The sequence below is a fragment of the Nonomuraea sp. SBT364 genome (genome assembly GCF_001083785.1).
GTDB lineage: Bacteria > Actinomycetota > Actinomycetes > Streptosporangiales > Streptosporangiaceae > Nonomuraea.
This window is the reverse complement of record NZ_LAVL01000057.1, coordinates 1-49,225: the sequence shown is the minus strand read 5'-3', so window position 1 is coordinate 49,225 and position 49,225 is coordinate 1. Positions and strand designations below refer to the sequence as shown.

General features: G+C 70.0%; 46 protein-coding genes. 21 read left to right on the top strand and 25 right to left on the bottom strand.

Annotation, left to right across the window (positions count from 1 at the left end):
- From ADY59_RS24470 to ADY59_RS24455, 4 genes are all read right to left on the bottom strand, one after another.
- Positions 1-713, bottom strand: a 713-nt coding sequence (locus tag ADY59_RS24470; protein WP_049566053.1) for a hypothetical protein, incomplete at its 3' end; no start/stop codon positions are given.
- 196 nt (positions 714-909) lie between these two features.
- Positions 910-1,740 (bottom strand): SRPBCC family protein, encoded by an 831-nt coding sequence (locus tag ADY59_RS24465; protein ID WP_049566051.1) that lies wholly within the window; start codon positions 1,738-1,740, stop codon positions 910-912.
- Positions 1,733-2,290, bottom strand: coding sequence for a winged helix-turn-helix domain-containing protein (locus tag ADY59_RS24460; protein WP_049566048.1), 558 nt, complete (start codon positions 2,288-2,290; stop codon positions 1,733-1,735). Before ADY59_RS24460 ends, ADY59_RS24465 begins: the two co-directional genes overlap by 8 nt.
- A 128-nt stretch (positions 2,291-2,418) precedes the next feature.
- Complete coding sequence (locus tag ADY59_RS24455) at positions 2,419-3,441, bottom strand: GDP-mannose 4,6-dehydratase (protein ID WP_049566045.1); 1,023 nt, start codon at positions 3,439-3,441, stop codon at positions 2,419-2,421.
- A 240-nt stretch (positions 3,442-3,681) separates the two neighbouring features.
- Here ADY59_RS24455 and ADY59_RS24450 point away from each other — a divergent pair, with 240 nt between their 5' ends.
- The 4 genes from ADY59_RS24450 (at position 3,682) to ADY59_RS24435 (ending at position 7,834) form a co-directional block, all read left to right on the top strand.
- Entirely contained in the window at positions 3,682-4,926 is a 1,245-nt protein-coding gene (locus ADY59_RS24450) for a glycosyltransferase family 4 protein (RefSeq protein ID WP_053175097.1), read from the top strand.
- Positions 4,927-4,947: 21 nt separating this feature from the next.
- Entirely contained in the window at positions 4,948-5,664 is a 717-nt protein-coding gene (locus ADY59_RS24445) for a class I SAM-dependent methyltransferase (RefSeq protein WP_049566040.1), read from the top strand.
- Entirely contained in the window at positions 5,661-6,701 is a 1,041-nt protein-coding gene (locus tag ADY59_RS24440; protein ID WP_049566037.1) for a prenyltransferase, read from the top strand. Before ADY59_RS24445 ends, ADY59_RS24440 begins: the two co-directional genes overlap by 4 nt.
- Positions 6,702-6,925: 224 nt before the next feature.
- Positions 6,926-7,834: a DUF1702 family protein gene (locus ADY59_RS24435; RefSeq protein WP_156325701.1), complete on the top strand. Its 909-nt coding sequence runs from the start codon at positions 6,926-6,928 to the stop codon at positions 7,832-7,834.
- An 83-nt stretch (positions 7,835-7,917) separates the two neighbouring features.
- On the opposite strand, the gene ADY59_RS24430 is transcribed toward ADY59_RS24435, so the two are convergent.
- From ADY59_RS24430 to ADY59_RS24420, 3 genes are all read right to left on the bottom strand, one after another.
- Complete coding sequence (locus ADY59_RS24430) at positions 7,918-9,126, bottom strand: serine hydrolase domain-containing protein (protein WP_156325700.1); 1,209 nt, start codon at positions 9,124-9,126, stop codon at positions 7,918-7,920.
- A 217-nt stretch (positions 9,127-9,343) separates the two neighbouring features.
- Positions 9,344-9,652 (bottom strand): hypothetical protein, encoded by a 309-nt coding sequence (locus tag ADY59_RS24425; RefSeq protein ID WP_049566029.1) that lies wholly within the window; start codon positions 9,650-9,652, stop codon positions 9,344-9,346.
- Between the two features lie 169 nt (positions 9,653-9,821).
- Complete coding sequence (locus ADY59_RS24420) at positions 9,822-10,451, bottom strand: class I SAM-dependent methyltransferase (protein ID WP_082310364.1); 630 nt, start codon at positions 10,449-10,451, stop codon at positions 9,822-9,824.
- A gap of 84 nt (positions 10,452-10,535) precedes the next feature.
- On the opposite strand from ADY59_RS24420, the gene ADY59_RS24415 reads away from it, so the two are divergent.
- The 3 genes from ADY59_RS24415 to ADY59_RS24405 are packed head-to-tail and all read left to right on the top strand — an operon-like array spanning position 10,536 to position 12,273.
- The gene (locus ADY59_RS24415) at positions 10,536-10,979 is read left to right on the top strand and encodes a pyridoxamine 5'-phosphate oxidase family protein (RefSeq protein WP_049566022.1); all 444 of its coding nucleotides are present in this window, start codon (positions 10,536-10,538) and stop codon (positions 10,977-10,979) included.
- Complete coding sequence (locus ADY59_RS24410) at positions 10,976-11,167, top strand: ferredoxin (RefSeq protein WP_049566019.1); 192 nt, start codon at positions 10,976-10,978, stop codon at positions 11,165-11,167. The genes ADY59_RS24415 and ADY59_RS24410 overlap by 4 nt, the downstream gene beginning before the upstream one ends.
- Before the next feature lie 20 nt (positions 11,168-11,187).
- Positions 11,188-12,273, top strand: coding sequence for a zinc-binding dehydrogenase (locus ADY59_RS24405; protein ID WP_049566017.1), 1,086 nt, complete (start codon positions 11,188-11,190; stop codon positions 12,271-12,273).
- A gap of 3 nt (positions 12,274-12,276) precedes the next feature.
- Here ADY59_RS24405 and ADY59_RS24400 read toward each other — a convergent pair whose 3' ends face one another.
- The 10 genes from ADY59_RS24400 to ADY59_RS24355 all read right to left on the bottom strand — a co-directional run bounded on the left by ADY59_RS24400 (position 12,277) and on the right by ADY59_RS24355 (position 23,034).
- A complete protein-coding gene (locus ADY59_RS24400; RefSeq protein WP_049566014.1) occupies positions 12,277-12,789 on the bottom strand; it encodes a DinB family protein in 513 nt (170 codons plus the stop codon).
- Between the two features lie 18 nt (positions 12,790-12,807).
- A complete protein-coding gene (locus ADY59_RS24395) occupies positions 12,808-14,187 on the bottom strand; it encodes a DNRLRE domain-containing protein (RefSeq protein WP_156325699.1) in 1,380 nt (459 codons plus the stop codon).
- A gap of 299 nt (positions 14,188-14,486) precedes the next feature.
- A complete protein-coding gene (locus ADY59_RS24390; RefSeq protein WP_049566011.1) occupies positions 14,487-15,491 on the bottom strand; it encodes a sugar phosphate isomerase/epimerase family protein in 1,005 nt (334 codons plus the stop codon).
- Complete coding sequence (locus ADY59_RS24385) at positions 15,488-16,639, bottom strand: Gfo/Idh/MocA family protein (protein WP_049566008.1); 1,152 nt, start codon at positions 16,637-16,639, stop codon at positions 15,488-15,490. The genes ADY59_RS24390 and ADY59_RS24385 overlap by 4 nt, the downstream gene beginning before the upstream one ends.
- Positions 16,640-16,650: 11 nt before the next feature.
- On the bottom strand, positions 16,651-17,706 hold the full coding sequence (locus tag ADY59_RS24380; RefSeq protein WP_049566007.1) for an ABC transporter substrate-binding protein: 1,056 nt from the start codon (positions 17,704-17,706) through the stop codon (positions 16,651-16,653).
- The gene (locus ADY59_RS24375; RefSeq protein ID WP_082310362.1) at positions 17,703-18,722 is read right to left on the bottom strand and encodes an ABC transporter permease; all 1,020 of its coding nucleotides are present in this window, start codon (positions 18,720-18,722) and stop codon (positions 17,703-17,705) included. Before ADY59_RS24375 ends, ADY59_RS24380 begins: the two co-directional genes overlap by 4 nt.
- Complete coding sequence (locus ADY59_RS24370; protein ID WP_231618857.1) at positions 18,722-20,200, bottom strand: sugar ABC transporter ATP-binding protein; 1,479 nt, start codon at positions 20,198-20,200, stop codon at positions 18,722-18,724. Before ADY59_RS24370 ends, ADY59_RS24375 begins: the two co-directional genes overlap by 1 nt.
- Positions 20,201-20,220: 20 nt before the next feature.
- On the bottom strand, positions 20,221-21,378 hold the full coding sequence (locus ADY59_RS24365; protein WP_049566001.1) for an ROK family transcriptional regulator: 1,158 nt from the start codon (positions 21,376-21,378) through the stop codon (positions 20,221-20,223).
- 149 nt (positions 21,379-21,527) lie between these two features.
- A complete protein-coding gene (locus ADY59_RS24360) occupies positions 21,528-22,400 on the bottom strand; it encodes an SDR family oxidoreductase (RefSeq protein ID WP_049565998.1) in 873 nt (290 codons plus the stop codon).
- A 61-nt stretch (positions 22,401-22,461) separates the two neighbouring features.
- The gene (locus ADY59_RS24355; protein ID WP_049566060.1) at positions 22,462-23,034 is read right to left on the bottom strand and encodes a TetR/AcrR family transcriptional regulator; all 573 of its coding nucleotides are present in this window, start codon (positions 23,032-23,034) and stop codon (positions 22,462-22,464) included.
- A 113-nt stretch (positions 23,035-23,147) separates the two neighbouring features.
- Here ADY59_RS24355 and ADY59_RS24350 point away from each other — a divergent pair, with 113 nt between their 5' ends.
- Positions 23,148-24,686, top strand: a complete 1,539-nt coding sequence (locus ADY59_RS24350) for a carboxylesterase/lipase family protein (RefSeq protein WP_053175094.1) — start codon at positions 23,148-23,150, stop codon at positions 24,684-24,686.
- Here ADY59_RS24350 and ADY59_RS24345 read toward each other — a convergent pair.
- Positions 24,676-25,743: an MBL fold metallo-hydrolase gene (locus ADY59_RS24345; protein WP_082310361.1), complete on the bottom strand. Its 1,068-nt coding sequence runs from the start codon at positions 25,741-25,743 to the stop codon at positions 24,676-24,678. The two genes, ADY59_RS24350 and ADY59_RS24345, sit on opposite strands and share 11 nt — an antisense overlap.
- Positions 25,744-25,789: 46 nt before the next feature.
- On the opposite strand from ADY59_RS24345, the gene ADY59_RS24340 reads away from it, so the two are divergent.
- Positions 25,790-26,629: a glutathione S-transferase family protein gene (locus tag ADY59_RS24340; RefSeq protein ID WP_049565995.1), complete on the top strand. Its 840-nt coding sequence runs from the start codon at positions 25,790-25,792 to the stop codon at positions 26,627-26,629.
- Here ADY59_RS24340 and ADY59_RS24335 read toward each other — a convergent pair.
- Both ADY59_RS24335 and ADY59_RS24330 read right to left on the bottom strand, forming a co-directional pair.
- Positions 26,571-27,908, bottom strand: coding sequence for an MFS transporter (locus ADY59_RS24335; RefSeq protein WP_049565992.1), 1,338 nt, complete (start codon positions 27,906-27,908; stop codon positions 26,571-26,573). The two genes, ADY59_RS24340 and ADY59_RS24335, sit on opposite strands and share 59 nt — an antisense overlap.
- Positions 27,905-28,474 (bottom strand): winged helix-turn-helix domain-containing protein, encoded by a 570-nt coding sequence (locus tag ADY59_RS24330; protein WP_049565990.1) that lies wholly within the window; start codon positions 28,472-28,474, stop codon positions 27,905-27,907. Before ADY59_RS24330 ends, ADY59_RS24335 begins: the two co-directional genes overlap by 4 nt.
- Before the next feature lie 71 nt (positions 28,475-28,545).
- On the opposite strand from ADY59_RS24330, the gene ADY59_RS24325 reads away from it, so the two are divergent.
- The 5 genes from ADY59_RS24325 (at position 28,546) to ADY59_RS24310 (ending at position 35,069) form a co-directional block, all read left to right on the top strand.
- A complete protein-coding gene (locus tag ADY59_RS24325; RefSeq protein WP_049565988.1) occupies positions 28,546-29,190 on the top strand; it encodes a B3/B4 domain-containing protein in 645 nt (214 codons plus the stop codon).
- 204 nt (positions 29,191-29,394) lie between these two features.
- Positions 29,395-33,033 (top strand): multifunctional oxoglutarate decarboxylase/oxoglutarate dehydrogenase thiamine pyrophosphate-binding subunit/dihydrolipoyllysine-residue succinyltransferase subunit, encoded by a 3,639-nt coding sequence (locus ADY59_RS24320; RefSeq protein ID WP_049565984.1) that lies wholly within the window; start codon positions 29,395-29,397, stop codon positions 33,031-33,033.
- Between the two features lie 241 nt (positions 33,034-33,274).
- Positions 33,275-33,448, top strand: coding sequence for a DUF6104 family protein (locus ADY59_RS51620; protein WP_193318541.1), 174 nt, complete (start codon positions 33,275-33,277; stop codon positions 33,446-33,448).
- Between the two features lie 92 nt (positions 33,449-33,540).
- Positions 33,541-34,344 carry a DUF4097 family beta strand repeat-containing protein gene (locus ADY59_RS24315; RefSeq protein WP_049565982.1) on the top strand — a complete coding sequence of 268 codons (804 nt, stop codon included), beginning with the start codon at positions 33,541-33,543 and terminating at the stop codon, positions 34,342-34,344.
- Positions 34,341-35,069, top strand: a complete 729-nt coding sequence (locus ADY59_RS24310; RefSeq protein WP_049565979.1) for a PadR family transcriptional regulator — start codon at positions 34,341-34,343, stop codon at positions 35,067-35,069. The genes ADY59_RS24315 and ADY59_RS24310 overlap by 4 nt, the downstream gene beginning before the upstream one ends.
- A gap of 35 nt (positions 35,070-35,104) precedes the next feature.
- Here ADY59_RS24310 and ADY59_RS24305 read toward each other — a convergent pair whose 3' ends face one another.
- The 5 genes from ADY59_RS24305 to ADY59_RS53430 form a co-directional block, all read right to left on the bottom strand.
- Positions 35,105-36,061, bottom strand: a complete 957-nt coding sequence (locus tag ADY59_RS24305; RefSeq protein ID WP_049565977.1) for a zinc-binding dehydrogenase — start codon at positions 36,059-36,061, stop codon at positions 35,105-35,107.
- 9 nt (positions 36,062-36,070) lie between these two features.
- Positions 36,071-36,934 (bottom strand): hypothetical protein, encoded by an 864-nt coding sequence (locus ADY59_RS24300; protein WP_049565975.1) that lies wholly within the window; start codon positions 36,932-36,934, stop codon positions 36,071-36,073.
- Positions 36,935-36,980: 46 nt separating this feature from the next.
- A complete protein-coding gene (locus ADY59_RS24295) occupies positions 36,981-37,406 on the bottom strand; it encodes a type II toxin-antitoxin system VapC family toxin (RefSeq protein ID WP_049565972.1) in 426 nt (141 codons plus the stop codon).
- A complete protein-coding gene (locus ADY59_RS24290) occupies positions 37,393-37,644 on the bottom strand; it encodes a hypothetical protein (RefSeq protein ID WP_156325698.1) in 252 nt (83 codons plus the stop codon). The genes ADY59_RS24295 and ADY59_RS24290 overlap by 14 nt, the downstream gene beginning before the upstream one ends.
- Positions 37,645-37,743: 99 nt before the next feature.
- Positions 37,744-39,183 (bottom strand): acetyl-CoA synthetase, encoded by a 1,440-nt coding sequence (locus tag ADY59_RS53430; RefSeq protein WP_049565966.1) that lies wholly within the window; start codon positions 39,181-39,183, stop codon positions 37,744-37,746.
- Positions 39,184-39,457: 274 nt separating this feature from the next.
- On the opposite strand from ADY59_RS53430, the gene ADY59_RS24280 reads away from it, so the two are divergent.
- The 7 genes from ADY59_RS24280 (at position 39,458) to ADY59_RS24250 (ending at position 48,971) form a co-directional block, all read left to right on the top strand.
- The gene (locus ADY59_RS24280) at positions 39,458-40,567 is read left to right on the top strand and encodes a trypsin-like serine peptidase (protein ID WP_049565964.1); all 1,110 of its coding nucleotides are present in this window, start codon (positions 39,458-39,460) and stop codon (positions 40,565-40,567) included.
- A 236-nt stretch (positions 40,568-40,803) separates the two neighbouring features.
- Positions 40,804-41,892 (top strand): trypsin-like serine peptidase, encoded by a 1,089-nt coding sequence (locus tag ADY59_RS24275; RefSeq protein WP_156325697.1) that lies wholly within the window; start codon positions 40,804-40,806, stop codon positions 41,890-41,892.
- Positions 41,893-42,095: 203 nt separating this feature from the next.
- Entirely contained in the window at positions 42,096-43,256 is a 1,161-nt protein-coding gene (locus tag ADY59_RS24270; RefSeq protein WP_049565958.1) for a trypsin-like serine peptidase, read from the top strand.
- Between the two features lie 134 nt (positions 43,257-43,390).
- Positions 43,391-43,891: a sigma-70 family RNA polymerase sigma factor gene (locus tag ADY59_RS24265; protein ID WP_049565954.1), complete on the top strand. Its 501-nt coding sequence runs from the start codon at positions 43,391-43,393 to the stop codon at positions 43,889-43,891.
- Positions 43,892-43,896: 5 nt separating this feature from the next.
- Entirely contained in the window at positions 43,897-45,120 is a 1,224-nt protein-coding gene (locus ADY59_RS24260) for a hypothetical protein (RefSeq protein WP_156325696.1), read from the top strand.
- Positions 45,121-45,488: 368 nt separating this feature from the next.
- Positions 45,489-47,018, top strand: coding sequence for a trypsin-like serine peptidase (locus ADY59_RS24255; RefSeq protein WP_049565946.1), 1,530 nt, complete (start codon positions 45,489-45,491; stop codon positions 47,016-47,018).
- A gap of 438 nt (positions 47,019-47,456) precedes the next feature.
- Positions 47,457-48,971 carry a hypothetical protein gene (locus ADY59_RS24250; protein WP_049565943.1) on the top strand — a complete coding sequence of 505 codons (1,515 nt, stop codon included), beginning with the start codon at positions 47,457-47,459 and terminating at the stop codon, positions 48,969-48,971.
- The last annotated feature ends 254 nt before the right edge of the window (positions 48,972-49,225 follow it).

Sequence of the window (49,225 nt, the reverse complement as noted above, 5' to 3'; positions counted from 1 at the left end):
GCGCGGATGCGGGACAGGATGCGGGTCGTGTCGTCGGGCCCCGGGCGCCAGCCTCGCTCGATGAGGGCGTTGGCGACGTTCTCCAGGAGGTCGGCGCTGTGGGCGGGGATGACGTCGCGGCCGACGACGATGACGCGCCAGCCGTGGTGGCGGAGCTCGCTCCGGCGGGTCTCGTCGTGGTGCTGGTCGGCGGGGGCGGTGTGGTGGGCGCGGCCGTCGTACTCGACGGCCAGTCCGTAGGCTTCCCAGCCGAGGTCCAGGTAGGCGCTGCGGCCCTCGGGCAGGGGTACGCGGATCTGGGTGGTGGGCCTGGGGAGGCCGCCGTCGACGAGGATCACCCTGAGCCAGCTCTCCCTGGATGAGGCGGCGCCCCGGTCGGTCAGGGCGAGCAGGTCGTGGACGCGGTCGGAAGGGGAACGGCGCCACACGGCGTCGAGGTCCACCCCGGCGCGGAGGAACTGGTCCAGGAGCGCGACCGCGTCGAGCCGGGGCAGGTGGGCGGCGCAGTCGAGGGCGGTGCGCTCCCGGGTGGTGACGCGTACGCCGTCGTGCTCGGTGATGTCTCGGGCGGGCAGGCGCGCCACGTGGGTGACGCAGCCGGGGATCGCCAGGTGCGTGGGGGCGATGACCTCCACGGGCCAGGCGGTCTCGGGGGTGGCGGTGCTCAGCGCGCGGAGCCCCCAGACGTGGGCCGCCGTCTGGCGGCACGCCACGGCCCGGGGACGGTGCGGGTGACACGACGGGCACGATCGAGCAGGGAGGGGCCGGAGGCTGGGGCGTTCACGCGGACCATGATGCGCGGGCCCGGGCGGCCACGAGAGGCCAGAACCCGGTTCTGTGGATAACGCCCGAAGCTGCTGCCCCAGGGGGCGGAAGGCCGTGCGGAGGCGGCCTTCCGCCGGTGAAGGGTCAGCTCAGCCAGATCGGCTGCCAGGCCGGCACCTCGTGGTAGCGGCGCAGCTCCGACAGCCCCGACAGGTTGCCCGCCCAGGCGGCGTACGGCGGCCGGTCGAAGCCGCTCTGCACCATCGTGAGCCGTGTCCGCCCCTCGCTGCCCTCCAGCTCCCACGAGCCGATCCCCACCGGCCCCCAGTCGATCGTGAGGCGCCGCTCCGGCTCCAGCTCCAGGACCTTGGCCGGGTGCGGGTCGTTGTCGAGCCCGCCCATCGCGTAACGGCCGCCGACGTGCGGCTCGATCTCGATCGGGTAGCCGAACCAGCGCGTGACCGCCTCGCTGTCGATCAGCGACTCGAACACCGCCGACGGCGCGGCGTCGATCGTCACCGTGGCCCGCAGGCCGGAGGAGGTGAAGTCGACCCTGGGCGTGAGGTCGCGTCCTTCGAAGTGCTCGGCGAGGTTGGCCAGCGCCAGGCACCAGTAGGTCTGCAGCACGCCCCGGATGCTGGATTCCTCGATCGCCTCCCGGTGGTCGAAGTGGGTCTGCGACACGGTGACGATGGTGCTGTCGGGCGTCTCCTCCTCGACGCCGAGCTCGGCGGTGGTCTCGACGCCGTCGAGGGTCCAGGCGATGCGTACGGTGTGGTCGTCGGCGTGCAGCAGGCGCTGGTGCGGCGCGTCGCCCTCGGGCGTGTCGCGCCCCCAGAACGCGAACCGGTCGGGCAGTGAGACCTCGGCGTGCTCGGCCAGCCACACGCGCAGCAGCGCCGGATCGGTGAGGGCGTTCCGGACTTCCTTGACGGGGGCCTGGACGCGGGCACGAAGGATCATCGGCTCACTCATCGTTCTCTTCCTTGGGATAGCAGGCCACGGCCAGCTTGAAGGCGTCGCCTTCGGCTCCGCCGTAGCGGGTGAAAAGGTCGCGCAGCGTGTTCTGGAGGTCGTTCAGGAACTCCTGGCGGTGCTCCGGACGTACGCGGATCTCGCCCGACAGCCCGATCGACGGGAGCTCCGGCGCGGTCCTGTCCAGGGCGGCGATGTCGGCCTGGACCTCCTCCATCAGGTCGAGCAGATAGCCGAGGCTCAGCTCGTCGCGGGCCTTGGCCAGGCCGATGCGGCCCACGAGGCGCGGCGACAGCCAGTAGGAGCGGGCGCCCGCCTGGTAGATGCCCTCGTTGATGCCCCGCACCCTGCGCTCCGACACGAGGTCGACCAGGCCGGCGTCGAGCAGGCGTTTGACGTGGTAGTAGACCCGCTGAGGTGTCTGCCCGAGGCGGGCGGCCACCTCGGTGCAGGTGCGCGGCTCGGCGAGTTGCCGCAGCACCTCGACGCGCTGCGGCTTGAGCAGGGCCTCGGCCTGCTCGATCGCTTCCAGATACAGGACGTCTCTCATCGCAAAAATCACTCTTTACGTAAAAAACTCACTTGTCAATAAGGCGCGCGGAGCGGCGGGCCGGAGTCCGCGCGGCGTTCACGCCATTGATCACGTATCCCGGCCCGCGAACGTTCACGGGGAGGGCCTTACGGCCAGGAACTCTCCTGGTCCGGGTCGCCGCCGTCGGTCAGGAGCCGCAGGTCGGACTCCACCATCATGGCCACGAGCTCGTCGAAGGAGACCGTCGGCTCCCAGCCGAGCTGCACCCGGGCCTTCTTCGGGTCGGCGCAGAGCAGGTCCACCTCGGCGGGCCGGTGCAGGGCCGTGTCGGTGACGACGTGACGCTCCCAGTCGAGCCCGGCCGCCGCGAAGGCGGCCTCGGCCAGCTCACGCACCGACTTCATGCGCCCGGTGCCGATGACGTAGTCCTCGGGCGTGCCGGCCTGGAGCATCAGGTGCATGGCGCGTACGTAGTCGCCGGCGAAGCCCCAGTCACGCCGGGCCTCCAGGTTGCCCAGGCGCAGCTCGGTGGCGAGGCCGAGCTTGATCCGCGCCACGCCGAGCGAGACCTTGCGAGTGACGAACTCGGCGCCCCGGCGCGGCGACTCGTGGTTGAACAGGATGCCGGAGACCGCGAACATGCCGTACGACTCGCGGTAGTTCTGCGTGAGGAAGTGGCCGTACGTCTTGGCCACGCCGTAGGGCGAGCGCGGGTGGAAGGCGGTGGCCTCGTTCTGCGGCGTCTCGGCGACCTGCCCGAACATCTCGGAGGACGAGGCCTGATAGAACCGGATCTGCCCGGAGCCGCGCGACCCGCGCGACACGCCCGAGCACACCCGGATCGCCTCCAGCATGCGCAGCACGCCCATCCCGGTGACCTCGGCCGTCAGCTCCGCCTGCTCCCAGGACATCGGCACGAACGAGATGGCGCCCAGGTTGTAGACCTCGTCGGGCTGAACCCGTTCCACCACGGAGATCAGAGATCCCTGGTCCAGCAGGTCACCGCGCACCACCTGGACGTCGGCCAGCAGCTTGCGGATCCGCGACAGGCGCGGGTTGGCCTGGCCACGCGCCAGACCCCACACCTCGTAGCCCTGGCCGAGCAGGTGCTCCGCCAAGTAGGAACCGTCCTGGCCGGTGATGCCGGTGATCAGAGCGCGCCTGGCCAACGGGTCCTCCAACTATGCCGCCGCATCCATTGGGATGGAATGTACCGCCCTGCCCATGACCGCTCACCTAGAACACGTTCCACCGAACCACGCTCGGTCACGGCAACGTCGCAGTTCGCACGGCCTGTGGAAGCCGTTGAGAACAATTCCAGATGACCTACCGAATGGTAGCCTTCTCGGACTAAGGTCATCTTTCACGGTACACGCCCTGCCACAGGGCCTACCGGGCAGGAGAAAGGGGTGTCCGTGAGCGACTCGCTGCGGATCGCGCTGCTGTCCTACCGCAGCAAGCCCACCTGTGGTGGCCAGGGCGTCTATCTCCGCCATCTGAGCCGCGAGCTGGTCGCGCTCGGTCACCACGTCGAGGTGTTCTCCGGCCAGCCCTACCCCGAGCTCGACGAGGGCGTCATCCTGCGCAAGGTGCCCAGCCTCGACCTCTACCGGGACGAGGACCCGTTCAGGACCCCCAAGCTCGGCGAATACCGTGACTGGATCGACCTGCTGGAGGTCGGCACCATGTGGACGGCCGGCTTCCCCGAGCCGCTGACGTTCACGCTGCGCGCCCACCGCGAGCTGAAGAAGCGCGTCGGCGACTTCGACGTCGTCCAGGACAACCAGACGCTCGGCTACGGCCTGCTCGGCATCCAGAAGCTGTTCCCGGTCGTCGGCACCATCCACCACCCGATCAGCGTGGACCGGCGCATCGAGCTGGAGGCCGCCAAGGGCGCCAAGAAGCTGACCATGCGCCGCTGGTACGGGTTCGTGAAGATGCAGGCCAAGGTCGCGCCCCGGCTGAACCCGATCCTGACCGTCAGCGAGTCGTCGCTGGCCGACATCCACCGCGACTTCAACGTCCCGCAGGCCAACATGCGGCTGATCCCGCTGGGCGTCGACACCCGCTACTTCCACCCGCGTCCGGAAAAGCCCCGGCGCAAGGGCTCGATCGTGGCCGTGGCCAGCGCCGACTCCCCGATGAAGGGCGTCTCGACACTGCTGCGTGCCGTGGCCAAGCTCGCCACCGAACGCGACGTCAACCTGACCGTGGTCAGCAAGCCGACCCCCGGCGGTCCCACCGAGCAGCTCGTCAAGGAGCTGTCGCTGGAGGACCGGGTCCGGTTCGTGCACGGCATCTCCGACGACGAGCTGGGCGAGCTGATCGCCACCTCGGAGATCTCGGTCGTGCCGTCGCTGTACGAGGGCTTCTCGCTGCCCGCCGTCGAGCACATGGCCTGCGCCACGCCGCTGGTCGCCAGCCGTACCGGGGCGCTGCCCGAGGTGGTCGGCGACGCCGCCGTGCAGGTCGCGCCCGGCGACGCCGAGGAGCTGGCCGCCGCGCTGCGCCGGCTGCACGACTCGCCCGAGGAGCGCGAGCGCGTCGGCAAGGCCGGCTACGACCGGGCCATGGAGCGCTACACCTGGACCGTCGTGGCCAAGAGAACCGTCGAGGCCTACCGCGAGGCCATCGCGGCCCGCCGTACCCGCTGACCTGCAAGGGAGATTCGCCCAGTGCTCACCGTGGACTTCGACCGGCTGCCCGTCGGGCCGGGCGTGCGCGTGCTCGACCTCGGCTGCGGCGGCGGCAGGCACGCCTTCGAGGTGTTGCGCCGCGGCGCCGACGTGGTCGCGTTCGACATGGACCAGGCCGAGCTCGACAGCGTGGCGGCCATGTTCGTGGCGATGGACAAGGCGGGCGAGGTGCCGCTCGGGGCCACCGGCGAGACCGTCCAGGGCACCGCGCTGGACATGCCGTTCGAGGAGGGCGGCTTCGACCGGGTCATCGCGGCCGAGGTGCTGGAGCACATCCCCGACGACATGGCGGCCATGCGGGAGATCTTCCGGGTGCTCAAGCCGGGCGGCACCGCCGCGATCACGGTGCCGAGCTTCCTGCCCGAGCGGATCTGCTGGGCGCTGGACGAGGACTACCACACCGCCCCCGGCGGGCACGTGCGCATCTACACGCTGGCCGAGCTGTCGGCCAAGCTGAAGGCCACCGGGTTCGTCATCGGCCCGCACCACCACGCCCACGGCCTGCACGCGCCGTACTGGTGGATCAAGTGCGCCGTCGGCGTCAACAACGACGAGCACCCGCTCGCCAAGGCCTACCACGAGCTGCTGGTCTGGGACATCATGAAGCGCCCGGCCGCCACCCGGATCGCCGAGGCCCTGCTCAACCCGGTCATCGGCAAGAGTGTCGTGCTCTACGTCAGGAAGCCCGAGGCGTGATCTCCCGCGAGCAGGTCGTCCGGACGGCCGAGAGCATCGCGGCGATCCAGCAGGACGACGGCGGCGTGCCGTGGCCCGAGGGGCACGTCGACGCGTGGAACCACGTCGAGTGCCTGATGGCCATGACGGTGGCCGGCCTCGGCGAGCCCGTCGCGCGGGGCTACGACTGGCTCGCCCGTCACCAGCGCGACGACGGCTCGTGGCCGATGAAGGTCGCCGGCGGGGTGGCCGTCGAGCAGGGCGGCGAGTCCAACCACGCCGCGTACGTCGCGGTCGGCCTGTGGCACCACCTGCTCGTCACCGGGGACGAGACCTTCGTCCGTGAGCGGTGGCCGATGGTCAAGGCCGCGGTCGACTACGTGGCCGGGCTGCAGACCGAGCGCGGCGAGATCGTCTGGGAGCGTGACGCGCGCGGCCGGGCCGCCGACTACGCGCTGCTGACCGGCTGCTCCTCCGTCCACCAGGGCCTGCGGTGCGGCGTACGGCTCGCCGACCGGCTGGGCGACCCGCAGCCGCACTGGGAGCTGGCCGCCGACCGGCTGGCGCACGTGCTGGCCGCCCATCCCGAGGCGTTCGCCGACAAGAGCCGTTTCTCGATGGACTGGTACTACCCGGTGCTCGGCGGCGCGGTGCGCGGGCCGCAGGCGGCGGAGCTGCTGGAGCGCGAGTGGAGCACGTTCGTGGTGCCGGGGCTCGGCATCCGCTGCGTGTCGGACCAGCCGTGGGTGACCGGGGCCGAGACGTGCGAGCTGGTGCTGGCGCTGGACGCGCTCGGCGACCGCGACCGGGCCGCAGCGCTGTTCGCCGACATGCAGCATCTGCGGCACGAGGACGGCTCGTACTGGACGGGCTGGCAGTTCGCCAACCGCAAGCACTTCCCGCACGAGCGGTCCGGCTACACCGCCGCCGCCGTCGTGCTCGCCGCCGACGCCCTGTCCGGCCTCTCGGGCGGCTCCGGCCTCTTCCGCGACGTCGCCGCCACCTCCCCCGCGCCCGTCCGCGCCGACGTCTGCGGCTGCACGCCGGCCCGCGCCTGATTTCCCGTACGCCCCGGGCCCCGGTACGCAAGGGGTTTTGCCGATCCTTTGACCGGACAAGCCGAGCGGTTGCGGGCAATGGCGTATTGCGGTTACTAGGTTCGTGGGTGGCCGTACGAGGCGTCTTCGGGGGAAGCGTGGGCGACACGGGCACAACAACGTTCTTGGAGCAGGTCGGGACCGAGCCGACGCTGGCGGAAGCTCGCGGCTGGCGGAGGTATCTGATGAAGGATGCCTGCGAGTCCGATCTGAGCAGGCGAAGGTTCCGGCTGACGCGCGGACCTTCCCGGACGGTTATCGAGAATGCCGAAAAGTCATATGTTTTCGGCTTCAATGCCGTCATTTCGCAGGAAATCGAGAAGATCGAGGAAATTTCACACGACCAGCGGGCCTTCGCCTACGAGGGCGCCGGGGCCGCGTGCGCGGTGCTCGATCTGATCACACTGACCCGGGGCCGGCGCCTTCGCGAGCTACTAGCCGGCCCCGCCACACATCACCAGTTCGCCGCCCACCTGGGCGCGGGCCGAGGTTACGCGCTGCTGCGGCTGCGCCCGGTCCGCGCCGGGCGGCGGGCGCACCCGCTGCTGCGCTGGCTGGCCGTCGACGGGTTCGGCTTCGGGTGGAGCATGGCCAGGGCCGACCGCATGGTGGGCGAGCGGGCCATGCCCGACCTGCTCACCCGGGCCCACTGCGCGCTGTTCGACCAGGGGCTGGGCCGGCTGCTGTGGTATCACGACTGCGCCTCGCCCGACGACGTGGCCGCCCGGGTGGCCGCGTACCCGGCGATCAGGCGGGCGGCGCTGTGGAGCGGCGTCGGCTTCGCGGCGGCCTACACGGGCGGCGCGGAGGCCGACGAGCTGTGGTGGCTCACCGACCACGCCGGCGCGGACGGCTTCCGGCCGCACCTGGCGCAGGGCTGCGCGTTCGCGGTGGCCGCCAGGGCGCAGGCGGGCCCGCTGCCCGACCACGTGGCGCAGGCGGTGCCGATCCTCACCGGCGGCGAGCCGGAGGAGGCCGCCTCGTGGGCCGACACCGCCCTGATGGTGCTCGGCCACGACCCGCGCAGCCACGAGGACTACCAGGCCTGGCAGGCGCACACGCGCCGGCTGTGGGCGCGCCGCCACCAGGTCTAGGCTCGGTCCTGCCGGGCGGCACAGCCCGCCGCCCGGCCCGCTGCGCGTCCTCGACCTGCCGGCCGACGTCTGCGACCGGACCGTCAGGAGAACGCCGTGATGATGATGTCCATCATCCTCGGCTTCACGCTCTCGGACTTGGCGTCCACCGAATTGTAGGAGTAGACGAGCGTGCGGGGCGGCTCGCCCGCGCCCGCTGGGTTGCGCAGCCCGCCGATGCCCGTGAGATAGCCGTACCGGCCACCGGTCTTACCCCACAGGACGATCCCGCCGGGCAGATCCACCCGGGTCAGCCCCATGCTGTAGGTCGCCTCCTTCGCATCGCCGTACATCCTCACTTCCTTGGGAGGAACCGTGAACATCAGCTCCAACTGGGGCGCCGGTACGACGTCGCCCCGGAAGAGCGCCGTGGTGAAGCGTTCGAGGTCGGCGGTCGTGGACACGAGGTTGCCGGCCGCCCACTCGATCGAGTGCCCCCATACGGTCACGTCGATCGTCCTGCCGTCCAACACCTGGTAGCCGTTCGTGTGCGGGCCGTGGAGGAACGGGTCGTCGGTGGGCAGGAAGGTGTCGCGCAAGCCCAAGGGGCGCAGGATCCGCTCGCGCACCTGCCGCTCGTAGCTCGACCCGGTGATCTTCTCGATCAGCATTCCCGCGACGGTGTAGTTGATGTTGAGGTAATGCTGCGCGGTGCCCGGCTCGAACTCCATCTTGTCCTGTGTCGCCAGTGCCACGATCCGCTCAGGTGTCCAGTGCTCGAAGCGGCGCTTGTAGATCCAGGTGAACCCGTCGGCCGTCTCCCCGGCCGGCAGTCCCTTGGCCAGGTCAGCCGGGGGCAAGCCGCTGGTGTGATTGAGCAACTGGCCGACCGTGACCGGCCGGTAGTTCTCGGGGAGCAGGCCGGGCAGGTAGTACTGGACGGTCCGGTCGAGGTGCAGCTCACCCTCGGCGACGAGCTGGAGCACCACGGCCGCGGTGAAGACCTTCGTCACGCTGCCCGCCCGGAAGCGGGCGTTGGCGGGCACCGGCCGTCTGGAGCGCAGGTCCCGCACCCCGGACACGCCCTGCCAGCTCCCCCCGGAGCCGCCCACCCGGACCTGGGCGGCAGTCCCCTCTGCGTCGGGAAGCCCGGCGATCGCCCGGCGCAGCGCGTCGGGGTTCACCGGCGGCACGGCCTGCCGCGCGGTGACGGCGGACGCCGTCCGGGCCGTCCGGGCCGTCGCCGGGGTGGCCGTCCCCGCGGTGATCACGGCGAGGGCGAGTCCGGCGAGCGCGGTGCGGCGAATCCTCATGGTCATCCTTCAGATCGGTTCTGACTGCTGGAACCAAGTCTGGAGATCGCGAAGCCCCGAGGGATCGGCGGTGAGAGCGGTCCCGGATCTCCCTCGCGAGAGGGAGCCGCTCGGGCGCGGGAGTGAATCGCCCCAGCGGGTCACGCTGCACCCCTGATGTTTCCATGCGGCCGGACCGTCGAAGCCATCGACGGCGAGGAGCTGCAGGCTCAGTCGTTCACGGCCGAGAAGCCGGCAGGTGGTTCAGGACGAGGGTGCAGTTCTCGGCGCCGAGCTGGCCGTTCCACATGAACGTCCATCCGCAGTCGTACGTCCCGGCCGCGGAACCGAAGCGGATGGTGACGCTCGTGCCGCTGTGGCCGTCGCACCCTGATCCCGACACCTTGTAGTAGCCGCCGCCGGTCGGCGTCCGGCTGCCCGAGAAGCAGACAGCGTCGCTGACCGCCGCATGGGCGGGGCCGGCCCCGAGCGCGACGGCGACGACCGCCGTGCTCAGGCCAACCGCCAGGCTGGATGCCCTTCTCATGGTGGTGCCTCCTTTCCTTGTTCACCGGGAGGGTCAGAGCCACGGTAATGAGCCTGGGGAGGACCCGCCCATAGGCATGCGTCACCAGTCGATGTGGATTCGTCATATCGATTCCCGGCCGCTCAGGCGCCGGGCCGCCGGTAGCGGGCCGGGACGCGATGGCCGTGGTTCAAAGCCCTTCGGCCACCCGCTCCAGGACCCGCAGCGAGCCCTCCGCGCGCACCTCGGTGAACGCGCCGGACTCCAGCGCCCGCCGGTAGACGCGGTAGGGCGCCTGCCCGCCCTGGGCGGGGTCGGGGTAGACGTCGTGGAAGACCAGCGCGCCGCCGATCACCACGTGCGGCGCCCAGCCTTCGTAGTCGCGGGTCACCGGCTCCTCGGAGTGGCCGCCGTCGATGAACAGCATGCCCAGCGGCGTGGCCCAGAGCGCGGCCACCCGCTCGGACCCGCCGACGATCGCGATCACCTCGTCCTCCAGCCCGGCGGAGGCGATCGTGGTGCGGAAGGTCGGCAGCGAGTCCATCTTGCCGAAGCGCAGGTCGACCAGCGTCGGGTCGTGGTGCGCCCAGCCGGGCTGGATCTCCTCCGAGCCCCGGTGGTGGTCGACGGTCACCACCACGGACCCCGTCTGCCGGGCGGCCGCGCCGAGGTAGATGGCCGACTTGCCGCAGTAGGTGCCGATTTCGCAGATGGGCCCGCGCGGCCCGTACTCGCAGGCCACCTCGAACAGCGCCAGCCCCTCCTGCGACGGCATGAATCCCTTGGCGTGCTCGGCTGCGTAGCGCAGCGCGGGGGGCATCGTCATAGCCCTGCACCCTAGTGGAACCGAACAACATTCCGTCGCCCTCTTGCCCGGCATAATGCAACCTGTTCTACTGGCAGCGTGAATCAGCGCGCGCGCATCGCGATGCCGGACGACGAGGTCACCGCGTTGCTGGAGAGGGCCAGGAAGCTGCAGCTGGCGACCATCAACCCCGACGGCACCCCGCACCTGGTGACCATGTTCTACGGGCTCGACAAGGGCCGGATCACCTTCTGGACGTACGCGAAATCGCAGAAGGCCCGCAACCTGGCGCGCGACCCCCGGGTGAGTTGCCTGGTGGAGACCGGGGACGACTACGCCGACCTGCGCGGGGTCCTGGTCTACGGCGAGGCGGCGCGGCTGGACGACCCGATGGAGGTCGGCCTGGCGGTCGCGCGCCGGATGACCCCGGGCGTGGCGGACGACCTCCTGCGGCCCTACGTGGAACAGACCGGCCGCAAGCGGTTCGCGTACGTCGTCGAGCCCGGCAGAGTGGTCTCATGGGATCACCGGAGGCTCACATGAAGATCGAAGTCGACTACCTGGTCTGCGAGGCCAACGCCGTGTGCATGGGGCTCGCGCCAGAGGTGTTCGAGGTGGACGAGGACGACGAGCTCCACGTCCTGCTGCCCGAACCGCCCCCCGAGATGCTGGACCGCGTGCGTCACGCGGTGCGGTCCTGTCCCAAAGCCGCCCTTTCCCTAGAGGAATAGCCCGACAGGAGGAATCCCCCATGCGCGCCGCGCTTCTGCACGCCGTAGGCGATGACAAGCTGGAGATCCGTGACGACGTGACCCTGGCCCCGGTGGGGCCGACGGACGTCCGCGTGCGGATCCGGGCGACGGGCGTCTGCCATTCGGACCTGTCGGCCATGTCCGGCGTGCTGCCGCAGCCAGTGCCGCTCGTCCCCGGTCACGAGGGCGCGGGCGAGGTGGTGGAGGTCGGCGACCACGTCACCTCGGTCCAGCCGGGCGACCACGTGGTGATCAGCTGGCGCCCGGCCTGCCAGGAGTGCGACCTGTGCCTGGGCGGCCAGCCGTTCCTGTGCCCGAAGTACATGATCGAGTCGTTCACCAAGGGCAACTTCCGCTTCGGCGGCGACACCACGGCCTTCGGCATGGCCGGCTGCGGCACCTGGGCCGAGGAGATCGTGGTGCCGTGGCAGGGCGCCATCAAGATCGACCCGGAGGTGCCGTGGGAGGCGGCGGCGCTGATCGGCTGCGGCATCACGACCGGCGTGGGGGCCGTGGTCAACACCGCGAAGGTACGGCCGGGCTCCACGGTCGTGGTGATCGGCTGCGGCGGCGTCGGCCTGTCGGTCATCCAGGGCGCCCGCGTCTCCGGCGCCCGGACGATCCTGGCCGTCGACCCGCTGGAGTCCAAGCACGAGCTGGCCAAGAAGGTCGGCGCGACCCACGCGGTCACCCCCGAGGGCGTCCCGGGCGCGCTGGCCGAGCTCACCGGCGGCCAGGGCTTCGACTACGGCTTCGAGGTCGTCGGCAAGGCGGCCACGATCCAGAGCGCCTGGCAGCTCACCCGGCAGGGCGGCGACGTCGTCGTGGTCGGGGCGGGCGCCACGGACGACATGGTGTCGATCTCCGCCTTCAGCCTGCTGTTCGAGGGCAAGAACCTGCTGTCCAGCCTCTACGGCGAGGCCGACGTGCGGCACGACTTCCCGTACTTCGCCAAGCTCTACAGGGCCGGCCAGCTGGACCTGGAGTCGATGATCAGCTCGCGCATCCGGCTGGCCGACCTGAACGACGCCGTCGCCGCGCTGAGGGGCGGCGAGGTGCTGCGCCAGATCGTGGTGATGGACTGACGCTCAGCGGTGCGCCCACAGGTCGCGCAGCAGCGCGACCTCGGCGCCGTGGTGAATGGCCTCCCGGTTGATGTGCAGCACCAGGGTGGCCATCGGCCGGTCGGCGTAGGGGCCCTCGGCGGGGCCGCACGGCCGCGCCAGGTCCTGCGGCCCGAGCGACCGCACGCCCCGCGACCACCGCTCGTGGGCCTCGTCGAGCTGGTCCAGCGCCCGCGCCGCCGTCGTCGCGTACGGGAACGAGCCGTAGTCGACGGCCGGACCGCCGAAGTGCGAGGCCGCGCGGGCGCCGAAGACGCCGACGATGACGTGGGCCAGCCGCCAGGCGATCGTCGTGACGGGCGCGGGCTCGGGCGGCGGGTGGACCCAGTCGATGCGCCCGTCGCGGATGCTCCAGGAGCCGGGGGCCGGCTCCCAGAGATACTCCTCGTCGGTCAGCCCGTCGAGGCGGGGACGGAGCTGCCGCGTCCAGTGCCAGGCGAGCTGCTCGTGCAGCTCGGCGGTCCAGTCGAGATCCATCCCCCTGGCCTACCCGTTCTACCGGGAGTAGACGACCGCCAGGGTGGGCGGTTTGACGCCTTCCTCCTTGTTCTCGGAGGCGGCGAACGCCCGCCAGTTCGTGGCCTCGTTCTCGTCGGCGCCGCGGAGCTGGATGCCGTGGTTGGGGGCGCCCTTGGCCCACGCCTGCGCGATGCCGGTCACGCCCCACGTCAGGAACCCGGCGCCGCCGGCGCAGGGCTCGGTCCAGGTGCGGCCCCGCCCGGCGCGGACGGTGGACGAGCCCGCCGTGACGGTGGCGGGCTTGTTGTCCCAGTTGAGGTTGTTCTCGTCCCAGGGGCCGGTGACCCGCTCGGCGGTGAGGCCGGAGCCGACCCGCAGACCGCAGGCGTTGGTCTCGACGTTCCACATGGCCAGCGCGGCCCCCAGGACCCGCTTGCCGGTGAACGCGGCGGTGTCGAACCTGACCAGGCTGCGCATCACGTCGCCGCCCTGACCGTTCTCCCACGGCATGGTGCCCGCGATGATCATCGGGTCGCCGGGGTGCGAGGCCCAGGAGGTGGCCACGTCGGTGTCGACCTCCACGCCCGGCAGGGTGATCGTCGGATCGACGGTCACCGGGTAGACCCGCTCCGGGGCCGAAAGGAACGCCTCGTCCGGCTTGAGCACCAGGACCTTGGCGCCGTTCTCGGTCCGTACGGCGGCGTCGACGGGGGCGACGGCGTCGCCGCGCGGCTTGCCGTGCCCGCCCGCGTCCCACATCACCGGCCGCGCGCCCGCCGCGACGACCTCGCCGCTGTCGCTCTTGAGCTGCAGCCGCCCGTCCGCGGCCTCGCTCAGCTCCACTCCCTCGGTCCGTACGGGGATCCGCAGCTCGATCGGCCCGGCCGGCTTCGTACGGAGCACCACGTCGTGCCGGAAGCCCGTCGGCAGGACGGTCACCACCAGGTCGGCGCCCGGCCCGGCCGCGTCGGCGAAGGTGGCGACGTTGTCCTGGACCCGGGGCGCGGGCAGCGCCGTCGGCCACCGCAGGGAGAACGTCCGCCCGTGCTCGTCGGCCATGGTGGCCAGCGGGCCCTCGCCGCCGCCGGACACCTCGATCCGGGCCTTGGCCGCCTTCGGCCTGAGCACGCCGCCCTCGGCGACGAGCGAGGTGTCGATCGGCACCCACCGGCCGCCCTGCTTCACGTTGGACGGGCCTGAGGTGATGGTGGCCGTGTAGGTGCCGTCAGGGTTGGCGACGGTGGTGCTGTTCTCGTCCGTCAGGCTCGGCACGGGCACGGCGCGGCCGGTCTTGGCGGCCTCCGCGGTGGCGGCCTCCACAGCCGTGGGGGGCGTGGCCGCGTGGGCCGTGGGAACTCCCGAGAGAGCGGTCACGGCGGCGACCCCGAGCGCCAGTTTGCCGACAGTGCTCTTCATGACGATGCGCAAATGAGTTGTCCTCACGTCAAGTTCGTGGCGGCATGCGACCGCGGAGGGGCGTAGTTCCGTTGTCACGCCCCTCCGTCCCCTGATCGCACGGCGTCACAGAAGTATCACGACGGCATATCGGGGTGAAATAGGAAAAAGGAAATGCGACCTAGATCACAAAGCATTGAGTGACCGAGTTAAGCGCACGGTCATAAAATAGTTGGTGTTTAAAGTATTTCCGGGCCGAATTCCGGAAAAGGCACGGGCCGCGCCCCCGTACTGGACGCGGCCCGTGCGGGAAAAGGTCGTCAGCCCGACGAGAACGCCGCGTCGAACGCGGTCGCCGGCGGGGTGATGGCGTTGAGGTCGCGGATGTAGGCCAGGGCCTCACGGGCGCCGTCGAGACGGTCCATGCCCGCGTCCTCCCACTCGATCGAGATCGGGCCCGCGTAGCCGATCGAGTTGAGGGCGCGGAAGCAGTCCTCCCACGGCACGTCGCCCCGGCCCGTCGAGACGAAGTCCCAGCCCCTGCGCATGTCGGCCCACGGCATGTGGGACGACAACCGGCCCCGGCGCCCGTCACCGACGCGCATCCGGGTGTCCTTGCAGTCGACGTGGTAGATGCGGTCGGCGAAGTCCAGGATGAACGCCACCGGGTCGAGGTCCTGCCACACCATGTGGGACGGGTCCCAGTTGAGGCCGAAGGCGGGCCGGTGCCCGATCGCCTCCAGCGTGCGCACCGTCGTGTAGTAGTCGTAGGCGATCTCGCTCGGGTGGATCTCGTGCGCGAACCGCACGCCCACCTCGTCGAACACGTCCAGGATCGGGTTCCAGCGATCGGCGAAGTCCTGGTAGCCCGCGTCCACCATGGACGCCGGGACCGGCGGGAACATCGCGACCGTGTGCCAGATCGACGAGCCGGTGAAGCCCACCACCGTGTCGACGCCCAGCAGGGCGGCGGCACGGGCGGTGTTCTTCAGGTCCTCGGCCGCCGCCTGACGCACCGACTCCGGGTCACCGGAGCCCCAGATGCGGGCCGGCAGGATCGCCTTGTGCCGCTCGTCGATCGGATGGTCGCACACGGCCTGGCCGACGAGGTGGTTGGAGATCGTCCACACCTTGAGGCCGTGCTTGTCGAGCTGGGCGCGCTTCTGCTCGACGTAGGACGGGTCGGCGACGGCCTGGGCCACGTCGAAGTGATCACCGGAGCAGGCGATCTCCAGGCCGTCGTAGCCCCATTCGGCGGCCAGCCGGCACACCTCCTCGAACGGCAGATCGGCCCACTGACCGGTGAACAGTGTGATGGGTCTCATGAATCCTCCACGCTGGTGAAGCGGCTGCCGTCGGCCGCGCTCCGCTCGACCGCCGCGAGCACGCGCTGCACCCGCAGCCCGTCGGCGAAGGACGGCGAAGGGTCGCGGCCCTCGGCGATCGCCTCCAGGAAGTCCTTGATCTCGTGCGTGAACGTGTGCTCGTAGCCGAGGCCGTGGCCCGGCGGCCACCAGGCGCCGACGTACGGGTGGTCGGGCTCGGTGACGAGGATGCGCTCGAAGCCCCGGCCGCCCTCGCTGAACCACAGCTCGTTCATCGACTCGAAGTCGAAGGCGAGGCTGCCGAGCGAGCCGTTGATCTCGACGCGCAGCGCGTTCTTGCGGCCGGTGGCGAACCGCGTGGCCTCGTACGAGCCCACCGCCCCGCCGGACAGCCGGGCGGTGAACAGGGCCGCGTCGTCCACCGTGACCGTGCCCCTGCCGGAGCCGCCCCCGGCCGACAGCCCGGACGACGACTCGGGCAGCGGCCGTTCCTTGATGAAGGTCTCGGTCAGCGCGGACACGCCCACGATGTGCTGGCCGCTGATGAACTGGGTGGCGTCGATGATGTGCGCGCCGATGTCGCCCAGCGCGCCCGAGCCCGCCTTGTCCTTCTGCAGCCGCCACACCAGCGGGAAGTCCGGGTCGACGATCCAGTCCTGCAGATACTGGGCACGCACGTGCCGGATCTCGCCCAGCCTGCCCTGCTCGACGAACTGCCTGGCCAGCGCCACCGCGGGCACCCGCCGGTAGTTGAAGGCCACCATGCTGCGGCCCGTCGCCGAGGCGGCGGCCCGGACCATGGCCTCGGCCTCGGCCACGGTGTTGGCCAGCGGCTTCTCACAGATGACGTGCTTGCCCGCGCGCAGGGCGGCGATGGCGATCTCGGCGTGCGTGTCGCCGGGCGTGCAGATGTCGACCACGTCGACGTCCGCGCGCGCGATCACCTCACGCCAGTCGGTCACCGCCTCCGCCCAGCCCAGCCGCTCGGCAGCCGCCTCGGTCGCCTCCTTCGACCGGCCCGCGATCACCTGCATCCGCGGCACCGCTTCCAGGTCGAAGAAGGCGGCGACGCTGCGCCAGGCCTGGGAGTGGACGCGGCCCATGAAGGCGTAACCGATCATGCCGACGCCGACGGTTCTTGCTGACATGCAACCCCCGATCAGGATTCGAAGCCGAGTTCCAGGTATCGCTCGACGTTCTCCTTGGTAATGGTCTCGGACGCGAGCGTGATGGACTGCGGAACCTGGTTCTCCACGAGGTCACTCATGCCCTTGCCTTGGGCGATCAGGCGCGCCAGCTTGATGGCCGAGGAAGCCATCGTGGGGCTGTAGGTGACCGTGGCCTGCAGCACCGACGAGCCCGACTGGATCTCCCGCATGGCGTTGGCCGACCCCGCGCCGCCCACCATGATGAACTCGTCGCGGCCCGCCTCCTTGATCGCGGCCAGCACGCCGACCCCCTGGTCGTCGTCGTGGTTCCACATCGCGTCGATCTTCTTGTGGGCCTGCAGCAGGCCCGTCGCCACCTGGTTGCCGGTCTCGACGGTGAACTTGGCGTCCTGCTTGGCCGTCACGCTGAAGCCGTACGTCTTCAGCGCGTCCTCGAAGCCCTTGCTGCGGTCCTGGGTGAGCGGGAGCGTGGCGATGCCCTGGATCTCCACGATGACCGGGTTCGACACGCCCTTGTCCTTGAGCGCCTTGCCGATGTGGTGACCGGCGGCCACGCCCATGCCGTAGTTGTCGCCGCCGATCCAGGTCCGGTAGGCGAGCTTGTCGGGGAAGACGCGGTCGAGGTTGATGACGGGGATGCCGGCCTCGGTCGCGCGCAGCGCGATCTGGTTGAGCTGCTGGCCGTCGTTGGGCAGGATGACCAGCGCGTTCACCTTGGCGGCGATGAGCGACTCGACGGCGGAGATCTGCTGGTTGATGTCGTTGGTGGGCTCGACGGGCTTGAACTCGATGTCCGGATACTGCTTGGCGGTGGCCTCGGCGTTCTTGGCGATGGCGGCGATCCAGCCGTGGTCGGCGGCGGGCGCGGAGAAGCCGATGACGACCTTGTCGCCGGGCTCGTCGTTGCCGCTCGCCGCCGGGGCCGGCTGCGGCGCGGCCGTGGTCGGCGAGGCCGCCGGCTCGTTGCTGGTGCAGCCCGCCGCTAAGAGCGCGGCGCCACCGAGACCGCCGACCAGGAATCCCCTGCGCGCGACGTTGTTGCTCATGGTGCTCTCTCCTTCAGATTTCGCCGCTGGAGAAGGACGGCGACGACGATGATCAGGCCCTTGGCGATCAGCTGGTCGCTGGTGTTGAGGCCGTTGAGGATGAACAGGTTCGTGATGAGCGTGAAGATGAGCAGGCCCAGGATCGAGCCGACGATCGTGCCGCGGCCGCCGGTGAGCAGGGTGCCGCCGATGATGACGGCGGCGATGGCGTCGAGCTCGTACAGGTCGCCGTGGGTGGACGAGCCTGTCGTGGTCCGAGCCATGATCAGGATGGCCGCGATGCCGCAGCAGAGCCCGGACAGGGCGTAGAGCAGCATCGTGTGGCGGCGGACGTCGATGCCGGCGAGCCTGGCGGCTTCCGGGTTGCCGCCGACGGCGTAGGTGCGGCGGCCGAAGGTGGTGCGGTTGAGCAGGATCCAGCCGAGCACCACGACCAGCGCGAAGATGTAGACGAGCAGCGGGATGCCGAGGACCCGGCTGGTCGACAGGGCGGCGATGGCGCCTTCGCCGTCGATGAGCTGGGTCTTGCGGTCGGACATGCGCTGCGCCAGGCCGCGCGCCGCCACCAGCATGGCCAGGGTGGCGATGAACGGCACGAGCCGCCCGTAGGCGATGAGCCACCCGTTGACGAGCCCGGTCCCGGTGCCGACGAGGATGGCGCAGATCGCCATGACGACCGGCCCGAACTCCTGGGTGGCGACCGTGGTCGCCCACACCGACGCCAGAGCCATGATCGCGCCGACCGACAGGTCGATGCCGCCGCCGATGATCACGAAGGTGGCGCCGACGGTGATCACGCCGATCGTGGCGGCCAGGGACAGGATGCTGACGAGGTTGGAGGCGGAGGCGAAGTTCTCCGGCCGGGTGACCAGGCCGACGACGACGAGCAGGCCGATCGCCACCAGCAGGCCGAGATGCCGGGCCCCGGTCAGGGCGTTCAGCGTGGCGCGGGCCGGTGGTGGCGCGGCACCGCCTGTGTCGGGGACCGCCGCCGGCGGTCTTCGGGCGTCGCTCATCAGGCCGCTCTCCCATTCATGATCATGTCGAGCACGCGGTGCTCGTCGAGTTCTCCGGCGTCGCCCTCGTGGATGACCGATCCCTCGCGCACCACCAGCACGCGATCGGCCAGGCCGAGGACCTCGGGCACCTCGCTGGACACCAGCAGCACGCCGATGCCCTGGTCCGCCAGGTCGCGGATGACCGCGTACAGCTCCGCCCTGGCTCCCACGTCGACGCCCCTGGTCGGCTCGTCGAGCAGGAGGAGCCGGCGGCTGCCGAGCAGCCAGCGGGCCAGCACCGCCTTCTGCTGGTTGCCTCCGGACAGGGTCCTGATCGGCCGCTCGGGGTCGGGCGGGCGGATGTCGAGCGCCTTGACCAGCCGCTCGGCCTCGGCGCGCTCGCGGCCCCGGTTCATCCAGCCGAACTTGGCGAAGCCCGGCAGGCTGCCCAGCGTGATGTTGGCGGTGACGCTCTGGTCCAGGAGCAGGGCCTGGGCCTTGCGCTCCTCGGGCGCCAGGCCCATGCCCTGGCGCACGGTCTTGACGACGCCGCCGCGCCGCACCTGCCGCCCGGCGAGCACGACCTTGCCCGAGGCGGGGCGGGCGCCGTACACCGCTTCCAGGATCTCCGAGCGGCCGGAGCCGACCAGGCCGGCCAGGCCGACGATCTCGCCGGCGCGGACGGCGAAGCTCACGTCGCGGAAGGCGCCGGGCGAGGTCAGGTGCTCGACGTCGAGCACCTTGTCGCCGGGTGGCCGGGCCGCGCGGGGCGGGAAGACGTACTCGACGTTCCTGCCGGTCATCAGGGAGACGATCTGCGAGGTGGGGGTGTCGCGCGCGGGCAGGCCGACGGCGACGGTGCGGCCGTCCTTGAGCACGGTCACGCGGTCGCCGATCTCGCGGATCTCCTCCAGCCGGTGCGAGATGTAGACGACGGCCACGCCCTGGGCGGTGAGTTCGCGGATGATCCGGAACAGGTTGGCCACCTCGTCGTGCGCCAGCGCGGCCGACGGCTCGTCCATGATGATCAGGCGGGCGTCGTGCGAGAGCGCCCTGGCCATCGAGACGACCTGTTTGGCCGCCGGTGAGAGCCTGCCGACCTCGGTGGACGGGCGGATCTCGCCGTGGCCGAGCCGTTCCAGCACCTCGCGGGTGGCCCGGTGGCCGGCTCCGGTGTTGACGAAGCCGAGGCGGGCGTGCTCGTGGCCGAGGAAGATGTTGTCGGCCACGCTCAGCCCGTCGACCAGGTCGAGCTCCTGGTAGATGGTGGCGAAGCCGAGCCGGATGGCGTCCATCGGGCTCGACGGGCGCACCTGCGCGCCGTTGAACTCGACGGTGCCCTCGTCCGGCTGGTGGACGCCGGCCAGTACCTTGATCAGCGTGGACTTGCCGGCGCCGTTCTGGCCGAGCAGGCAGTGCACCTCGCCCGCGCGCACGTCCAGGTCCACCCCGTCCAGCGCGCGCACGCCGGGGAACTGCTTGACGATTCCCCTCATGACGAGCATCCGGCTCCCTTTCAGGCGTTGACGATGCGGTTGATGTTGTCCGGGGACAGGTAGTGCTCGATCGCGAGGATCCCGGCGCCCAGTGCGGCGGCGTTGATCCCCATGCGGCTCGGCACGATCGACAGGTGGTGGGTGGCCAGCGGCAGTGAGCGCCGGTAGACGGTCTCCCTGATGCCGGCGAGCAGGTGCTCGTGGACCCGCGACAGGGCGCCGCCGATGACGATGACCTGGGGGTTGAAGAAGTTGACCAGGCTGGCCAGCACCTCGCCGATGAGCCGGCCGGCCTCTCTGACGAGCCGCAGCGCCTGGGTGTTGCCCGCCTGGACGAGCGCGACGACGTCGGCCCCCGACTCGGCGGGGACGCCCAGTTCGGTGAGCCGGCGCGCCACGGCGGCGCCGCCGGCGACGGCCTCCAGGCAGGCGCTGTTGCCGCAGCGGCAGCCGGCCTCGTCGTGGCCGCTGACCCGGATGTGGCCGATGTCGCCGGCCGACCCCTGCGCTCCCCTGTGCAGGGTGCCCTCGGCCACGATGCCGCAGCCGATGCCGGTGCCGACCTTGACGAACAGCAGGTGGCGAATGTCGCCGAAGGCGTTGCGGTGCTCGCCGAGTGCCATCACGTTGACGTCGTTGTCCACCAGGACGGCGGTGCCGCCGAAGTATTCGGGGATCGGGTACTCGTTCCAGCCCGGCATGATCGGCGGGTTGTTGGGCCGCCCGGTGGCGAACTCGACGGGGCCGGGCACTCCCATCCCGATGGCCCGCAGCGCCGCCCTGGGCCGGCCGGCCTCGGCGAGCAGCCGTTCGAGCCGGCTGTCGACGTGCGCCAGCACGCTGTCGGGGCCGTCGCCGATCAGCAGCGAGTCCTCGCACTCGGCCAGCACGTCGCCGGAGATGTCCATCAGGGCGATGCGGCAGTGCGTGGCGCCCAGATCGACGCCGGCGAAAGCGTGCTCCTCGGTGTGCAGGCGGAGCTGGCGGGGCGGGCGTCCGCCGGTCGACTCGCCGCTCTCGGTCTCCTCGACCAAACCGCGCTCGATCAGCGCGTCGACGCGCTGGGAGATCGTGGATCGAGCCAGCCCGGTGAGCCGGGCGAGGTCGGAACGGGTCGTCGCGGATCCTGCGCTGATCAGCGTCAGGACATCGCCGGGCGAGCCCGGAGTGGGGGTCATGTCGCGACAATAAGATCACTCATCCGGCAATTCAAGAGTGCGAGCCGCCCAAACTCGCCCCACTTTCGCCGATGATCGAACAAAGCCCGATTTTTGGGCATAAAACAGGGCACCGACTCGTTCGGTCGGTGCCCCCGGTGCGCCTGCGTCTAGAGCATCGCCTTCATCGAGTCCGCCGCCGTGAGGACGTACGGCTGCTCGGCCATGACGGACGACCAGTTGTCCGCCAGCGCCTCCGGCGTGAGGTCGTCGGCCTTCCAGCCGGGCCCCTCGGCCACGAACACCCGCGCCACCCGCCCGCCGCCCACGCTGAAGACCTCGCCACTCGCCTCGCACGAGTCGTGCACCAGGTAGGCGACGAGCGCGCTGACCCGCTCGGGCGTGAACTTGGCCTCGAACTCGGCGGGCAGCAGCGCCTCGGTCATCCGCGTCCAGGCGATCGGAGCGATGGCGTTGGCCTTGATGCCGCTGCGCGCACCTTCGATGCCGAGCGTCTTGGTGAGCCCGACCAGGCCCATCTTGGCGGTGGAGTAGTTGGCCTGGCCGAAGTTGCCGAACAGGCCGGCCGGGCTGGAGGTGTTGACGATCCGCCCGTAGCCGGCCTCCTTCATGAACGGGTAGGCCGCCTGGCTGACCAGGTAGGAGCCGCGTACGTGCACGGCGAGCACGTTGTCGAAGTCCTCGACCGTCATCTTGCCGAACGACTTGTCCCGCAGGATGCCGGCGTTGTTGACGACGATGTCGATCTTCCCGAACGCGTCGACGGCCGCCTGCGCGATCGCCCTGGCCCCTTCGGGGGTGGCGACGTTGTCGGTGCTGGCGACGGCCTGGCCGCCGTTCTTGGTGATCAGCTCGACCACGTCGGCGGCCGGGCCGGTGGAGGCGCCGGTGCCGTCGAGGGCGCCGCCGAGATCGTTGACGACGACCTTGGCGCCCCGCTCCGCCAGCAGGAGGGCGTGCGAGCGGCCGAGGCCGTGCCCGGCCCCCGTGACGATCGCGACCCTGTCATCGAACCGAAGCATCGAACCTCCATCGCAGGAGAACAACATTCTAGTACGAGCACCATAACCCGAACCCGGGCGTTCAGCCGAGCAGCTTGGCGACCGCCCGCAACCCGTCGAGCACCTCGGCGGCGGTGGGCGCGCTGTCGGGATCGCTCAGGCACTGCACCATGACGCCGGTCATCAGCGCGACCTGCACGGTGCCCAGCGTGCGCGCGGAACGCTCGGACACCTCGCCTTCCGGCACGCTGTCCAAGATCGCCGCCATCCCGGCGCGCCCCTGCCGGGTGCCCTCGGCCAGCGTCGGGCGCAACTCGGGCTGACGCTGGGCCTGCATGAACAGCTCGATCGAGGCCAGCCACAGGTCCGGATGGGCCTTGAAGTCGGCGAGCAGGCCTTCCCACATGCGCTCGTAGTGCGCGACCGCCGGGCCGCCGGACTCCGGCACGAGCGCGCGCCCCATGGCGTCGCCCCACTCGTCGAGGATCTCGAACAGCGCCTTGTTGAGCAGCGCCTCCCGCGACCCGTAGTGGTAGCCGATGGCGGCCATGCTGACGCCGGCGGCGGAGGCGATGTCGCGCACGCTGGTGCGGTCGTAACCCTTCTCGCGCAGGCACCGCTTGGCCCCGGCGAGCAGATCTTCACGGTTCCCCATGCGGCGCAGCATACCAAGCTCCTCATGCGAACGCCTTAGGCGATCGACTTGCGCGTTCGCCCAAATTCTCGTACGGTCCCTTCCAGATCACGACGAGACGGAGAAACACCCAGATGAACCCCGCTTACGGACGGCTCGCAGGACTGCTGGCGGCCGGTCTGCTCGCCACGGCGATCCCCGCCGTGTCCGCCATCCCCGCCGCCGCGACCGGCCCCGAGGTGGTCACCACGGCCTCCGGCGAACTCCGCGGATCGGCCGCGGACGGCGTGCGCGCCTTCCGGGGCATCCCGTACGCCGCGCCGCCCGTCGGCGACCTGCGCTGGACCTCGCCCCGGCCCGCCGCGCCGTGGACCGGGGTGCGCGACGCCACCGAGTCCGGCGCGGCCTGCGCCCAGCCCACCGGCTACCCGATCGGCGTGCCCAGCGAGAACGAGGACTGCCTCTACCTCGACGTCACCACACCGGCCCGGGTCAAGACCAAGCTGCCCGTCATCGTGTGGATCCACGGCGGCAGCCTCATGTACGGCACGGGCGACATGTACGGTCCCGCGCGGCTCGCCTCTGCCGGAGCCGTGGTCGTGTCGATGAACTACCGGCTGGGCGTGATGGGCTTCCTCACCTCCCCGGCGCTGGGCGGGTCGGGCGGCTTCGGGCTGGAGGACCAGCAGGCCGCGCTGCGCTGGGTCCGCGCGAACATCGCCGCGTTCGGTGGCGACCCCGGCAACGTGACGATCATGGGCCAGTCGGGCGGCGGCTACGCGGTCTGCGGGCACCTGGTTTCACCCGCGTCCAAGGGCCTGTTCCACCGGGCGATCGTGCAGAGCGCCCCGTGCGCCACGGGCGGCTCGCGGACCCGGGCCGACGCCGAGGCCGAGAGCGCCAGGGTGATCAAGCAGGTGGCCTGCGACGAGGCAGGCGACGTGGCGGCGTGCCTGCGCGCGGTGCCGGCGGCCAAGCTGCTGGCCGCCTACGGCGCCTTCGTCGAGCCGCGCCCGGTGGCGGGCACCGGCCTGCTGCCCCGCACCCCCGCGCAGGCCCTGCGCAGCGGCCGGTTCAACCGCGTCCCGGTGCTGGTCGGCGTCAACCACGACGAGGAACGCGGCATGATCGCCGGCCAGGAACTGGCCCCCGGCGGCCGCCCGATGCGGGCCGGTGAATACGAGCCCGCGATCCGCAAGGAGTTCGGCGCCGACGCCGCCGCTGTGCTGAAGCGCTACCCGCTGCGGGCCTACGGTTCGGCCGGGGAGGCCCTGGCCGCCGTGCGTACCGACCACGCCTGGGCGACGCCCACGCTCGACACCGCCCGGCTGCTGTCACGCTGGACGCCCACCCGGATGTACGAGTTCGCCGAGAAGGACACGCCCTGGTTCGCCGGCTACCCCGCCACCAGCTTCCCGGTGCGCGCCCAGCACATGGCGGAGCTGCCGTACCTGTTCGACCTGAAGCTGTTCGAGAAGCTGCCGCCCCGGCAGGAGCGGCTCGCCGGGCGGATCATCGGCTCCTGGGTGCGGTTCGCGGCCTCCGGCGACCCGGGCTGGCCTCGGTTCGGCGAGCGGGACCGGCACGTGCGCTCGCTCACCGCGGGGACGTGGAAGCGCGCGGCGTTCGAGCGCGACCACGCCTACGGGTTCTGGGCGGGGCTCACCCGCTGAGCGGAGCCACCCAGAGGTCCGGCTCCCCCTGCTCCCGCCTGGCCCGGCCCCGGGCCTCCAGCCACACCAGGTGGGCCAGCGTCTCGTTGTTGGCCGCGCGGCGCATGAACGGCGGGATCGACTCCCACGGCCGCGACCATGTCAGCCGGGTCGCCACCTCCCAGCAGCTCACGCCGCCGGACACGCCGAGCACCTGCTCGATCTCGGCCAGCCGCTCGGCGTGGTGGGCCATCACGTGATCCACCCGCCCGGCCAGCTCCAGGAACCGGTACTCGTGGGCGGGCAGCACCTCCTCCACGTCCAGGTCACGCACCGCGGCCAGCGCGCCGAGGTAGTCGGCCAGCGGGTTCGGCCCCGACTGCGGGTGCACCGCGACGATCGGCGTGATCCTGGCCAGCACGTGATCTCCGGAGAACAGCAGCTTCCTGGACGGCGAGGTGAAACACAGGTGCCCTGGCGAGTGCCCAGGCGTCCACAGCGCCCGCAGGTCCCAGCCGGGCAGGTCGAGCCGGTCGCCGTCCTCGATGAGCCGGTCGGGCTTGGCCATCGACACCATGTGCCTGATCATCATGGACGCGCCGGCCAGCTCGTCCAGGGTGGCCGCGGGCACGCCGCAGCGCACGAGCAGCGCGCGCTCCCGGGCGACCAGCGACCCGATGGCGTCGTCGTCGTAGCGCTCGCGCACCAGTCCGGCGTCGGCGGGATGCAGCCCGATCCAGGCGCCGGACGCCTCGCGGACGCGCCCGGCCAGGCCGTAGTGGTCGGGGTGGATGTGGGTGACCAGCACCGCCTTCACGTCGGTGATCGCGTAGCCGGCCACGGCGAGCCCGGCGACCAGCGCGTCGTACGCCTCGTCGGTGTTCCACCCGGCGTCCACGACGGCCACGCCGTCGTCGCATTCGAGCACGTACACCAGGACGTAGCGCAGCGGGTTGATCGGGATGGGCACCGGCACCGACCACAGGCCCGGCCGCACCCGCTCCACCTCGGGGATCGTCCCGCCCGTCCATGCCGCACGCTGCTCCTCGCTGGAAGGAGTCACCACGAACTTCGCCATGCCCGAGATTCTGCCCGGCGTTCCGGAAGCATGTTCTACTGGGGCCATGAAACGTGAAATCGCCGATGACGGGCGCTTCGTCAGGCAGCCGAACCGTTTCACCGACCGGCTCGGCCCGCCCGAGCCGGGCCGCTACCGGCTCTACGCCTCCTACGCCTGCCCGTGGGCGCAGCGGGTGCTGATCGTGCGCCGGCTCCTCGGCATCGAGGACCTGCTGGACGTGACGATCGTGGACCCGATCCGCGACGAGAAGGGCTGGCGGGTGCCGGACGGCGTCTACCTGTCGGAGCTCTACCTGGCCACCGACCCGGGCTTCACGGGCCGCTACACGGTGCCCTGCGTCTGGGACGGCAAGGAGGGGCGGATCGTCACCAACGACTTCCCGCGGATCACCCTCGACCTGGAGACCACCTGGAGCCGGACGCCCGACCTCTACCCGGAGGCGCTGCGCCCGGACATCGACGCCATGAACGAGCGCGTCTACCGCGGCCTCAACAACGCCGTCTACGAGGCCGGCTTCGCCACCGCCCAGGAGGCGTACGAGGAGGCCGTGGGCCGCGTCTTCGCCACGCTGGACTTCCTGGAGGAGCGGCTGACGGGCCGCGAGTTCCTCTTCGGCACGCTGACCGAGAGCGACGTGCGCCTCTACACGACGCTGGCCCGGTTCGACAGCGTCTACTACGGCCACTTCAAGTGCTCGGTGCGCCGCCTGACCGACTATCCGGCGCTGTGGTCGTACGCCAGGAGGCTGTACGCGATCCCGGCGTTCGGCGAGACCACCGACTTCGACCACATCAAGCGGCACTACTACGTCACGCAGACGAACATCAACCCGAGCCGGATCGTACCTGTGGGCCCGGAGCTGGACTGGTCCGCGGCATCCTGACGAACAGCGACGCCGAGGCCATGATCAGGCAGGCGGCCACCGACCAGGCGGCCGCCGTGCCGGCCCCGGTGGCCAGCGCGCCGAACCCCAGGTTGGAGGCCGCACCGCCGGCCTGCAGCGCGAGCGAGCTCGTCGAGGTGACGGTGTTGCGCCGCCCGGCGTCCACGGCCTTGTGCGTCATCTCCAGGCACAGCAGGCCCGCCACGGAGAGCCCGGCGAACAGCACGACGTAGGCGGTCCCCGCCGTCACCAGCCCGGCCGCCCCGCCGAGCCCCGCCGTCGCGGCCAGCGCTGCCACGGACGCCCCGGTCAGCAGCGTGCCCGCCACCGCCCCGGCCACCGGCGCCGGACCGCCCGCCGCGGTGGCGCGGCCCGCGAGCCGCGCCACGCGGGGCGCCATCGCGCTCCCGGCCGCGCTGCCGGCGAACCCGAGCGCCGCCACGATCGCGTACGCGGTGCTGCCCTGCTCGGCCGTCCCCGCCAGCTCGGCCAGCCGCCCGGGGGTGAGCAACTCGACGGCGGTCAGCGCGACCCCCGACCCGGCGGCGACCAGCATCAGCCGCCGCAGCACCGGCGCGCCGGCCACCAGTCGCACCCCGCCGCCGACGGTCGCGGGCACCTCCCGCACGAGCCCGCGCAACGTCCCGCGCCCATCGGTCTTCCCGTACCTGTCCCGCTTCCCGTACGTGTCCCGCGACGGCTCGGGCAGCGCGATCAGCACCACCACCAGCAGGACCGCGGCCGCCACGGCGCCGGCCAAGGCCGGGACGGCGAGCGGGGGCAGCGGGCCGGGCGGCACGACGAGGGGCACGAACCCGCCCGCGAGCACCCCCAGGCAGAGCGCCGCGGCCTCCATCGCCCCGCCCCTGGCCAGCCCCCGACCGAGATCGGCGTCGCGGCCCTCCAGCTCATGCAGCGTGTCGACGTACCAGGCGGTGGCGGGCCCGCTGGACAGCGCGCGGCCCACCCCCTTGAGCACCGCCATGCCCAGAAACATCCACACCGTCGTCGAGACCGCCATCAGCGCGAGCGCGCCGAGCGTGAACGCCGCCGACGCGGCCAGCACCACGCGGCGTCCGACGACGTCGGCCAGCCCGCCCGTGGGCAGCTCCAGCGTGATCGTGACGATCGAGAACACCGTCGTGACGAGCCCGACCTGGGCCAGGCTGAGCCCCCGCTCGGTCATCAGCAGCACCATCACCGGCATCATGAGCCCTAAAGGCAGCCAGGTCAGGAACGCGACCAGCATGTAGCGCCGCAGCGCGGACCGGGCGTTCATGCCTCCTCCTCCCCCGTCCGGCGCGGGAACCCGCCCATCCAGACGAGGACCTGCTCGGCGTCCGGCGCGTCCGCGTGACGGGCCCCGAACTCCTCCAGCAGTTCGCCGACCTGGCGTGAGAGCTCCAGCAGGGCCGAGGCGGGCAGCCGGACCAGCGTGTCGCTCAGCCCCGCGGCCCGCACCCACTCGTCACCCCACTCGCCCTCGTCGAACTCCTGGACCTGCCGCCCGAGCACCGCAACCTGACGCATCCGCATGATCTTGACCGCCTCGCGCCCTTCGGGGCTGCCCGACATCTCCAGGTTGTCCCAGGTGGTGTAGCGGTGGCGGGACCGCCAGCGGCGCTCGCGGCCGTCGCGCTGATCGGGGTCCTCCTCGATGAAGCCGTACTTGGCGAGCTCGCGCAGGTGGTAGCTGGTCGAGCCGGAGCTCTCGCCCACCACCCGGCCCAGCCCGCTCGCGGTGGCGGGGCCGTCGGCGCGCAGCAGGCCCAGCAGCCGCACCCGCAGCGGGTGGGCCACGACCTTGAGCACCTGCGGATCACTGATCTTGAACTCTTCCTCCATGCTTCGACGATAGACCGCAAAGAGATTTTTGCAAAGTGTTTTTTGCGGTAGCGCCCTCCTAAACTGGCCGCATGCTTGACGACATCACGGTGGACGAGGCGGTCCTCGCGCTCCGCCCGGACTTCGCCGTCCTGGCCATGACGGCCCACGGCCTGCGCAACGGCCCCACCGACGACACGACCCGCGCCTGGCTGAGCGAGGCGGCGACGCACGAGGTCCAGGCGGACAAGATCGACGCCTGGAAGGACGCCTACCGCGCCTTCGGCGCCAAGCCGCAGCGCACCCGCCCCTCGGTCGACGCCCTCACCCGCAGGATGCCCCTGCCGGAGATCAACCGGGTCGTCGACGCGTACAACTCGATCAGCGTGAAGCACGCGCTGCCCATCGGCGGCGAGGACCTCGACCGCTATGCCGGCCCGCCCCGGCTCGTCAGGGCGGCGGGCGACGAGGCGTCGGAGGAGGCGCTCGGGCAGCCGGAGCCCGGCGAGGTGATCTGGCGCGACGACGTGGGCGTCACCTGCCGCAGGTGGAACTGGCGCCAGGTGGCCCGCACCCGGCTCACCGAGGAGACCACCAACGCGATCTTCCTGCTGGAGCGGCTGGAGCCGATGGCGATGGAGGAGCTGAAGGAAGCCGGCGAGGAACTGGCCGATCTTCTGACCCGGCTGTCCCCCGATGTCCGGATCGCCTCGCGGGTCGTGGCCGGCGGGAACTAAACCTCGCGCCCCGCTGTTGATACCAAACGGTAATGTTGACGGCACCACCTGGATTGACTAGGGGGGCGTGACCTCTTCGGGCACTCCTGAGAGGATCAGGCGAGGCGGCAGCGCCTCGCGGGCGCGCGCCGTCGGTCCGGGCGAGTAGCCTTGGACAGGTTCTCTAACATCAACGCCGATCTGCGGAAGAGGGCGATTTGCGCCGTGTCGTCTGAGTCGTCGCGGACAAACCCGCTGGCAAGCTTTGGTCAGAATGAGTGGCTTGTCGACGAGCTGTACCAGAAGTACCTCCAAGATCCCGAGTCTGTCGACAAGGCTTGGTGGAACTTCTTCGCTGACTACAACCCTGATTACGGACCGGGCCGTACCCCGGTCAGGGAGGCGGCGAACGGCACTGCGACCGCGCCCGCTGCCGCTCCGGTCAAAGCGCCGCCACCGGCGCCGGCCGAGAAGCCCAAGCAGCCCGTCACCCCGGTGCCCAAGGGCGCCGAAGAGGTGAAGCTGCGCGGGGCGGCGGCCCGTACGGCCGCCAACATGGACACCTCGCTGTCGGTCCCGACCGCGACGAGCGTCCGGGCCATCCCGGCCAAGCTGCTCATCGACAACCGCATCGTGATCAACAATCACCTCAAGCGGGGTCGCGGCGGCAAGGTCTCCTTCACGCACCTGATCGGCTTCGCGATCGTCAAGGCGCTGAAGGCCATGCCGGAGATGAACTTCTTCTACGCCGAGGTCGACGGCAAGCCGACCCTGGTCAAGCCCGAGCACGTGGGTCTCGGCCTGGCCATCGACGTCCAGAAGAGCAACGGCGAGCGCCAGCTCCTCGTGCCGTCCATCAAGGCCGCCGAGGACATGGACTTCCGGCAGTTCTGGATGGCCTACGAGGAGGTCGTCCGCAAGGCCCGCGCCGGCAAGCTCGGCGTCGACGACTTCACCGGCACCACGATCTCGCTGACCAACCCCGGCACGATCGGCACCGTCCACTCCGTGCCGCGCCTGATGCCCGGCCAGGGCACGATCATCGGCGTCGGCGCGATGGAGTACCCGGCCGAATACCAGGGCGCGTCCCCCGACACGCTCTCGCGCCTGGCCGTCTCCAAGGTCATGACGCTGACCAGCACCTACGACCACCGGATCATCCAGGGCGCCCAGTCGGGCGACTTCCTGCGCACGATCCACCGGCTGCTGCTCGGCGAGGACGGCTTCTACGATGAGATCTTCGAGGCGCTGCGCATCCCGTACGAGCCGGTCCGCTGGGTGCGCGACATCTCGGCCTCGCACGACGAGGACGTGGCCAAGTCGGCGCGGGTGATCGAGCTCATCCACGCCTACCGGGTGCGCGGCCACCTCATGGCCGAGACCGACCCGCTCGAGTACAAGCAGCGCAAGCACCCCGACCTCGACATCCAGTCGCACGGCCTGACGCTGTGGGACCTGGAGCGCGAGTTCGCCACCGGCGGCTTCGGCGGCCGGCCGCTGATGAAGCTGCGCGAGATCCTGGGCGTGCTGCGCGACTCCTACTGCCGCACCGTCGGCATCGAGTACATGCACATCCAGAACCCCGAGGAGCGGGCCTGGATCCAGGCGCGGGTGGAGAAGCCCTACGCCTCCCCCGAGCGCGACGAGCAGCTCAACATCCTGAGCAGGCTCAACACCGCCGAGGCGTTCGAGACGTTCCTGCAGACGAAGTTCGTCGGCCAGAAGCGCTTCTCGCTGGAGGGCGGCGAGTCGCTGATCCCGCTGCTCGACTCCGTCATCAGCGACGCCGCCGACGAGGGCCTCGACGAGGTCGTCATCGGCATGGCGCACCGCGGCCGGCTCAACGTGCTCGCCAACATCGTGGGCAAGTCCTACGCGCAGATCTTCGGCGAGTTCGAGGGCAACATCGACCCGCGCACCGCGCACGGCTCCGGCGACGTGAAGTACCACCTCGGCGCGACCGGCACGTTCACCGCGCCCAGCGGCAAGACGATCAGCGCCTCCGTGGTCGCCAACCCGTCGCACCTGGAGGCGGTCGACCCGGTGCTGGAGGGCGTCGTCCGCGCCAAGCAGGACCTGCTGGAGCGCGGCGAGGAGGGCTTCACCGTCCTGCCCGTGCTCGTCCACGGCGACGCGGCCTTCGCGGGCCAGGGCGTGGTGGCCGAGACGCTCAACCTGTCGCAGCTGCGCGGCTACCGCACCGGCGGCACCGTGCACGTGGTGGTCAACAACCAGGTGGGCTTCACCACCTCGCCGGCCTCCTCCCGGTCCTCCGTCTACGCGACGGACGTGGCCCGGATGATCCAGGCGCCGATCTTCCACGTCAACGGCGACGACCCCGAGGCCGTGGTGCGCGTGGGCGAGCTGGCCTACGAATACCGCCAGGCGTTCCGCAAGGACGTCGTGATCGACCTCATCTGCTACCGCCGCCGCGGTCACAACGAGGGCGACAACCCGGCCTTCACCCAGCCGCTGATGTACGACCTGATCGACGCCAAGCGCTCGACCCGCAAGCTCTACACCGAGGCGCTGATCGGCCGGGGCGACATCACGGTCGAGGAGGCCGAGTCGGCGCTGCGCGACTACCAGGCCAAGCTGGAGCAGGCGTTCACCGAGACCCGCGAGGCGGCCAAGAAGCCGCTGGAGGCGGGCGCGATGCGGGTGCCGCCGACCGAGGTCGTCAAGTGGTCGCACGACGACACGCCGACCGCGATCAGCGACGAGACGCTCAAGCGCATCGTCGACACCCAGCTCAACCTGCCCGAGGGCTTCACCGTCCACCCGCGTCTCGCGCCGGTGTTGCAGCGCCGCGGCCAGATGGTCGAGCAGGACTCGATCGACTGGAGCATGGGCGAGACGCTGGCGTTCGGGTCGCTGCTCATCGACGGGCACCCGGTCCGCCTGGTGGGCCAGGACTCCCGGCGCGGCACCTTCACCCAGCGGCACGCGGTGCTGGTCGACCGGGTGACGGGCGCCGAGCACACCCCACTCAAGTCGTTCAACGAGGGCACCACGAAGTTCTACGTCTACGACTCGCTGCTGAGCGAGTTCGCGGCGCTGGGCTTCGAGTACGGCTACAGCGTCGAGCGTCCCGACGCCCTGGTGGCGTGGGAGGCGCAGTTCGGCGACTTCGTCAACGGCGCCCAGACGATCATCGACGAGTTCATCTCGTCGGGCGAGCAGAAGTGGGGCCAGCGCTCCGGTGTCGTGCTGCTGCTGCCGCACGGCTACGAGGGCCAGGGCCCCGACCACTCCTCCGCCCGCATCGAGCGGTTCCTTCAGGTCTGCGCGCTCGACAACATGACGGTCGCGCAGCCGACCACCCCGGCCAACTACTTCCACCTGCTGCGCTGGCAGGTCGAGTCGGGGCGGCACAAGCCGCTGGTCGTCTTCACGCCCAAGGTGCTGCTGCGGCACAAGAAGGCCACGTCCAAGGCGTCGGACTTCACCTCCGGCACCTTCCAGCCGGTGATCGGCGACAGCACCGTCGATCCGGCCAAGGTGACGAAGGTCGTGATGTCCTTCGGCAAGATCCACTACGACCTGCTCGCGGCTCGTGAGAGCTCCGGGCGCGACGACGTCGCGCTGGTCCGGATCGAGCGGCTCTACCCCTACCCCGCCGAGGAGCTCAACGCCGAACTGGCCCGCTACGGGTCGCAGGCCGAGCTGGTGTGGGCGCAGGACGAGCCGGTCAACATGGGCGCGTGGCCCTACCTGTCGCTCAAGCTGGCCGAGGACCCGCAACTGCTGGACGGCCGCCCGCTGCGGCGCGTCTCGCGTACCCCCAACAGCTCGCCCGCGGCCGGCTCGCACGCCGCCCACGACGCCGAGCTCGAGGAGATCGCGAAGCAGATCTTCGGCTGATCACGCCACACCGGTGAGCCCCCGCCCCGGCGGGGGCTCACTGCTGATTTGGACAGGTGAAGCGGGCGCCGCCCTCAAAAGCCGCCGCCCAGGCCGATCACCGTCGCCGCCCACGCGGCCAGTCATCGGGTCGTCCCGCAGACCGCTCGGACCTCGATAAAGTCAGACGCGGGCGTGCGGACGCCTGGATTCCGGCCGCGGACCTCACGTCGCGGCTGAAGAGCTGACTGAACGGAGCACCATGTACTTCACCGATCGGGGGATCGAGGAGCTGGTCGAACGGCGGGGCGAGGAAGAGGTCAGCCTGCTGTGGCTGGGCGAGCGGCTGCGCGAGTTCGTCGACCTCAACCCCGAGTTCGAGACCCCGGTCGAGCGGCTGGCGACCTGGCTCGCGCGGCTGGACGACGAGGACTGAGCTTCGCCCATAACGCGATACATCTTGAGATTTCGGCAGACGCGACATATCGTGTCTGTCAGAAGGCTCGTGTCGCCAGAGAGGGCGGGATCATGCAGCAGTGGACCATCGAGGGGCCGGAGAAGCTCACGTTCGGGCCTGTCGACTCGCTCGACGTGCGCATCGTGGCCGGCCGGCTGGCCGTGCTCGCGAGCGACGGGCCGCCGACACTCGAGGTGACGGAGTTCGACTCGGCCTCCCCGCTGGTCGTGACGTACGACGAGGCCACCCGCGAGCTGAGCGTCACCTACAGGGACCTGACGTGGGACGGTCTGCTCGGCTGGCTGCGGCGCGACCGGCGCCGGACCGTCGCGACGCTCACCGTGCCGCGCCACTGCCGGGTCAGCGCCGGCGTGGTCACGGCGTCCGCCGTGGTGGCCGGGTTCGAGCGGACGACACTGGTCAAGAGCGTGTCCGGGGAGATCGTGCTCGACGGCGTGAGCGGTGAGGTGAGCGCGGCGACCGCCTCCGGGGCCGTGGAGAGCCGGGCGATGGAGGGCGACCTGTCGTTCAAGAGCGTCTCCGGCGAGCTGACCGTGGCCGGCGGCACGCCGCGCCGGCTGCGCGCCAACACCGTCTCCGGGCGCATCACCGCCGACCTACGGCTCCGGCCGACCGGGCACGTGACGCTCAGCACGGTCTCAGGTGCCATCCTGGTGAGGCTGCCCGAGACCGCGGAGGCGGACGTCAACATCAGATCCACCTCCGGCCGGCTGGTCAGCGCGTTCGAAGAGGTCGGCGGCACGGGCGGTCCGGGCCACAAGGCGATGACGGGCCGGCTGGGCGGCGGCATGGCGTCGCTGACGGCGACGACCGTGTCCGGCGAGGTCACGTTGCTCAAGGGGGAGAAGCGATGAGTCCCGTCTTCGGTCATGGCCGGCTCCGGCTCTACCTGCTGAAGCTGCTGGAGGAGAGCCCGCGTCACGGCTACGAGGTGATCCGGCTGCTGCAGGACCGCTTCCTCGGCGTCTATTCGCCCTCCCCCGGCACCATTTACCCGCGCCTGGCGCGGCTGGAGGAGGAGGGCCTGGTCACCCACGAGGTGGTCGACGGCAAAAAGGTGTTCTCCATCACCGACAAGGGCCGCGAGGAGCTCGGCGACCGCCTCGACGAGCTCGACGACCTGGAGGAGGAGATCGCCGCCTCGGTGCGCGACATCGCCCGCGAGGTCAAGGAGGACGTACGCGACACCGTCAGGTCGCTCCGCGAGGAGCTGACCAGGATGGCCAAGGACGTCCGGGTGGACACCCGCGTCGACGTACGCCGACAGCAGCAGGAGTTCAGGCGGATCCGGGAGGAGCAGGCGCGCCAGTGGCGCGAGCACGCCCAGCACTGGCAGGACGAGAGCGGGCGGCTCACCGGCGAGTGGCGCCGGATCTGGGCCGAGGTGTGGAGCACGCTGGGCGGCGCGCCCGCGTCGCGGGCCGGCCTCGACAACGAGCTGGGCGAACTGCTCGCCGACTTCGTCGCCGGGGCGCGCGAGGAGGCCTCCCGGGCCAGCCTCACGCGCGAGCAGCTCGACCAACTCCGCCTGGTGCTCGACGAGGCCGCCACCCGCGTCCGCGACACTCTCCGGTCATGATCCGCTACGGCCTGCGCCCGCCGCTGCAGCGCCTGTCAGCCCGTAAAGACGATCTTGCCGAACACGTCGCCGGCGTCCATGGCGGCGAAGCCCTCCCTGGCCTCGGTCATGGGCAGCGTCCGGTCGATCACCGGCCGGACGCCGGTCTGCTCCAGGAAGACGGCCAGGCGCTGGAGCTGGTCGCGGGTGCCCATGGTGGAGCCGACCACCGACAGCTGCAGGAAGAAGACCCGGTTCAGGTCGGCGGGCGGCACGGCGCCGCTGGTCGCGCCGGAGACCACGATCCGCCCGCCCGGCCTGAGCGACTTGAGCGAATGGTCCCAGGTGGCCTGGCCGACGGTCTCCATCACCGCGTCCACCCGCTCGGGCAGCCGGGCGCCCGGCTCGAAGACCTGGTCGGCGCCGAGCTCGCGGGCCCGCTCCCGCTTGTCCCCCGACCGGCTCGTGGCCCAGACGCGGTAGCCGCCCGCCCGGCCGAGCGCGATCAGCGCGGTCGCCACACCGCCGCCCGCGCCCTGCACGAGCACGGTCGCGCCCGGCTCCAGGCCGGCCTTGCCGAACAGCATCCGGTAGGCGGTCAGCCAGGCCGTCGGCAGGCAGGCGGCCTGCTCGAAGCTGAGTGCGGCGGGCTTGGGCACGAGGTTGCGGCGCGGCACGGCCACCCGCTCGGCGAACGTGCCGTCGTGGGTCTCTGACAGCAGCGACCGCTTCGGGTCCAGCGTCTCGTCGGCTCCGGTGCCGATCACGGCGTGCACGATGACCTCGTTGCCGTCCTCGTCGACACCGGCCGCGTCGCAGCCGAGCACGATCGGCAGCCGGTCCTGCCTGATGCCGACGCCCTTGAGCGTCCACAGGTCGTGGTGGTTGAGCGCGGCCGCCCGCACCGAGACGGTCGTCCACCCGTCGGGCGCCTTCGGCTCAGGGTGCTCACCGAGCGTCAGCCCGGCGAGGGGATTGTCGGGGTCGGTCTGTGTGGCGGTAACGGCGAACATGGCCGCACCCTACTTCAGAGTGATCCTGATCTCGTCGAGTGCCGTCTTCACGAACCCCGGGTCGCCCGCGGCGGCGATCCGCACCCCGTCCCGGCACACGCTGCTGACGGGACGCCCGCGCCCCCTGACCCCGCGCGGCAGCTGGTCCAGCTTCGCGCACGAAGGAATCAGCACCACCATGTCGCTGATGCCGCCGCCGAACCACAGCTGCGGCCCCGCCGCCTCCCCGCGCGCGCTCTCCCCCGGCTCCGCCATCCGAACCCGGTCCGTGCCGGACAGCACCAGGTAGCCGTCGGTCACACTCCCCCGCACCCCCGCGGCCACGGCCATCCGCTGCTCGAAGTCGAGCCCGCTCGGCCGGTCGTACATCGCCATTCGCCACCGCCCGAACCTGAACAGCAGCACCTGCCCGTAGGAACCGCTGCCCGCCTGGCGCGGCCAGAGCGTCACATGAGGGGCGAACGCCCGGATCGGCTCGCCGCCCTTGGTCACCTCGATCTCGCCGTTGTAGGGGGCGACGAGCTGCCGGTAGTCGCCGTCGACCCACATGCCCTGGAACGGCCTCGAACCCAGCCGGTCGAGCCCCAGCCGGGCCGGATAACGCACCTCGGCCCGCACCCCGTGCGGGAACACCACCTCGATCACCTCGCGCCCGTCACGCTCGCGGGACTGCGCGTTCAGCACGTTGGGCGCGCTCTCCACCCTGGTCAGGGACCGGATCGGAGCCGTCTCGCGGACCGGCTCCGGCATCGGGTCACGACTGGCGAGCAGGCTGACCAGCGGAACCCCGAGCAGCGCCAGCACCACCACCAGCCCGATCCAGCGGCGCCGGCCGCGCTGGCCCGCCTCGATGACATCGAACTGATCGGCCACGACGGACCTCGCCCGGGGGGTAGTGGCTGGTGCCTGTGTCTCCAGTTCAGTTGAGCGGCGACCGCCAGCGCAACCCCTCGAACCTGGCGAAATCCTTGTCGCAGGTCACGAATTCACAGCCGTGCTCGATGGCGAGCGCGGCCAGGTAGGCATCCGGAACCAGCTTCCCCGTCGCCCCGGCCTCGCGGCAGAGCTTGGTGAAGATCTCCCAGTGCCGCGGACCGGCGTGCACGACGACCGCGTGCGGCTGGTTGCGCACACTCTCGGCGAAGCGGCTCGCGGTCGCGAAGGTGGTGGCCCCCGGGATCCGCGAGTTGGTGACGACGCGCAGGAAGCCGTTGATGACGAAGTCGCTCACGGCGTAGGCCTCGTCGCCGCGCAGCAGCTCCCGGAGCAGGGTGAGGCACGGCTCGTGATGCTCCATGTCCCGGCGTTGCGCGTTGACCAGCATGTTGACGTCAAGCATGCGCATGCCGGCCTCCGAGGGCCTTCTCGATGTCCTCGACCTCGATCTGTTCCGCGATCTCCGTCCACGTCAGCATCGGCCCTGCGGCCTCACCGGACAGGGGTAGTTCGATCGGTGGCCGCTCCGTCGTGCCGGAGCGGTTGAGCAGTTGCCTCAAGGCATCCTCCATCACTGAGTTGAGACTGCGCCCGTTACGGGCCGCGTACGCCTTCGCCTCGTTGAGGAGCGTTTCGTCGATGCGCACCGTGGTCCTCCGCATGACTCCAGCGTCCGCCGCTGACATAAAAATGTCAACAGCAAAGAGTAACCACACGCTCACAATCTTTGCATCGTCTTTGCCGCATCACCACCGAGCGACATTCACCTTTCCGTCCGTCGTCAGCCGGACGGCCTGCCCCACCAGCTCTCGCGATTCGGCGTCCGCCATCAGCTCCTCCTCCAGGACGTGCGCGTACGCCCGCGCGCCCCCGGGCAGGCCGACCACCAGGTGTCCCCTCTCGGGCGAACCGTCACGGCCGTGCGCGACCGTGTAGCCGGCCACCACCGCGGGCCCCTCGTACGTGTCGGCGACCGGCACCGGCTCGGCCGTGAAGACCGGCGCGCCGTCGCCCAGCACGCCCCCGGGCTCGGTGGACCAGACGGCGTAGGCGTGCTTGGTCAGGTGCATGCCGACCCCGGTGACGAGCCCGTGGCCGGGCCAGGCGCGCAGCAGCCCGGCCATGGTCGCGGTCGAGTGCAGCACGTAGTCGCTGGCGGGGCCGCCCGCGTACGGCAGGCCGCCGGTGACGGTGAGGCCGCGCGGGTCCAGCGGGTCGAGCCCGATGGCGTCGCACGCCTGCCGCAGCGCCACGGCGAAGCAGCTGTAGAGGTCGAGCGCGTGCAGGTCGTCCAGCCCCAGCCCGGCACGGTCGAACGCGGCGGCCGCGGCCCGGCCGATCGCCTGCGACGAGCCGAGCGCGGGCCGGGCGGCCACCTCCCAGGTGTCCTCGGCGTACGCCCAGCCGCGCAGGTAGACGCGCTGGTCGTGCGGTACGCCGAGCCGGTCGGCCAGTGCCGTGCTGACCAGGACGACGGCCGCCGCCTGGTCGACCTCCAGCACCGCCACGGTGTTCCTGGTGTACGGCCAGCCGACGAACCGGTTGCCCGCCACGAGCTCCTCCGGGCTGCGGACGGTCTGCCGCCAGGCATACGGGTTGACGGCGGCCACCTCGGTCATCGGCGCCATCATCCGGCCCCGCTCGCGCATCTCGTCCTCGACGGACAGGCCGCGCGCCGCCCGCCGGGCCGTTTCCATGATCGCGTACGTGTGCACCGGCAGGAACAGCTCGTGGGCGAGCTCGGCCGGGTGCGGCGGCCGTTCCCAGCCGTAGGGCGGCTTGGGGTCGGCGGCGTGGCTCCACGGCACCCGCTCGCCGGCCAGCCGGTAGGCGCGGCGGGTGGCGAGCGCCTCGGCGCCGGCGGTGAGGGCGGAGTCGAGCTCCCCGTTCGCGATCGCGGCCGCGGCGGCCCCGATGAGCAGGTGCGGAGCCGTACCGCTGACCTTGGAGTACGCCTGGTGGCGCGGCGTGGCGCCGAGACGGCCGACCAGCCTGCCGGTCGGCGAGTCGTACTGCCAGGAGTCGGTGTAGACGATCTGGATCGAGTCGAGCCGCTCGACGGGCAGGCGCGCCTCGCGGGCGGCGGCGCGCGCCGTCTCCTCCCACAGGTCGAGCGGCTCCGGGCCGGGCTGCTCGCGAACGGTGCGCTGCGCGGTGCCCACGAGGCAGGGGGTGCGTGGATCCATGCCGACATCTAACCAGAACAAGATTCGGTTGATAAGGAGTGGCGTTTGATAATAGCTGTTACCGGTGTGGTCCGGGACCTGTCCCGAGCTGGGCGGATGCCTTTTGTGAATACATGCTCAACGGCTATTTCCATAACAGAACGGAACCGGGGCATGCTTTTTCGCGTCATTTCCTGGCTGACCGGTCGAGCCATTCATTAACGTTCCGATCGTTTTCCTGGCCCACCGGGGCGCAGCACCCCGCTCTGAGCCGCCGAGAACTGAGAGGAGCTCCATGTTTTCCCGAGCAAGGCACATCGCGATCCCGCTCGCGGGCCTGGTGGCGGCCGGCCTGATGAGCGGCACCGCGGCCACGGCGGCCGCACCCTCAGAAGTCGTGTCGCGGAACGCGGCAACCCCCGCCGAGCAGGCGATCCAGTTCTGGACGCCGGAGCGGATCAAGGCCGCGACCGACCACGACGACAGCGTCGACGCGCGCGCCGACGGCCTGCGCGCGGTCGACTCCAGCCCTGACGGACCGCCCGGATCCGTCCCCCCGATCGGTGGCGAGAAGACCAGGACGGTCAAGAGCAAGCACGTCAACCTGCCGAACACCGTAGGCCGCGTGTTCTTCACGCTGCCCGGCCAGAATCCAGGCAACCCGAAGAACTGGCGATACTGCTCGGCGACCTCGGTGCAGGGCAAGTACCGCAATCTGGTGGCCACGTCGGCGCACTGCGTCTACGACATCAAGAAGAACACCTTCTACACCAACTGGATTTTCATCCCGTCGTACTGGGACGGCAAGAACGTCTGGGACGGCAAGGCGCCCTACGGCATTTACGCCGCCAAGACGTTCAACGCGCACGACGACTTCACGGTGAAGGAGGACTTCGACTACGACTACGCCTTCGTCAACGTCTACAACGGCATCAAGGTCGACTGGAAGAAGGAAGGCGGCAAGTGGCACTGGAGCCGCAAGAACGTCGGCCGGCTCGGTGACAACGTCGGCGGCCAGGGCTTCACCTGGAACCGCAGCACCAAGGCGACCGTGTTCTCCTTCGGCTATCCGGCGGGCGAGCACCCCGACGGCGACAAGCCGTTCAGCGGCCGCACGATGAAGTGGTGCTACGGCAAGACCAGGCCGATGCCCGCCGCCGCCGCGTACAACCTGCAGGAGCACGTCGGCCTGCGCTGTTCCTTCACCGCCGGCGCCAGCGGCGGCCCGCTCCTCCACAACTACAAGAGCTCTGGCCGGACCGGTTACCTGATCGGCGTCAACAGCGTCGCCTGGGACACCGACGGCAACGACCGGTACGACCACATCTCGTCGCCGTACTTCAACGGCGACACGCACAAGGTCTACAAGGCCGCGGCCAACCGCTGGAGCGGCAACATGCCGTAACCCGCGACCGATGCGCCGGGGCCCCGGTTCCGCCGGACCGGGGCCTTCGGGCGTGCCCGGAAACCGCAGTCGACCTGGGGCTGAGCGACTCAATAAATGATCATTGGTGGCACGTTTGACATGCTCCTTATAGGACACAGGTCACGCTTGATCAGATAACGAATCTCCATCCGAGCTGCAATAGAGTCAGTCGATCTGGAAAAATCCACCCTTACAACCCCAAGAAAGGCAATTTCATGATCCCCCGGGCCAGGCATCTGGTGGCGGCCGCGCTCAGCGGCGTGCTGCTGACGCTGCCTGCCCTCACCGGGGTCGCGCACGCCGCCTCGGCCAGCAAGGTCCAGACCGTGACGCTGGCCGGCACCAAGGCGGACGTGCAGAAGGTCGCCGACTATTGGAAGCCGGACAAGCTCAAGGACGCCGACAGCTACAGCCCCGCCGCGCCCACCTCCGACCCCGCGCCCGCCTCATCGAGCGGCGCCGTGAGCGTGTCGAACCAGGCGATAGCCGCCCTCAGGAAGTCGCAGGGCACCCAGCCCGTCGCCCCCGTCGCCCCGAAGAAGGGCACGGCCAAGACCGTCGGCAAGGTCTTCTTCCGGTTCGGCGACAAGGAGTACTGGTGCTCGGCCAGCGCCGTCGCCGCCAAGAACCTCAGCGTGGTCGCCACCGCCGCGCACTGCGCCTACGACCCGAGGCAGGGCAAGGCCGCCGACTATTGGATCTTCGTCCCCAACCCCGCCGACAGCGGTGAGATGCCCGACGGCATCTACGTGGGCTCCTCGATCAGCATCCACCAGGACTGGGTCGGCAAGAACGACTACGACTACGACTACGCGTTCGTCACCGTGCACCGGGGCTTCACCTGGACCAAGCAGAGCGGCAAGTACGTCGCCCAGGACGTCGGCCCCCTTCAGGACAACGTCGGCGGCCAGGGCCTGGAGCTCGGCAAGAAGGCCCCGGTGTCCAGGGTCGACGCCTTCGGCTATCCCGCCGGCCCGCAGCCCGACGGCAGCCGCCCGTTCAACGGCATGACACTCAAGACGTGCGTGGGCAGCACCCGCAAGGCCGTCGCCCCCAGCCTTGAGCTGAACTTCGGCGTCCAGCTCGCCCCCTGCAACTTCAGCAAGGGCGCCAGCGGCGGCCCCTGGCTGATCAGCTGGCAGTCGGCCAGGAAGCTCGGCACCCTGGTCGGCATCAACAGTCTTACGTGGAACCGTGACGCCAAGGGTGAGTTCGACGCGGTGTCGTCCCCGTACTTCGGCGCCGTCGCGGGAGACGTCTACCGACATGCCGCAGCTCAGAAGATTCTGACAAATGTGATGTAAGTCATAAGCAACCCGTCAGTAACGGGGGGTGATCAGCTCATACCTGGATCTCGGTACGATCACGGCCGCCTCTCCGAGGTTTACCTGATCTTCCTTCGGCCCGCACGGCGGGGATAAGCCCTGTACGGTTCCGGCTGTCCGTTTGCTGACAATCAAAGCGCACGAAGGCGCCGCGTCAGCGTAAGGGAAAGCCTGGAGTTACCTTGAAGCGAATCCTTCTCCCCGTCGGCGGCGCCGTTCTGGCCACCGGCCTGCTGGCGACCGGCCTCACCGGCACCGCAGGGGCCGGCGCCGACGTGGCGATCGACCCCATGGCCAGGAACACGAGCCAGGCGGCCTCCGTCGCGTCCTTCTGGCTGGCCTCGAACGGCGCGGCCCTCCGGCGCGCCACGGCCTACACGTGGGACTCCAAGCAGGTCCGCAAGGTCGTCTCCACCGGCGGTTACAACCCCGACGGCCGCCCCGCCAGCGTCGCCCCGACCGGCAACAGCGGTGGTGGCAGCTCCTCCAACGTGAACCTGCCCAAGACGATCGGCAAGGTCTTCTTCGTCGACGGTTCCGGCAAGTATCGCTACTGCTCCGCGACGTCGATCCAGTCGAACTACCGCAACCTGGTCGCCACGGCCGGGCACTGCGTGTACGACACCGACGCCAACCGCGACACCATGAACAACTGGGTCTTCGTCCCCGGCTACTACGAGGGCCGCGCCCCGTGGGGCATCTACGTGGGCAAGACCGCTTACACCCACTACGACTTCGGGGTGTACGAGGACTACGACCGCGACTACGCGTTCGTCACCGTCTACAACGGCATCAAGTTCAACGGTGTCAAGAAGGTCAGCAAGTCTGACTACAACCGGTTCAGCGGGCCGAAGCGCTCCTGGGGCGGCCACAACTACATCCTGCTGTCCCAGGACGCCGGTCGCCTCGGCGACAACGTCGGCGGCCAGGGCGTCGCCTGGAACCAGCCGCCGAACCGCACCGTCCGCGCCTTCGGCTACCCGGCCGCCCCGCACCCCGACGGCCACAAGCCGTACAGCGGTGTGACGCCGAAGCACTGCTACGGCAAGACCACCGGCAAGACGGTCGGCGCCCCTTGGCTCAAGATCGATGAGCACATCGGCCTCAAGTGCGCCGTGACCCCCGGTTTCGACGGCGGCCCGTGGCTGTCGCAGTACAGCAACGCCAAGCGCGTGGGTTACGTGAACGGTGTCACCAGCACCTTCGCCGACCAGGACGCCAACGACCGGATCGACTACATCACCTCCCCGTACTTCGACGGCGAGACGGCGTCGATCTACAACGAGGCCAAGAACAAGTGGTCCGGCAAGATCGTCGGCCGTAACGGCGAGCTCTACAAGTAAGTCCCTCCCCGAAAGGCCCGGCTTCGGCCGGGCCTTTCGGCATTCCACGGCATCGCCGTCGCGCAGCCCGACGGGTGGACCGTCCCCGTGACAGGTAGAAGCAGCGGATCCGCCCCCTTGCGCGTTCTACCGACATGACCGGCAAAGCCCCCCACCCGGAGACGCTGACGCCCGGCGACGAGCTGGCCCGCCTCTACCAGGCGCACCGGCTGGAGCTCGTCCGGCTGGCCGTGCTGCTGCTGGGTGATCGGGAGACCGCCGAGGACGCGGTCCAGGACGTGTTCGCCCGGCTCCACGGCAAACCAGCACACGTTCTGACACTCCCGTACATCCGCACCTGCGTGCTGAACGCGTCCCGATCGTTGCTGCGGCGGCGGGCCGTCGCGTTACGGCGGACCGAGCCGGCCCTGGAGGCGGTGGCGTCGGCGGAGATGGACGCGCTGCTCGGGGAGTCGCGGCAGGAGATGCTGACCGCGCTGAGCCGCCTGCCTCAGCGGCAGCGCGAGGTTCTGGTCCTGCGCTACTACCTGGACCTGTCGGACGCGGAGATCGCGCGCGTGACGCGCATCAGGCAGAGCACCGTCCGCTCGACGGCGGCCCGGGCGCCGGCCCGGCTGCAGAGGGAATTGGGGTGATCGGCATGACGAGCATCGAGGATCGCCTCCGCGACGCGCTCGCCGCCCGGGCGGAGACCGTACGCGACGAGGGGCCCCCGCCCCCGCTGCCGGGGCACCCGTCCGGGCACGCGCCGAGGGCCGGGCGCGGGTGGCGGGCGCCGGTGGCCGTGGCGGCGGCGATCGTGACCGTCGTGGCAGGGGTGACGCTCGCGACGCGTACGCCGGCGGAGGAGGGGCCCGCGGCACACCCGACCCTCCCGGCGACCCCTGCGAACGAGGGGCAGCAGCCGTCCGGGCTGCCGGACAACCGGCTGCGTCCGACTCTCCCGCCGATACCGGCGGGAGAGATCTCGCCGGCGGTCGAGGAGGTCTGGCCGGATGCCGTGCATCGGGTGCCGGACAGGGCGCCGGGCGGGCAGGCGTTCGACGTGAGCGTGTTCGTGGACGAGGACACCCTGGTGGGCAGGGGCATGGTCAAGGCACGGCCGCGGACGATCTGGTCGTACGACCTGGACAGCCGGACGTTCACCGAGATAGCGCCGATGACGATGCCGGGCGTGATGAACGCGGCGCTCGCGTACGGGGAGGGCACGCTGGCTTGGAGCACGTTCCACGAGGGGGCCGTGGAGATCTGGGCCGTGCCGCTCACGGGCGGGACGCCGAGGCGGGTCACGACGTTCGAGGCCGTGCTGATCGACGACACCTTTCGCGGGATCCGGCTGGACATCGCGGCCGGCCAGGTCGTGTGGTCGCAGGAGAAGGGCGGCGTCCACCGGGCGCCGCTGACCGGCGGGAAGCCGGAGACGGTTCCGGGCAGCGAGATGTACGAGCTTCTCGAGTGGCCGTGGGCCCGATCCACCTCGGAAGCTCCGGGGCGGCTGCTCGACCTGCGCACCGGGGAGCCGGGAGAGCTCGGGCCCGAGGGGATGACGTGCGGGGTCGTCTGGTGTGTCGACGCCCGGGAAGCCGTCCGCCGCGACGGCACCGGCAGGCGGGAACTGCCCGGCCTGCCCTCGCTCTCGGTGCCCTTCACGATGAGCGTCGTGCTGCTCGACCAGCGCCTCGACGACGGGCGGGCAACGGTGGCGCTGCAGGAGCTGGAGTCGGGGCGCACGGGCCTTCTCGGGTTCGCGCCCACGCGGGCCGGGGACCGGGCGATGCCGACACTCCACGTTCAGGACGATCTGCTCTGGTTCCGGCAGGGAACGGAGACGCTGATCATCAACTACAAAGGGATGAATCGGTAGGAATCTCCGGGCTTGTCGTCGAACCTGAACGTTCCCTGTGAAGATCAAGCCAGATTAGACGGAGCACGCGCCAATCCGGTTCCTGTGATCTGAGTCACATTTGACTGGCCACCCTATGCACATGCTCGCTAACGGAACTTTCGCACCATCTGCCACAACCCCGCCATGCCCTGCAAAAACGCAGCCAATCGATCACTCGCCGCATTCACCCTTGACTGGTAACGGAAAGGTCACGGCGGTCGGGACCCCAACCGATCGGGTCATTTCGGCTTTCACCTGCGGAGATCACCGCGCTATGTTCCTTGCTATCCCTTTACTGACGCATGGGTCGCACGTTGCGGCCCACGACAGACCAAGGAGCAGTTCCCTTGAAGCGCATCCTCATCCCCGCCGGCGGCGCTGTCCTCGCCACCGGCCTTCTTGCCGCCGGCCTCGCCGGCACGGCGACGGCCACCAGCGACATCGCCAAGGACCCGATGGCGACCAGCGCTGCCAACGCCAAGGCCATCGCGGAATTCTGGGTGGAGAACAACTCCGCCGCCCTGAAGGCCGCGACCCAGTCCAACGTCTGGGACAACTCCGACGTCGCCAAGCTGAAGACGGCGGGCGGCTACAGCGCCGACACCAAGCCGGGCTCGGCCGCGCCGATCGGCGAGGAGAAGAAGAGCTCCTCCAAGTCCCAGAACGTCAACATGCCGAAGACCATCGGCAAGGTGTTCTTCGTCAACAAGAAGGGCGAGAAGAAGTGGTGCTCCGCCACTTCTATCCAGTCCAAGTACCGCAACCTGGTCGCCACGGCCGGTCACTGCGTGTACGACACGGCCAACAACGCTGACACCATGGACAAGTGGGTCTTCGTTCCCGGCTACTACCAGGGCCGCAGCCCGTTCGGCATCTACGTCGGCAAGCAGGCCTTCACCCACTACGACTTCGCCGTCTACGAGGACTACGACCGCGACTACGCGTTCGTGACCGTGTACAACGGCATCTACCTGGGTGGCGGCAAGGCCAAGCAGGTCTCCAAGTCCGAGTACGACAAGTACCAGGGCATCAAGGAGGCCAAGGACGTCGAGATCACCCGGAGCGAGTTCCGGCAGTGCAAGCTCGACCCCACCTCCACGGTCGCCTGCTGGGTGAAGCGCGGCAGCAAGGCCGAGCCCACCGGCCCGGACTACCCTGGCGCCCAGGTGGCCAAGGTCGAGGTCAACGCCGACAAGTACAAGGACGCCCGCGTCGGCAAGGGCAACGGCTACAAGTTCGGCGAGCCGGTCACCGACATCGTGACCGACACCGAGGCCGCTGACTACAAGAAGAAGCAGGCGGCGAACCCGGGCAAGTACCCGGCGACGGTCAAGCAGGACGGTCGCGGCAACTGGACCATCACGCACTACTACGTGCAGCAGTGGTACAAGCCGGGCTCTGACACGAAGTTCTACAAGACCGTCTTCACCATCATCGAGGGCTACATCAAGGACGCCGGTCGCCTCGGTGACGTCGTGGGTGGCCAGGGCTTCGCCTGGAACCAGCCCACCGGCAAGTACGTGCGCGTGTTCGGCTACCCGGCCGCCGCGCACCCCGACGGCCACAAGAACTACACCGGCATCACGCCGAAGTGGTGCTACGGCAAGACCACCAAGAAGCTGGTGGGTTCCGCGGCCAAGAAGATCGAAGAGCACGTCGCGCTCAAGTGCGCGATGACCGAGGGCGCCGACGGTGGCCCCTGGCTCTACAACTACAAGAACAGCAAGCGTCTCGGTTACGTGAACGGTGTCACCAGCACCTTCAACGACCAGGACGGCAACAACCGCGTCGACTACATCTCGTCGCCGTACTTCGACGGTGAGACCAACTCGGTCTACAAGGCCGCGGCCAACTCCTGGTCCGGCAAGATCGTCTAAGTAGTCACGCTCGACGGTCGGCCCAACACTGATCGTCACTGTTCGACCCGAAGGGCCCGGCATCCGCCGGGCCCTTCGGCGTTCCGGCGGGAAAGTGTTGGGCGTTTGGACGCACGGGAGCCGCAGACGGTGCCATTCGGGTGCTGTGATGTGCGTCACATAGCGGCGCCACGGGGAGTGACGAGGGCACTCGGGGCCCGCTTGTCCCATCAGTAACAGGCGCACGGTGATCTGCGGTTATGCCCAGAAGGACGCCTTTGCCCAGTTGTTCCGGCATCCCCGTTCAAACATCACAGAACGGTCACGCCCGCCATGTCCCATCTTTTCCCGTCAGATCAGCTACCGGTTCCCAAGATCGACACTGTATGTTCCTGGCTATCCCTTTACTGACGCATGGGACGCAAGAGGCGTTCCACGACAGCGCAAGGAGTTAAAACAGTGAAGCGCATCCTCCTCCCCGCCGGTGGCGCCATTCTGGCCACCGGTCTGCTGGCCGCCGGCCTCGCCGGTTCCGCTACCGCCGCTGCGCCCGACAACTGGGCGTACGACACGATGGCCAAGGACGCTCCGGCCGCCATCGACGTGGCCAGGTTCTGGCTGGCTGCCAACGAGCACACCAACAACCTCGCCAAGGCGACTCCCTACTCCTGGGAGACCAAGGCCACCTCGAAGCTCAAGGTGAGCGGCGGCTATAACCCCGACACCAAGGCGACGACGGTCGCGCCGATCGGCGAGGAGAAGAAGACCGCCTCCAAGACGAAGAACGTCAACCTGCCGAAGACCATCGGCAAGGTGTACTTCGTGGACTCGGACGGCGACCTCAAGTACTGCTCCGGCACCTCGATCCAGGGCAAGTACAAGAACCTCGTCGCGACCGCGGGTCACTGCGTCTACGACGAGGGCAAGAACGCCTCCGTCATGGACAACTGGGTCTTCGTGCCGGGCGCTTACCAGACCAAGGCGCCGTTCGGTGTCTACGTCGGTAAGACCGCCTACACCCACTACGACTACTCCGTGTACGAGGACAACGACCGCGACTACGCGTTCGTCACCGTGTACAACGGTATTCAGATCGGTGGCGGCACCGCCAAGCCGGTCTCCAAGTCCGACTGGGACAAGTACGAGGGCGTCAAGGACTTCAAGACCGTCGAGGTCTCGAAGGAAGAGTACGAGAAGGGCAAGCTCGACCCCGCCAAGACCGACTACTACGACATCGACCCGGGCACCGCTGCCGAGAAGACCGGCCCGGACTACCCTGGCGCTGTCGTTGAGAAGGTCGAAGTCACCGAGGACGCCTACAAGGCGGCCAAGGTCGGCAAGGGCAACGGTTACAAGTTCGGTGAGCCCATCACCGAGATGGTGACCAAGGCCGAGTGGCAGGCCTACAACGGCAAGGGCAAGAAGTGGAAGGACGCCTCGGGCGGCAACTACCTCATCACGCACTACTACGTGCAGGCGTGGTACAAGCCGGCCAAGGACACCAAGTACCTCCGCACCGACTTCTTCATCGTTGAGGGCTTCATCAAGGACGTCGGTCGCCTCGGCGACAACGTCGGTGGCCAGGGTGTCGCCTGGAACCAGAAGACCGGTTCCAAGGTGTTCGTCTTCGGTTACCCGGCGGACGCCCACCCCGACGGCCACAAGGCCTACACGGGTGTCACGCCGAAGTGGTGCTACGGCACCACCTCCGGCAAGACCTACGCGTCGGCTGCGTACAAGGCTGAGGAGCACATCGCTCTGAAGTGCGCGATGACCCCGGGTGCCAACGGCGCTCCGTGGCTCATCAAGTACAGCAACGCCAAGCGTCTGGGCTACGTCAACGGTGTCACCAGCCTGTTCCACGACCAGGACGGCAACAACCGCTACGACTACAGCTCCTCGCCGTACTTCGACAGCGAGACGGGCGACGTCTACAAGGCGGCCGAGAAGAACTGGTCCGGCTCCCTCAAGTAAGCCTTGAGGTAGCTATGAGAGCGGGGGTCCAAACCCCGCCCTCACCTCTGCATCACCCGAAAGGCTCGGCATCTGCCGGGCCTTTCGGCATTTGTCACGGAAAATCACTAGAGCCCCTATATGTGTGACCAGAGTGACGATAGGGTTCTTACGCCCGTTTTGTAAACTTCGTGGAGCACCCCAGTGAAGCGCCTCCTCATCCCCCTCGCCCTCGCCGGCCTGAGCGCGGCCACGCTCACCGCCCCCGGCCACGC

Coding starts and splice junctions, on each gene's coding strand:
- ADY59_RS24275 (WP_156325697.1), top strand. CDS start 40,804: ATGATCCCCCGGGCCAGGCATCTGGTGGCGGCCGCGCTCAGCGGCGTG.
- ADY59_RS24340 (WP_049565995.1), top strand. CDS start 25,790: ATGAAACGTGAAATCGCCGATGACGGGCGCTTCGTCAGGCAGCCGAAC.
- ADY59_RS24260 (WP_156325696.1), top strand. CDS start 43,897: ATGACGAGCATCGAGGATCGCCTCCGCGACGCGCTCGCCGCCCGGGCG.
- ADY59_RS24430 (WP_156325700.1), bottom strand. CDS start 9,126: ATGAGGATTCGCCGCACCGCGCTCGCCGGACTCGCCCTCGCCGTGATC.
- ADY59_RS24265 (WP_049565954.1), top strand. CDS start 43,391: ATGACCGGCAAAGCCCCCCACCCGGAGACGCTGACGCCCGGCGACGAG.
- ADY59_RS24380 (WP_049566007.1), bottom strand. CDS start 17,706: ATGAGCAACAACGTCGCGCGCAGGGGATTCCTGGTCGGCGGTCTCGGT.
- ADY59_RS24310 (WP_049565979.1), top strand. CDS start 34,341: ATGAGTCCCGTCTTCGGTCATGGCCGGCTCCGGCTCTACCTGCTGAAG.
- ADY59_RS24395 (WP_156325699.1), bottom strand. CDS start 14,187: ATGAAGAGCACTGTCGGCAAACTGGCGCTCGGGGTCGCCGCCGTGACC.
- ADY59_RS24420 (WP_082310364.1), bottom strand. CDS start 10,451: ATGCCCCCCGCGCTGCGCTACGCAGCCGAGCACGCCAAGGGATTCATG.
- ADY59_RS24315 (WP_049565982.1), top strand. CDS start 33,541: ATGCAGCAGTGGACCATCGAGGGGCCGGAGAAGCTCACGTTCGGGCCT.
- ADY59_RS24350 (WP_053175094.1), top strand. CDS start 23,148: ATGAACCCCGCTTACGGACGGCTCGCAGGACTGCTGGCGGCCGGTCTG.
- ADY59_RS24400 (WP_049566014.1), bottom strand. CDS start 12,789: ATGGATCTCGACTGGACCGCCGAGCTGCACGAGCAGCTCGCCTGGCAC.
- ADY59_RS24370 (WP_231618857.1), bottom strand. CDS start 20,200: ATGAGGGGAATCGTCAAGCAGTTCCCCGGCGTGCGCGCGCTGGACGGG.
- ADY59_RS24355 (WP_049566060.1), bottom strand. CDS start 23,034: ATGGGGAACCGTGAAGATCTGCTCGCCGGGGCCAAGCGGTGCCTGCGC.
- ADY59_RS24390 (WP_049566011.1), bottom strand. CDS start 15,491: ATGAGACCCATCACACTGTTCACCGGTCAGTGGGCCGATCTGCCGTTC.
- ADY59_RS24360 (WP_049565998.1), bottom strand. CDS start 22,400: ATGCTTCGGTTCGATGACAGGGTCGCGATCGTCACGGGGGCCGGGCAC.
- ADY59_RS53430 (WP_049565966.1), bottom strand. CDS start 39,183: ATGGATCCACGCACCCCCTGCCTCGTGGGCACCGCGCAGCGCACCGTT.
- ADY59_RS24425 (WP_049566029.1), bottom strand. CDS start 9,652: ATGAGAAGGGCATCCAGCCTGGCGGTTGGCCTGAGCACGGCGGTCGTC.
- ADY59_RS24295 (WP_049565972.1), bottom strand. CDS start 37,406: ATGCGCATGCTTGACGTCAACATGCTGGTCAACGCGCAACGCCGGGAC.
- ADY59_RS24435 (WP_156325701.1), top strand. CDS start 6,926: ATGAAGGATGCCTGCGAGTCCGATCTGAGCAGGCGAAGGTTCCGGCTG.
- ADY59_RS24385 (WP_049566008.1), bottom strand. CDS start 16,639: ATGTCAGCAAGAACCGTCGGCGTCGGCATGATCGGTTACGCCTTCATG.
- ADY59_RS24365 (WP_049566001.1), bottom strand. CDS start 21,378: ATGACCCCCACTCCGGGCTCGCCCGGCGATGTCCTGACGCTGATCAGC.
- ADY59_RS24280 (WP_049565964.1), top strand. CDS start 39,458: ATGTTTTCCCGAGCAAGGCACATCGCGATCCCGCTCGCGGGCCTGGTG.
- ADY59_RS24345 (WP_082310361.1), bottom strand. CDS start 25,743: ATGGCGAAGTTCGTGGTGACTCCTTCCAGCGAGGAGCAGCGTGCGGCA.
- ADY59_RS51620 (WP_193318541.1), top strand. CDS start 33,275: ATGTACTTCACCGATCGGGGGATCGAGGAGCTGGTCGAACGGCGGGGC.
- ADY59_RS24335 (WP_049565992.1), bottom strand. CDS start 27,908: ATGAACGCCCGGTCCGCGCTGCGGCGCTACATGCTGGTCGCGTTCCTG.
- ADY59_RS24405 (WP_049566017.1), top strand. CDS start 11,188: ATGCGCGCCGCGCTTCTGCACGCCGTAGGCGATGACAAGCTGGAGATC.
- ADY59_RS24465 (WP_049566051.1), bottom strand. CDS start 1,740: ATGAGTGAGCCGATGATCCTTCGTGCCCGCGTCCAGGCCCCCGTCAAG.
- ADY59_RS24410 (WP_049566019.1), top strand. CDS start 10,976: ATGAAGATCGAAGTCGACTACCTGGTCTGCGAGGCCAACGCCGTGTGC.
- ADY59_RS24375 (WP_082310362.1), bottom strand. CDS start 18,722: ATGAGCGACGCCCGAAGACCGCCGGCGGCGGTCCCCGACACAGGCGGT.
- ADY59_RS24460 (WP_049566048.1), bottom strand. CDS start 2,290: ATGAGAGACGTCCTGTATCTGGAAGCGATCGAGCAGGCCGAGGCCCTG.
- ADY59_RS24305 (WP_049565977.1), bottom strand. CDS start 36,061: ATGTTCGCCGTTACCGCCACACAGACCGACCCCGACAATCCCCTCGCC.
- ADY59_RS24330 (WP_049565990.1), bottom strand. CDS start 28,474: ATGGAGGAAGAGTTCAAGATCAGTGATCCGCAGGTGCTCAAGGTCGTG.
- ADY59_RS24325 (WP_049565988.1), top strand. CDS start 28,546: ATGCTTGACGACATCACGGTGGACGAGGCGGTCCTCGCGCTCCGCCCG.